This window comes from Aggregatibacter sp. oral taxon 513, assembly GCF_018128305.1.
GTDB lineage: Bacteria > Pseudomonadota > Gammaproteobacteria > Enterobacterales > Pasteurellaceae > Aggregatibacter > Aggregatibacter segnis_A.
This window is the reverse complement of record NZ_CP072381.1, coordinates 1,439,538-1,496,009: the sequence shown is the minus strand read 5'-3', so window position 1 is coordinate 1,496,009 and position 56,472 is coordinate 1,439,538. Positions and strand designations below refer to the sequence as shown.

Annotated in this window: 59 protein-coding genes and 1 riboswitch (2 of these 60 running past the window's edge); of the genes, 27 read left to right on the top strand and 32 right to left on the bottom strand. The window is 42.6% G+C overall.

All coding sequences use genetic code 11. From position 1 onward, the window contains the following. Nucleotides 1–616 carry the 3' portion of a 1-acylglycerol-3-phosphate O-acyltransferase gene (locus J5A60_RS07165; RefSeq protein WP_212509917.1) on the top strand. It extends 137 nt beyond the left edge of the window, so the window shows 616 of its 753 coding nt (coding positions 138–753); the start codon falls outside the window, past its left edge; the stop codon is at nt 614–616. After that, on the top strand, nt 617–2,029 hold the full coding sequence (locus tag J5A60_RS07160) for a multicopper oxidase domain-containing protein (RefSeq protein WP_212509916.1): 1,413 nt from the start codon (nt 617–619) through the stop codon (nt 2,027–2,029). Between the two features lie 81 nt (nt 2,030–2,110). On the opposite strand, the gene J5A60_RS07155 is transcribed toward J5A60_RS07160, so the two are convergent. The 4 genes from J5A60_RS07155 to focA form a co-directional block, all read right to left on the bottom strand. After that, nucleotides 2,111–2,974 (bottom strand): DMT family transporter, encoded by an 864-nt coding sequence (locus J5A60_RS07155; RefSeq protein WP_006719208.1) that lies wholly within the window; start codon nt 2,972–2,974, stop codon nt 2,111–2,113. A 141-nt stretch (nt 2,975–3,115) separates the two neighbouring features. After that, on the bottom strand, nt 3,116–3,856 hold the full coding sequence (pflA, locus tag J5A60_RS07150) for a pyruvate formate lyase 1-activating protein (protein WP_212509915.1): 741 nt from the start codon (nt 3,854–3,856) through the stop codon (nt 3,116–3,118). A gap of 163 nt (nt 3,857–4,019) precedes the next feature. After that, entirely contained in the window at nt 4,020–6,332 is a 2,313-nt protein-coding gene (gene pflB / locus J5A60_RS07145; protein WP_212509914.1) for a formate C-acetyltransferase, read from the bottom strand. 87 nt (nt 6,333–6,419) lie between these two features. Next, nucleotides 6,420–7,271 carry a formate transporter FocA gene (focA, locus tag J5A60_RS07140; protein WP_048749348.1) on the bottom strand — a complete coding sequence of 284 codons (852 nt, stop codon included), beginning with the start codon at nt 7,269–7,271 and terminating at the stop codon, nt 6,420–6,422. 307 nt (nt 7,272–7,578) lie between these two features. Here focA and hinT point away from each other — a divergent pair, with 307 nt between their 5' ends. From hinT to rlmC, 4 genes are read left to right on the top strand one after another with little or no spacing between them, the layout of a single operon-like run. After that, nucleotides 7,579–7,929 carry a purine nucleoside phosphoramidase gene (hinT, locus tag J5A60_RS07135; RefSeq protein ID WP_032997967.1) on the top strand — a complete coding sequence of 117 codons (351 nt, stop codon included), beginning with the start codon at nt 7,579–7,581 and terminating at the stop codon, nt 7,927–7,929. Beyond that, on the top strand, nt 7,929–8,282 hold the full coding sequence (locus J5A60_RS07130) for a YcfL family protein (RefSeq protein ID WP_048749350.1): 354 nt from the start codon (nt 7,929–7,931) through the stop codon (nt 8,280–8,282). The genes hinT and J5A60_RS07130 overlap by 1 nt, the downstream gene beginning before the upstream one ends. A 1-nt stretch (nt 8,283) precedes the next feature. Next, the gene (nagZ, locus tag J5A60_RS07125) at nt 8,284–9,330 is read left to right on the top strand and encodes a beta-N-acetylhexosaminidase (RefSeq protein ID WP_212509913.1); all 1,047 of its coding nucleotides are present in this window, start codon (nt 8,284–8,286) and stop codon (nt 9,328–9,330) included. 1 nt (nt 9,331) lies between these two features. Further along, on the top strand, nt 9,332–10,507 hold the full coding sequence (rlmC, locus tag J5A60_RS07120) for a 23S rRNA (uracil(747)-C(5))-methyltransferase RlmC (RefSeq protein ID WP_048749353.1): 1,176 nt from the start codon (nt 9,332–9,334) through the stop codon (nt 10,505–10,507). A 102-nt stretch (nt 10,508–10,609) separates the two neighbouring features. Here the strand turns inward: rlmC and pfkA are convergent, their stop codons facing one another. From pfkA to ung, 5 genes are all read right to left on the bottom strand, one after another. Then, nucleotides 10,610–11,575, bottom strand: a complete 966-nt coding sequence (gene pfkA, locus J5A60_RS07115) for a 6-phosphofructokinase (RefSeq protein WP_048749355.1) — start codon at nt 11,573–11,575, stop codon at nt 10,610–10,612. A 62-nt stretch (nt 11,576–11,637) separates the two neighbouring features. Then, on the bottom strand, nt 11,638–12,558 hold the full coding sequence (locus J5A60_RS07110) for a cation diffusion facilitator family transporter (protein WP_212509912.1): 921 nt from the start codon (nt 12,556–12,558) through the stop codon (nt 11,638–11,640). Further along, nucleotides 12,558–13,118, bottom strand: coding sequence for a hypothetical protein (locus J5A60_RS07105; RefSeq protein WP_212510758.1), 561 nt, complete (start codon nt 13,116–13,118; stop codon nt 12,558–12,560). The genes J5A60_RS07110 and J5A60_RS07105 overlap by 1 nt, the downstream gene beginning before the upstream one ends. 5 nt (nt 13,119–13,123) lie before the next feature. After that, on the bottom strand, nt 13,124–13,900 hold the full coding sequence (gene yaaA, locus J5A60_RS07100; RefSeq protein WP_212509911.1) for a peroxide stress protein YaaA: 777 nt from the start codon (nt 13,898–13,900) through the stop codon (nt 13,124–13,126). Between the two features lie 31 nt (nt 13,901–13,931). After that, nucleotides 13,932–14,600: a uracil-DNA glycosylase gene (gene ung / locus J5A60_RS07095; RefSeq protein WP_212510757.1), complete on the bottom strand. Its 669-nt coding sequence runs from the start codon at nt 14,598–14,600 to the stop codon at nt 13,932–13,934. A 297-nt stretch (nt 14,601–14,897) separates the two neighbouring features. On the opposite strand from ung, the gene grcA reads away from it, so the two are divergent. From grcA to era, 5 genes are all read left to right on the top strand, one after another. Next, nucleotides 14,898–15,281: an autonomous glycyl radical cofactor GrcA gene (gene grcA / locus J5A60_RS07090; protein WP_048749362.1), complete on the top strand. Its 384-nt coding sequence runs from the start codon at nt 14,898–14,900 to the stop codon at nt 15,279–15,281. Nucleotides 15,282–15,452: 171 nt separating this feature from the next. Then, nucleotides 15,453–17,249, top strand: coding sequence for a translation elongation factor 4 (lepA, locus tag J5A60_RS07085; protein WP_212509910.1), 1,797 nt, complete (start codon nt 15,453–15,455; stop codon nt 17,247–17,249). Between the two features lie 10 nt (nt 17,250–17,259). Beyond that, nucleotides 17,260–18,282 carry a signal peptidase I gene (gene lepB / locus J5A60_RS07080; RefSeq protein ID WP_212509909.1) on the top strand — a complete coding sequence of 341 codons (1,023 nt, stop codon included), beginning with the start codon at nt 17,260–17,262 and terminating at the stop codon, nt 18,280–18,282. 1 nt (nt 18,283) lies between these two features. Continuing rightward, nucleotides 18,284–18,964, top strand: a complete 681-nt coding sequence (gene rnc, locus J5A60_RS07075) for a ribonuclease III (RefSeq protein ID WP_048749368.1) — start codon at nt 18,284–18,286, stop codon at nt 18,962–18,964. Continuing rightward, nucleotides 18,961–19,866, top strand: a complete 906-nt coding sequence (gene era, locus J5A60_RS07070; RefSeq protein WP_109128198.1) for a GTPase Era — start codon at nt 18,961–18,963, stop codon at nt 19,864–19,866. Before rnc ends, era begins: the two co-directional genes overlap by 4 nt. A gap of 85 nt (nt 19,867–19,951) precedes the next feature. On the opposite strand, the gene psiE is transcribed toward era, so the two are convergent. Both psiE and sodC read right to left on the bottom strand, forming a co-directional pair. Further along, the gene (gene psiE / locus J5A60_RS07065) at nt 19,952–20,371 is read right to left on the bottom strand and encodes a phosphate-starvation-inducible protein PsiE (protein WP_048749371.1); all 420 of its coding nucleotides are present in this window, start codon (nt 20,369–20,371) and stop codon (nt 19,952–19,954) included. A 164-nt stretch (nt 20,372–20,535) separates the two neighbouring features. Further along, nucleotides 20,536–21,105: a superoxide dismutase family protein gene (sodC, locus tag J5A60_RS07060; protein ID WP_212509908.1), complete on the bottom strand. Its 570-nt coding sequence runs from the start codon at nt 21,103–21,105 to the stop codon at nt 20,536–20,538. A gap of 179 nt (nt 21,106–21,284) precedes the next feature. Between sodC and J5A60_RS07055 the strand changes: the two genes are divergently transcribed. Further along, on the top strand, nt 21,285–22,040 hold the full coding sequence (locus J5A60_RS07055; protein ID WP_212509907.1) for a class I SAM-dependent methyltransferase: 756 nt from the start codon (nt 21,285–21,287) through the stop codon (nt 22,038–22,040). Nucleotides 22,041–22,083: 43 nt separating this feature from the next. Here the strand turns inward: J5A60_RS07055 and recF are convergent, their stop codons facing one another. The 3 genes from recF to dnaA are packed head-to-tail and all read right to left on the bottom strand — an operon-like array spanning nt 22,084 to nt 25,636. Continuing rightward, complete coding sequence (recF, locus tag J5A60_RS07050; protein WP_212509906.1) at nt 22,084–23,160, bottom strand: DNA replication/repair protein RecF; 1,077 nt, start codon at nt 23,158–23,160, stop codon at nt 22,084–22,086. A gap of 3 nt (nt 23,161–23,163) precedes the next feature. Further along, on the bottom strand, nt 23,164–24,264 hold the full coding sequence (dnaN, locus tag J5A60_RS07045) for a DNA polymerase III subunit beta (RefSeq protein ID WP_212509905.1): 1,101 nt from the start codon (nt 24,262–24,264) through the stop codon (nt 23,164–23,166). Nucleotides 24,265–24,274: 10 nt separating this feature from the next. Then, nucleotides 24,275–25,636, bottom strand: coding sequence for a chromosomal replication initiator protein DnaA (dnaA, locus tag J5A60_RS07040; RefSeq protein WP_212509904.1), 1,362 nt, complete (start codon nt 25,634–25,636; stop codon nt 24,275–24,277). Nucleotides 25,637–26,057: 421 nt separating this feature from the next. On the opposite strand from dnaA, the gene rpmH reads away from it, so the two are divergent. The 5 genes from rpmH to mnmE all read left to right on the top strand — a co-directional run bounded on the left by rpmH (nt 26,058) and on the right by mnmE (nt 29,976). Beyond that, nucleotides 26,058–26,192 carry a 50S ribosomal protein L34 gene (gene rpmH / locus J5A60_RS07035; RefSeq protein ID WP_005539760.1) on the top strand — a complete coding sequence of 45 codons (135 nt, stop codon included), beginning with the start codon at nt 26,058–26,060 and terminating at the stop codon, nt 26,190–26,192. A gap of 12 nt (nt 26,193–26,204) precedes the next feature. Then, nucleotides 26,205–26,573: a ribonuclease P protein component gene (rnpA, locus tag J5A60_RS07030; protein WP_048749382.1), complete on the top strand. Its 369-nt coding sequence runs from the start codon at nt 26,205–26,207 to the stop codon at nt 26,571–26,573. After that, the gene (yidD, locus tag J5A60_RS07025) at nt 26,528–26,791 is read left to right on the top strand and encodes a membrane protein insertion efficiency factor YidD (RefSeq protein WP_082161918.1); all 264 of its coding nucleotides are present in this window, start codon (nt 26,528–26,530) and stop codon (nt 26,789–26,791) included. Before rnpA ends, yidD begins: the two co-directional genes overlap by 46 nt. After that, a complete protein-coding gene (yidC, locus tag J5A60_RS07020) occupies nt 26,791–28,422 on the top strand; it encodes a membrane protein insertase YidC (protein WP_048749384.1) in 1,632 nt (543 codons plus the stop codon). Before yidD ends, yidC begins: the two co-directional genes overlap by 1 nt. 198 nt (nt 28,423–28,620) lie before the next feature. Continuing rightward, a complete protein-coding gene (gene mnmE, locus J5A60_RS07015; RefSeq protein ID WP_048749385.1) occupies nt 28,621–29,976 on the top strand; it encodes a tRNA uridine-5-carboxymethylaminomethyl(34) synthesis GTPase MnmE in 1,356 nt (451 codons plus the stop codon). An 83-nt stretch (nt 29,977–30,059) separates the two neighbouring features. Here the strand turns inward: mnmE and J5A60_RS07010 are convergent, their stop codons facing one another. The 11 genes from J5A60_RS07010 to J5A60_RS06960 form a co-directional block, all read right to left on the bottom strand. After that, nucleotides 30,060–30,623 (bottom strand): DUF5358 domain-containing protein, encoded by a 564-nt coding sequence (locus tag J5A60_RS07010; RefSeq protein ID WP_048749387.1) that lies wholly within the window; start codon nt 30,621–30,623, stop codon nt 30,060–30,062. Nucleotides 30,624–30,783: 160 nt separating this feature from the next. Continuing rightward, complete coding sequence (locus J5A60_RS07005; RefSeq protein ID WP_048749389.1) at nt 30,784–31,509, bottom strand: hypothetical protein; 726 nt, start codon at nt 31,507–31,509, stop codon at nt 30,784–30,786. A gap of 79 nt (nt 31,510–31,588) precedes the next feature. Then, nucleotides 31,589–31,912, bottom strand: coding sequence for a ribosome-associated translation inhibitor RaiA (gene raiA / locus J5A60_RS07000; protein WP_006719151.1), 324 nt, complete (start codon nt 31,910–31,912; stop codon nt 31,589–31,591). 232 nt (nt 31,913–32,144) lie between these two features. Next, nucleotides 32,145–33,521 carry a sodium:alanine symporter family protein gene (locus J5A60_RS06995; protein WP_212509903.1) on the bottom strand — a complete coding sequence of 459 codons (1,377 nt, stop codon included), beginning with the start codon at nt 33,519–33,521 and terminating at the stop codon, nt 32,145–32,147. A gap of 106 nt (nt 33,522–33,627) precedes the next feature. Beyond that, a riboswitch (glycine riboswitch) is annotated at nt 33,628–33,757 on the bottom strand. A gap of 141 nt (nt 33,758–33,898) precedes the next feature. After that, entirely contained in the window at nt 33,899–34,129 is a 231-nt protein-coding gene (locus J5A60_RS06990; RefSeq protein ID WP_212509902.1) for a GNAT family N-acetyltransferase, read from the bottom strand. Then, entirely contained in the window at nt 34,126–34,341 is a 216-nt protein-coding gene (gene yacG, locus J5A60_RS06985; RefSeq protein ID WP_212509901.1) for a DNA gyrase inhibitor YacG, read from the bottom strand. Before yacG ends, J5A60_RS06990 begins: the two co-directional genes overlap by 4 nt. After that, entirely contained in the window at nt 34,331–34,954 is a 624-nt protein-coding gene (gene coaE, locus J5A60_RS06980) for a dephospho-CoA kinase (protein WP_212509900.1), read from the bottom strand. The genes yacG and coaE overlap by 11 nt, the downstream gene beginning before the upstream one ends. Nucleotides 34,955–35,003: 49 nt before the next feature. After that, on the bottom strand, nt 35,004–35,696 hold the full coding sequence (locus J5A60_RS06975; RefSeq protein WP_212509899.1) for an A24 family peptidase: 693 nt from the start codon (nt 35,694–35,696) through the stop codon (nt 35,004–35,006). Then, nucleotides 35,693–36,916 (bottom strand): type II secretion system F family protein, encoded by a 1,224-nt coding sequence (locus J5A60_RS06970; RefSeq protein WP_212509898.1) that lies wholly within the window; start codon nt 36,914–36,916, stop codon nt 35,693–35,695. Before J5A60_RS06970 ends, J5A60_RS06975 begins: the two co-directional genes overlap by 4 nt. After that, the gene (locus J5A60_RS06965) at nt 36,909–38,318 is read right to left on the bottom strand and encodes a GspE/PulE family protein (RefSeq protein ID WP_212509897.1); all 1,410 of its coding nucleotides are present in this window, start codon (nt 38,316–38,318) and stop codon (nt 36,909–36,911) included. The genes J5A60_RS06970 and J5A60_RS06965 overlap by 8 nt, the downstream gene beginning before the upstream one ends. Before the next feature lie 28 nt (nt 38,319–38,346). Further along, nucleotides 38,347–38,799 (bottom strand): prepilin-type N-terminal cleavage/methylation domain-containing protein, encoded by a 453-nt coding sequence (locus tag J5A60_RS06960; RefSeq protein WP_212509896.1) that lies wholly within the window; start codon nt 38,797–38,799, stop codon nt 38,347–38,349. Between the two features lie 126 nt (nt 38,800–38,925). Between J5A60_RS06960 and ampD the strand changes: the two genes are divergently transcribed. The 3 genes from ampD (at nt 38,926) to J5A60_RS06945 (ending at nt 41,572) form a co-directional block, all read left to right on the top strand. After that, nucleotides 38,926–39,480: a 1,6-anhydro-N-acetylmuramyl-L-alanine amidase AmpD gene (gene ampD / locus J5A60_RS06955; RefSeq protein WP_212509895.1), complete on the top strand. Its 555-nt coding sequence runs from the start codon at nt 38,926–38,928 to the stop codon at nt 39,478–39,480. 586 nt (nt 39,481–40,066) lie between these two features. Further along, complete coding sequence (locus J5A60_RS06950; RefSeq protein ID WP_048749408.1) at nt 40,067–40,612, top strand: carboxymuconolactone decarboxylase family protein; 546 nt, start codon at nt 40,067–40,069, stop codon at nt 40,610–40,612. Between the two features lie 165 nt (nt 40,613–40,777). Next, on the top strand, nt 40,778–41,572 hold the full coding sequence (locus J5A60_RS06945) for a formate/nitrite transporter family protein (protein ID WP_048749410.1): 795 nt from the start codon (nt 40,778–40,780) through the stop codon (nt 41,570–41,572). A gap of 96 nt (nt 41,573–41,668) precedes the next feature. Here J5A60_RS06945 and nanQ read toward each other — a convergent pair whose 3' ends face one another. After that, entirely contained in the window at nt 41,669–42,139 is a 471-nt protein-coding gene (gene nanQ, locus J5A60_RS06940) for an N-acetylneuraminate anomerase (protein ID WP_109104031.1), read from the bottom strand. 275 nt (nt 42,140–42,414) lie between these two features. Here nanQ and pnp point away from each other — a divergent pair, with 275 nt between their 5' ends. From pnp to J5A60_RS06925, 3 genes are all read left to right on the top strand, one after another. Next, nucleotides 42,415–44,544, top strand: a complete 2,130-nt coding sequence (pnp, locus tag J5A60_RS06935; RefSeq protein WP_109104030.1) for a polyribonucleotide nucleotidyltransferase — start codon at nt 42,415–42,417, stop codon at nt 44,542–44,544. Nucleotides 44,545–44,632: 88 nt separating this feature from the next. Beyond that, nucleotides 44,633–45,538 carry a lipoprotein NlpI gene (nlpI, locus tag J5A60_RS06930; protein ID WP_111295233.1) on the top strand — a complete coding sequence of 302 codons (906 nt, stop codon included), beginning with the start codon at nt 44,633–44,635 and terminating at the stop codon, nt 45,536–45,538. Between the two features lie 108 nt (nt 45,539–45,646). Then, nucleotides 45,647–47,449: a DEAD/DEAH box helicase gene (locus J5A60_RS06925; RefSeq protein ID WP_212509894.1), complete on the top strand. Its 1,803-nt coding sequence runs from the start codon at nt 45,647–45,649 to the stop codon at nt 47,447–47,449. Nucleotides 47,450–47,523: 74 nt separating this feature from the next. Here the strand turns inward: J5A60_RS06925 and hpt are convergent, their stop codons facing one another. Next, the gene (gene hpt / locus J5A60_RS06920; protein ID WP_048749419.1) at nt 47,524–48,063 is read right to left on the bottom strand and encodes a hypoxanthine phosphoribosyltransferase; all 540 of its coding nucleotides are present in this window, start codon (nt 48,061–48,063) and stop codon (nt 47,524–47,526) included. Nucleotides 48,064–48,297: 234 nt separating this feature from the next. Next, a complete protein-coding gene (pmbA, locus tag J5A60_RS06915) occupies nt 48,298–49,659 on the bottom strand; it encodes a metalloprotease PmbA (RefSeq protein WP_212509893.1) in 1,362 nt (453 codons plus the stop codon). 116 nt (nt 49,660–49,775) lie between these two features. Here pmbA and yjgA point away from each other — a divergent pair, with 116 nt between their 5' ends. Beyond that, nucleotides 49,776–50,309, top strand: coding sequence for a ribosome biogenesis factor YjgA (gene yjgA, locus J5A60_RS06910; protein WP_212509892.1), 534 nt, complete (start codon nt 49,776–49,778; stop codon nt 50,307–50,309). A 65-nt stretch (nt 50,310–50,374) separates the two neighbouring features. Here yjgA and J5A60_RS06905 read toward each other — a convergent pair whose 3' ends face one another. The 3 genes from J5A60_RS06905 to J5A60_RS06895 all read right to left on the bottom strand — a co-directional run bounded on the left by J5A60_RS06905 (nt 50,375) and on the right by J5A60_RS06895 (nt 53,412). Next, a complete protein-coding gene (locus J5A60_RS06905) occupies nt 50,375–51,766 on the bottom strand; it encodes a DASS family sodium-coupled anion symporter (protein ID WP_212509891.1) in 1,392 nt (463 codons plus the stop codon). A gap of 191 nt (nt 51,767–51,957) precedes the next feature. Further along, nucleotides 51,958–52,458 carry a ribonuclease E activity regulator RraA gene (rraA, locus tag J5A60_RS06900; protein ID WP_212509890.1) on the bottom strand — a complete coding sequence of 167 codons (501 nt, stop codon included), beginning with the start codon at nt 52,456–52,458 and terminating at the stop codon, nt 51,958–51,960. A gap of 48 nt (nt 52,459–52,506) precedes the next feature. Continuing rightward, the gene (locus J5A60_RS06895) at nt 52,507–53,412 is read right to left on the bottom strand and encodes a 1,4-dihydroxy-2-naphthoate polyprenyltransferase (RefSeq protein ID WP_212509889.1); all 906 of its coding nucleotides are present in this window, start codon (nt 53,410–53,412) and stop codon (nt 52,507–52,509) included. Nucleotides 53,413–53,522: 110 nt separating this feature from the next. Here J5A60_RS06895 and tsaA point away from each other — a divergent pair, with 110 nt between their 5' ends. Beyond that, the gene (gene tsaA / locus J5A60_RS06890; RefSeq protein ID WP_212509888.1) at nt 53,523–54,260 is read left to right on the top strand and encodes a tRNA (N6-threonylcarbamoyladenosine(37)-N6)-methyltransferase TrmO; all 738 of its coding nucleotides are present in this window, start codon (nt 53,523–53,525) and stop codon (nt 54,258–54,260) included. Between the two features lie 71 nt (nt 54,261–54,331). Here tsaA and J5A60_RS06885 read toward each other — a convergent pair whose 3' ends face one another. Next, nucleotides 54,332–54,718 (bottom strand): MerR family DNA-binding protein, encoded by a 387-nt coding sequence (locus J5A60_RS06885; protein WP_005701473.1) that lies wholly within the window; start codon nt 54,716–54,718, stop codon nt 54,332–54,334. 90 nt (nt 54,719–54,808) lie between these two features. On the opposite strand from J5A60_RS06885, the gene J5A60_RS06880 reads away from it, so the two are divergent. Next, on the top strand, nt 54,809–55,021 hold the full coding sequence (locus J5A60_RS06880; RefSeq protein WP_005701472.1) for a heavy-metal-associated domain-containing protein: 213 nt from the start codon (nt 54,809–54,811) through the stop codon (nt 55,019–55,021). A gap of 108 nt (nt 55,022–55,129) precedes the next feature. After that, nucleotides 55,130–56,472 carry the 5' portion of a cation-translocating P-type ATPase gene (locus J5A60_RS06875; RefSeq protein ID WP_212509887.1) on the top strand. It continues 817 nt past the right edge of the window, so only the first 1,343 of its 2,160 coding nucleotides appear in the window; it begins with the start codon at nt 55,130–55,132; its stop codon lies off the right edge, out of view.

The window sequence follows — 56,472 nt, the reverse complement described above, 5'->3', positions numbered from 1 at the left end:
TCCACTCTTTGGTTTGAAAGTGGAGCATCGTTTCCCTGCGAATGCCGATAAAGTTGGTCGTTGTATTTATATTGGCAACCATCAAAATAACTACGATATGGTGACCATTTCTTACATGGTCATGCCTCGTACAGTAAGCGTCGGTAAGAAGAGTCTGATTTGGGTGCCGTTTTTCGGTATTTTATATTGGGCAACGGGCAATATTTTTCTCGATCGTGATAACCGCTCTAAAGCGCATAACACCATGTCAGAATTGGCTCGTCGCATTAATGAAGATAACTTGTCCATTTGGATGTTCCCGGAAGGGACTCGTAGCCGTGGACGCGGGTTATTGCCATTTAAAACCGGTGCATTCCACGCCGCCATTGCTGCGGGGGTACCGATTGTGCCGGTTGTGTGTTCCACAACACACAATAAAATCAATTTAAACCGTTGGGATAATGACACGGTGATTTGTGAAATGCTGGAGCCCATTGATGTGTCCGGCTACAGCCGTGAAAATGTGCGCGAATTAGCGGAATATTGCCATGATGTGATGCAAAATCGCATCGCTGAATTGGACCGTGAGGTGGCACAAAAAGAAGTTGAACAGAAAAACGAGAATAAGCAGGCTTAAATGAAACATTGCTCCCGTCGTCAGCTACTCAAAACAACGTTATTTTCTACCGCACTTTTTGCGGTGCCGTCTCCGCTATTGGCGGCAACACGTCCTGCGTTGAAAATTCCGCCACTCTTTGAAGTTCGACGGGGTAAGCCGATTTTTCTGAATATGCAAAATACCCAAACTTCTCTCGTGTCCGGAAAACGTACCGAAGTGTGGGGCTTTAACGGTAGTTATTTAGGACCAACCATTAAAATTAAGAAAGATGACTTTGCCAAACTGAATTGGAAAAATAATTTACCGCAATTTGTTGCGATGAATATCCAAGGCTTACAGGCATCGGGCGAGCTTATTGGTGGTGTGGGTAAAAATTTACAAAAAGGTGAAACTTGGGCACCGATTATTCCGATCAATCAGGCAGCGGCAACCTGTTGGTATCATGCTTGCACCCTTGCCAATTCAGCGTATCAAACTTATCGTGGCTTGGTCGGCTTGTGGCTGATTGAGGACAAGGAGAGTGTCAAATTGGGATTGCCACAGAAATATGGTGTGGATGACATCCCGTTAATTTTGCAAGATATGCAACTCAATAGTGATGGCACACAACTTTTTCAGCAGAATCAAGGCACTTTTCTTGGTGAACGATTGTTAGTTAACGGGCAGGAAGCTCCTTATTTCAATGTACCGCGTGGTTTGGTGCGTTTACGCATTTTAAATGCGTCTCTTTCCCGCACTTATGAGCTTCGTTTTGAGGATGAGCGAGCGTTTACATTGATTGCACAAGATCTTGGTTTTTTACCACAAGGCAAAACCTTAAATGTGCTCAAAGTCGCACCGAGTGAGCGTGTTGAGCTTTTAGTTGATTTGAATGACGGCGACAATGTTTCTCTCATCGTGGGGAAAAAACGTGATTTTATTGATAACATTCGTTATTTCTTCGGTTCAGAAGGGGAGTTAATTGACAATACGGTTTTGGAACTGCGTCCGGACGGCTTAGCCGGTGCATTCGCACAAAAAGAACAAACATGGCAATTTGTCACCGATGCGCCAAGTCTGTTGTCTGCTAAAGTGCAACAGGAACGAGCATTTCATGTGGATGTCACCAATGCCACCATTAACCGGAACCGTTTTGACCCGCGTCGTTTAGATGTTTCGGCAAAACTAGGCAGCGTTGAGCGTTGGACGTTGACTGCGTCCGCCGCAGTAGGATTTGCGTTACGAGGCGCAAAATTTATTGTGGAATCCATTAACGGTAAAGCGTTGGAAGAAAGTGAAATCGGTTGGAAAGACAGCGTGTTGATTAATGGCACAGTGACTATTTTGGTGAAATTCGATAACACGTCCTCCAATAACTATCCTTTTACTTTTGGTGCTTCTGATTTAATGCTAGCGGATAAAGGCTGCATGGGATTAATGTTGGTGCAGTAAATAACATAAAAATACTCAAAAAAAAGAACCGCACTTTATGCCTAAATATAAAGTGCGGTTCTTTTTTGGGCTGTTTTCAGATTAACTTGCACGGCGTAGCAAACGCGGATAAATACTGGAAATTAGGGTCGTACTGACGACGGCTAAAATGCCTAACCAAGAAAGTGGGCTGATGTTTTCACCGAGTAATAACACGGCCAATATAATGGCAAATACCGGCTCTAAGGAAACTAAAATACCGGCGAGATTAGAGTCAACACTATTAATGCCTTTATTCCATAGATAATAAGCGAGCCAGCTACAACCGATTCCGATATACAGCAGACCGGCGAGCCCCAGCCAGTTCCAATGAATTTCCCAGCTTTGAGTGAGCCATAGGGTGAATGGGAGACAAGTAATGGTACCGAGCACGATGCTGCTGGTGGTATAAACTTGCGCGGTCAGTTGCACAATAATTCTTTGTGTCCAGCGCAGACAAGCTGCAAATACGATGCCGGCGAGTAACACTAAACTGCAACCGAAAAGGCTAATATTGCCGGTTTCTTCTCCCCCATAAATTAATAATACAACACCTAAAAATGCAACGAGTCCAAAGATCCAATGATGGGTTTTGGCTTTGTCGCCGAAGAAAAAGTGTCCGATAAGTACCACGAGGAAAGGTTCTAAACCGAGCATTGTAGAGGCGCTAGACGCCGATGTATGGCTTAATCCGATGAATTGTAAAAGGAAAATAGCCGGATAATTGAGAAACCCAAGCCACCACACTTGTGGGCGAACTGTTTTGGGAACGCGCTTCCAAACTCGTACAAACATAGGGAAAACAATAAAGCTGGCGATGATCAGACGCATTTGTACCATTAACACCGGATCTAGCATGGAATAGGTGTATTTACCAGCAACAAAAGAGCTGCTCCATAAAAACAGCGCAATGAGAATGTAGCGCATAAGAAATCCTTGAAGAAGTAGATTAGAGGTTATTGTAGTGCGCTTTTAGCGTAGCGTAAATGTGAAAGGCGTTTTATTTATGGTTAAAAGTGCGGTCATAAAAAGGAATGTTTTTTGAAGATCGGGTTGCCCCGATCCAACTTAATATTTGACGATATGACCGTAGCCTTCGAGGATGTTTTTGATGTGCTCTAGGGATTCTTTCGTTGGCGGGTTTACTTCTTCCAATTCATATTTTTCCCCCATGGCTGCCCATTTATGTGCGCCAAGACGGTGATAAGGAAGAAGTTCTACTTTTTCAATATTCGTCATGCATTCAATAAATTGGCCGAGCTGATGGATGTCATGGTCAGAGTCCGTGTAACCCGGCACGACAACATAACGAATCCAAACTGGTTGGTTACGTTTTTGTAAATATTTGGCAAATTCGAGCGTACGCTTATTGGAAACGCCAATAAGGTTTTGATGTACTTGATCGTTGAGCTCTTTTAAATCAAGTAAAACGAGATCTGTCGCATCAATGAGTTCATCAATCACATGATCGTAATGACGCACAAAACCGTTGGTGTCTAAGCAGGTGCTGATGCCTTCTTTTTTACAGGCTTGGAACCAATCACGCACGAATTCTGCCTGTAAAATGGCTTCACCACCGGAAGCTGTCACTCCACCGCCTGACGCATTCATAAAATGACGATAACTGACCACTTCTTTCATCAGTTCTTCCACCGTAACTTCTTTGCCACCATGCAAATCCCAAGTATCGCGGTTATGACAATACTTACAGCGCATTAAACAGCCTTGCAAAAACAGAATAAAACGAATGCCCGGGCCGTCAACGGTGCCACAGGATTCATAAGAGTGGATTCTTCCTACAACTGACATGCATTCCTCAATAATTCGTCACATTATTCGTTAAAAGTGCGGTCGTTTTTATAAATGTTTTTAATGACCTAGCTATGTTTACAAAATTGGGATATCCCCAAAAAAATCAGACCGCTTACCTTGCGGTAAGCGGCTGAAATATTAACACAGTTTTATCACGAAATTACATTGATTGTGTAAATGTACGGGTGATAACGTCTTGTTGTTGCTCTTTGGTTAATGAGTTGAAACGTACGGCATAACCAGAAACACGAATGGTTAATTGCGGATATTTCTCCGGATTTTCCATTGCGTCTAATAACATTTCACGGTTCATCACGTTAACGTTCAAGTGTTGACCACCTTCTACTTCCGCTTCGTGGTGGAAGTAACCGTCCATTAAGCCGGCAAGATTGCGTTTTTGTGCTTCGTATTCTTTACCTAACGCATTTGGCACGATAGAGAAGGTATAAGAAATACCATCTTTCGCGTAAGCAAATGGTAATTTAGCCACAGACGTTAAGGAGGCTACCGCACCTTTTTGGTCACGACCGTGCATTGGGTTTGCACCTGGTCCAAATGGCGCTCCTGCACGACGACCGTCCGGTGTATTACCTGTTTTCTTACCATATACCACGTTAGAAGTAATAGTAAGCACAGATTGTGTCGGAGTCGCGTTGCGATATGTTTTGTGGGTTTGAATTTTCTTCATGAAACGTTCAACTAAGTCGCATGCGATATCATCTACACGGGAATCATTGTTACCGAATTGCGGATATTCGCCTTCGATTTCGAAGTCTGTTGCCACGTTAGAAGCCACAACATTGCCGTTTTTGTCTTTAATGTCACCACGAATTGGTTTTACTTTCGCATATTTAATTGCGGCTAAAGAGTCAGCTGCAACGGAAAGTCCTGCGATACCACAAGCCATAGTGCGGTAAACATCGCGATCATGGAATGCCATTAATGCAGCTTCATAAGCATATTTGTCATGCATGAAATGGATGATGTTCAAGGCGGTCACATATTGTGTTGCCAACCAATCCATGAAGCTGTCCATGCGGGTCATTACTGTGTCGAAATCAAGCACTTCATCTTTAATTGGCTCGGTTTTCGGACCGACTTGCATACCGTTTTTCTCATCGATACCACCGTTGATTGCGTATAACAAGGTTTTTGCTAAGTTCGCGCGGGCACCGAAGAATTGCATTTGTTTACCCACCACCATTGGGGATACACAGCAAGCAATTGCATAGTCATCGCTGTTGAAATCCGGACGCATTAAGTCATCGTTTTCGTATTGTACTGAAGAGGTATCAATAGACACTTTGGCACAGTAACGTTTGAATGCTTCAGGTAATTTTTCGGACCAAAGGATAGTTAAGTTTGGTTCCGGAGATGGTCCCATGGTGTAAAGGGTGTGTAAAATACGGAAGCTGTTTTTGGTCACTAATGTACGACCGTCTAAGCCCATACCGCCTAGGGTTTCGGTTGCCCACATTGGGTCGCCGGAGAATAATTGATCGTATTCAGGTGTACGTAAGAAACGCACCATACGAAGTTTCATCACTAAGTGGTCAATTAATTCTTGTGCTTCTTGTTCGGTGATTTTGCCGTTTTGCAAATCACGTTCGATATAAATATCTAAGAAAGAAGAAATACGACCAAAGGACATTGCAGCGCCGTTTTGTGATTTCACAGCCGCTAAATAAGCAAAGTAAGTCCATTGAACCGCTTCTTGTGCGTTAGTCGCCGGGTTAGAAATATCGTAACCATAAGAGGCTGCCATTTCTTTCATTTTGCCTAATGCACGATGCTGTTCGGCAATTTCTTCACGCAACTGAATAGTCGCTTGAATGTCTTCACCACGTTCTAATCTTGCTTGGAGTGAGTCGAATTGTTTTTTCTTGTCAGCCATCAAATAGTCGATACCGTAAACGGCTAAACGACGATAGTCACCGATAATACGACCACGACCGTAAGCATCCGGTAAACCGGTTAACACGCCTGATTTACGGCAACGAAGGATATCCGGTGTATAAACATCGAACACACCTTGGTTATGTGTTTTACGATATTCAGTGAAAATATGTTCTACTTCTGGATCTAATTGGCGGCCATAAACTTCACAAGAGCCTTTAACCATTTTGATACCACCGTATGGCATAATGGCCCGTTTTAACGGGGCATCAGTTTGAAGACCAACGATTTTTTCTAATTCTTTGTTGATATAGCCAGGTTTGTGAGAAGTGATGGTTGATGGGTTGTCTGTGTCAAAATCTAACGGCTCGTGCGTTTTGTTTTCGATTTTGATGCCTTCCATGACTTTATCCCACAACGCAGTTGTTGCAGGGGTTGCATCAGCTAAGAAAGATTCGTCACCTTCATACGGTGTATAGTTTTTTTGGATAAAGTCACGCACGTTGACTTCATTTTGCCAGTCACCACCGACAAAACCTTCCCAAGCCTTTTGTTGAGCTTCTGTTAATTGAGTCATAACATTCCTCTTTTAGATTATTGATAAAAATAAACCTGTTTAGGAAGGAAACAAACAACTTAGGTTTCCTTCCTTTTTGTGAACCGATTAATGAGGTCGGTTGATTGACCATAAGGCCAATCCAATACAACAACCACCGCCAACAATGTTCCCCAATGTCACCGGAATCAAATTCTTCACCACAAAATGATAAAGATCTAAATCCGCGAACTGTTGAGGATCGATATTAATTGCTTGCCAAAATTCCGGGGCGCTAAAGTGCGTGGTCATAATTCCCATTGGGATCATAAACATATTCGCTACACTGTGCTCGAATCCTGACGCAACAAACAAAGCAATCGGCAAAATCATAATGAATGCTTTATCTGTCAATGTTTTTCCTGCGTAGCTCATCCAAATGGCAATACACACCATCACATTACACAAAATCCCCAAACAAAAAGCTTCAAACCATGTGTGGTGAATTTTATGTTGAGCAGTCGCTAAAATGGTGAGCCCCCACTGCCCATTGGCAGCCATTGTCTGACCCGCAAACCAAATGAGAAAAACAATAAAAAGTGCGCCGATGAAATTGCCGAAGTAAACCACCACCCAATTTCGTAGCATTTGAAAAGTACTAATTCGTCCGCTTGCACGGGCGACCATTGTCATTGTGGAAGATGTAAATAACTCTGAACCACAGACAACAACCATAATCACACCAAGAGAGAATACAATTCCGCCAACCAACTTGGTTAATCCCCACGAAGCACCGACATTTCCTGTTTGTGTTGTGGTGTAGAAAACAAATGCTAAAGCGATAAACGCACCCGCCGGAATAGCAGAAAAAAAGGATAAAATTTGTTTCTTAGTGGCCTTATAAACGCCGACATCTTCGCCAATTTGGCTCATTTCCGCCGGAGAGACCATACACGTTGTTTTGGACGTTTCGGTATTCATTTCAGAATTCCTTTTCATTATTTGACCCCTAAATACCGCCGTTCACAACGTTGCATTACAAGGAAAGACCTAAAAACTTAAAAAAATTTGAAAGTTTATAAATTTTGTTAATTATATTTTCTTTCCCCTGCAAAGTAAAAATATTTCTCCTTTTTAATGCGAGAATTTTGTTCTTTGTCAATAATTAGATCGGTGTAATAGAAAGCCTTTCTCGACGACATCAAAGATAGCTTGATAAATTGCTATTTTAGTGGTTTTCTGTTAAAAAGTGCGGTCATAAAACGCAATATTTTTTAAGGAGAAAATCATGGCAGCAGAAACTATTTTCAGCAAAATTATCCGCAAAGAAATTCCTGCGAACATCGTTTATCAAGATGAACTTGTCACCGCATTTCGCGATATTGCACCGCAAGCCAAAACCCATATTTTGATCATCCCGAATAAGCTCATTCCTACCGTAAACGATGTAACCGAACAAGATGAAGTGACGTTAGGTCGTTTGTTCACAGTTGCCGCCAAACTCGCCGCACAAGAAGGCATTGCGCAAGATGGTTATCGTTTGATTGTCAACTGCAACAAACACGGCGGACAAGAAGTGTTCCATTTACATATGCATCTCGTTGGCGGTGAGCCTTTAGGTAAAATGTTGGATAAATAATGAAAAAGTCTATTTCCCTTTTTTTTGCGACCGCACTTTTGGCGGGATGCAGCGCAAAGGTGCCGACGTTATTAAATACGCAAAGCCCGATTTTAAACATTGAAGCCCCGGCGGCGGAAAGCGTGGATGCGGGTGTTGATAGCGACAGTGCTTGGGTCAAAAATAAAACCGAACAGCCGGTTAACCTGGCTTATCGCCTGTTTTGGTATGACAAAAATGGGGTGAGTGTGACTGCTGAAGAACCTGTCGTTTGGCATAGATTGGCGTTGCAACCGCGACAAAAACAACCGCTCACATTGGCTCGACCAACTGCTAATAGCACCAATTACCGCTTATATCTCCGCTTAAACTAAAATGTCTACACTACTCATTGACTTAGCCGGTTACGAGCTGGAAAAAGAAGAAATCGAATTATTGGAACATCCGCTCGTGGCGGGATTGATTCTCTTTACCCGTAATTTTCACGACCGTGCGCAATTACAAGCCTTGATTCAATCTGTGCGACAAAAGGTGAAAAAGCCCTTGTTGATTACGGTGGATCAAGAAGGAGGTAGAGTACAGCGTTTCCGTGATGGTTTCACTCAACTTCCCGCAATGCAGGCGTTTTCTGCGTTGATTAATGATCCTATTGAACAACAAAGAATGGCGTTTGAAGCCGGTTGGCAAATGGCAGCAGAAATGACCGCACTTGATATTGATTTGAGCTTTGCACCCGTGTTGGATCTTGGACATCAATGTAAAGCCATCGGCGATCGCAGTTTTGGTTGCGAGATAAAAAGTGCGGTGGATTTGGCCAGCAATTTTATTCGCGGCATGCATCAAGCCGGCATGGCAGCGACAGGAAAACATTTTCCAGGGCATGGTCATGTGATTGCCGATTCTCATTTAGAAACGCCTTATGACGAACGGAGTCAAGAAGACATTTTCAATCAGGATATTCAGCCGTTTCAGCAACTTATCGAACAAAATCTGCTACAAGCCATTATGCCGGCCCATGTGATTTATTCGCAATGTGACAACCAACCGGCAAGTGGCTCTAAATTTTGGTTACAAGACATTTTGCGTTCCCAACTGAATTTCAACGGTGCTATTTTCTCTGATGATCTTGGCATGAAAGGGGCGGGATTCATGGGGGATTTTGTGGCGCGTAGCGAACAGGCGCTTAATGCAGGTTGCGATTTGTTGTTACTTTGTAATGAGCGGGACGGTGTGATCCAAGTTTTAGACAATTTAAAATTCTCAGAAAAACAATCGTGCTTTTTGTTGCGTCAACAACGCTTACAAAGTCTCTTCAAACGCAAAAATCTTACTTGGACTGAATTAGAGAGAGCTCCCCGTTGGTTGGAAAACCGTCAAAAACTGACCGCACTTCAACAACAATGGCTGGCAACGAAAAACTAATATGATTCAGTGCGAACATTATCAACGAGGCGATTGTCGTTCTTGTCAATGGTTGGAACTGCCGTATTCTGTTCAACTAGAACAGAAAACCGTTCACTTGCAACAGCAGCTGCACGGTTTAGATACGTCTCATTTGAGTTGGATTGCGCCTTTTCAATCTTCCCTTGATGGGTTTCGTAATAAAGCCAAAATGGTGGTGAGTGGCGCTGTCGAACGCCCCATTTTGGGGATTCTACCGGATCCGCGAGAGCCACAAAGTGCGGTGGATTTATGCGATTGCCCACTTTACCCACAACGTTTTCAAGCTATCTTTCCTCTTCTTAAAGATTTCATTGCACGCGCAGGCCTTGTGCCGTATAACGTGGCAAAGCAAAAAGGCGAATTGAAACATCTTTTATTGACAGAAAGCCAACACAGCCGGCAACTCATGTTGCGCTTTGTATTGCGTTCGGAAACCAAATTGCCGTTGATTCAACGAGAATTGGCGGGATTGCGTCAAAAATTACCACAACTTGCCGTCATTAGCGTCAATATCCAACCGCAAAATGCCGCGATTTTAGAAGGTGAAAAAGAGATTTTTCTGACGGAGCAACATACGTTGCCTGAGACCTTTAACGGCATTCCACTTTTTATTCGCCCGCAGGGATTTTTTCAAACCAATCCGCAGGTTGCTGAAGGATTATACGGTACGGCACAACAATGGATAAAAGATCTGCCAGTTCGTCAACTTTGGGATTTGTTCTGTGGTGTGGGCGGTTTCGGGCTGCATTGCTTGAAAGCGTTGCAAATGCAGAACTCGAAACAACAAATTCACCTCACTGGCATTGAAATTTCCGCTTCTGCCATTGCCGCCGCGAAACTATCGGCACAACAACTCGGATTGGAGAAGCAAGTTCATTTTCAATCCTTGGATGCGGCAAATTTTGCCTTGGCTCAAGCAGACAAACCCGATTTGGTTATCGTCAACCCACCTCGTCGAGGCATAGGTCAATCGCTTGCTGAATTTCTCAATAAAATGCGACCGCACTTTATTTTGTATTCCAGTTGCAACGCTGAAACCATGGGGAAAGACTTGCGCTCGCTCACCCATTATCAACTGGAAAAGATCCAACTGTTCGATATGTTCCCACATACCGCACATTATGAGGTGTTGGTGTTGTTGAAATGGATTGGGTAAAGAATTTTAAGAGTTAGTCGCCTATTTCGGGACATAAAAAAGTGCGGTCAAAAAACACAATGGATTTTGACCGCACTTTTGTTTTCAGTAAAACGATAGCGCTTAGTCTAAGCGTTTGAACATGGTCAACCAGTCTGCTTTAAATTCACGGCGCATGTTGTTGATGGCATCAATGATGTCGTGGTGAACCAAGTGTTCATTTTGGATACCCACACAGTAACCGCCTTTGCCTTGGAGCAATAAGTCGATAGCATAGACGCCCATGCGGGAACCGAGGATACGGTCGAATGCACATGGTGTACCGCCACGTTGGATATGGCCTAAAATGGTGGCGCGGGTTTCATGGTGAACGCGATCTTCAATTTCTTTCGCTAATTCATTTACGTCGCAGATTAATTCAGTAATCGCAATAATCGCATGGCGTTTGCCTTTGATGATGCTGCGTTCAATTTGGCGAATCAGTTCTTCGCGGTTAAATTCCACTTCGGAGGCCACAATGTATTCGCATCCACCGGCAATCCCTGCAGAAATGGTGAGGTCGCTACAGTGGCGGCCCATGATTTCTACGATAGAAATACGTTGGTGGGAACTGGATGTGTCACGTAAACGGTCAATAGCTTCAACCGCGGTTTGTAATGCGGTTTGGTAGCCGATGGTGTAGTCGGTCCCGGCAACGTCATTATCAATGGTGCCAGGAATACCGACGCATGGGAAACCGTGTTCTTCGGTCAGCAATTTTGCGCCCATGTAAGAACCGTCCCCGCCGATAACAACGAGCGCATCAATGCCGTGAGAACGTAAGATATCGGCACATTTTGCACGCACTTCCGGATCTTTAAATTCCGGGAAACGTGCTGAGCCTAAACAGGTACCGCCACGGTTGATGATGTCGGATACGCTGTAGCGGGTTAATTGCTTAATGTTGTTGTGGTATAAGCCATAATAGCCGTCATAGATACCATAAACTTCTAATCCCTCGGATAAACCCGCACGAACTACTGCGCGAATTGCTGCGTTCATGCCCGGTGCGTCGCCGCCACTTGTTAGTACTGCAATTTTTTTAATCATAAGTTATCCCTTACATAAAGTTTTAATTTAAAAATCGGTTGTTTAGGTTAAACGTGCGCGAATTATAGCATTTTTTTTATGTGCTGCATTTCTTGTTGTACAACAAATGTGGGTTCCGGATGGATCACAATATCGCTGTGCGGGAATGTTGTTTTTAACCGTGTTTCCAAATGTTCGGTGATGTCATGTGCTTCGATAAAAGACAGTTCATCCGCCAATTCAAGGTGAAATTGAATAAAACGAATCGCGCCGGAACGACGGGTGCGTAACGCATGAAACCCGAGAATGCGCGGATCTTGGGCGATTTCTTGGTTAAGTACCGCGTTAATTTGTTCAATTTCCTCTGCCGGTAACATTTGATCAAGCAATAACTGTGTTGAACTAAACAGCATTTTGGCCGCATTTAATAAAATATAAAGGGAGATTAAAATCGCAAAAACCGCATCTGCCCATAAAATACCGTGCACACTCAAGCCTAAGGAAATCAAAATGGCAAAGTTCATCAGCAAATCTGTTTGATAATGCAACCGATCCGCTTTAATTGCCGGGCTATCCGTTTGTTCAATTACGCGTCCTTGGTACCACACTAATAATAGTGTCGCAAAAATGGAAAATACGGTAACCAACATACCAAGTATTGTATTGTTCAAGGCTTGCGGAGAATTAAAACGGTGTATGCCTTGCAGTAACAGAAAAATCGCCGAACCGGAAATAAAGGCACTTTGCACCAAAGAAGCCAGTGATTCCGCTTTGCCGTGGCCAAAAGAGTGGTTGTGATCCGCAGGCATTAAAGCAAAACGCAAAATCAGCATGCTCATGAAAGAGGCCAATAAATCCAACATGGAATCGGTGATAGAGGCGAGCATACTCACCGAGCCGGTTTGCCACCAGGCAATGCCTTTCACAATAATCAACACTAAAGCGGTGATAATGGAAAAATGCGCCGCCTTTTTGACTTGAGCGGAATATTCAGAAGCCGGCATTACGCTTTACATCCCAAAAGCCAATCCGCTTTGCTCAGTTGTTTCATTTCTTTTTCAACCAAATATTTTTTCAGATGGTTGACCACGCGTTTGCTATTCATATTGCCGAGTTTGTAATTTTTCGGAATTTTCAAGGAATACTGATATTGCACAAAGCCACAAAACGGCAATTCTTTACCCTTTGCCATGTCGATTTGCCAATCTTTGTTTTGTTCGGACGGCTCATAAATGACATAGGCGTACAATGTTTCGTCTTGTTTATAAAGCTGAAAATTTTTCACACCGGTGTTGGTATAAACCCGTTTACGCAAATCAATACGTTCCTGCAAAGTGCGGTTTTGAAAATTGCGATCGAGTAAAATCTCCACCGCACTTTGCCATTCTTTCGGTGTTTCGCCCGGCAACAGATAAACATAACGAGCAACACTGCCCAAATCTTGTTGGGTAGTAAGTTGGTAGGTTTTATCGTTGTGTTGAATGCTTTGCGGTACGTCTAATTGTGAGTTGGAAACGCACGCTGTTAGGAAAAGTGCGGTTAAAATAACAAGTGTTTTTTTCATCATGTTTATTCCGCCAAATCACGTTTAAAGACAAATTCTGTTTTGGTGGATGAGGCACGGTCAAACCAGTAGCCACCAAGGTCGAATTCCTTGAGCTGTTCTACGTCGCTAATGCGATGTTGAATGAGGTAACGACACATTAAGCCGCGTGCCTTTTTAGCATAGAAGCTAATTACTTTATACTTCCCATTTTTGTTATCTAAAAAGACCGGTTTAATAATGTTGCCTTTGAGGTTGTGCTCTTGCACCGATTTGTAGTATTCGTCGGAGGCCAAGTTAATGAGTGTGCCGCCTTGTTGATCGATCGCTTGTTGCAATACCGGCGTAATGACATTGTGCCAGAACGCATATAAATCCTTGCCTTTCGGATTAGCGAGTTTTGTTCCCATTTCCAAGCGGTATGGCTGGATTAAGTCTAATGGCGCCAATAAACCATATAAGCCGGATAAAATACGCAAGTGTTGTTGAGCATATAACACATCTTCTTCGTTGAGGGATTCAATGTCTAAGCCCGTGTAAACATCGCCTTTGAACGCATAAACCGCCGCTTTAGCATTATGTTCATTGTGGTTTTGTTGCCATTCAGCAAAACGGGCGGCATTAAGCCCGGCAAGTTTATCGCTGATTGACATTAATGAGCCGATGTCTGCCGGTGTCAGCTCACGGCAAATATCGATCAGTTGCTGGCTTTGGGCTAAAAAGTGCGGTTGAAAATGCGGGAGTTTTTTGGGCACTGCATTCTCAAAATCTAATGTTTTTGCGGGAGAAATAATCGCTAACATAAAAATTCCTGTAATGGTTCTTATAACAACGCTAAAGCGCGCTTAATTGCCAATTAATCGGGGCAATACCATGTTGTTGTAAATAGACGTTGGTTTTAGAAAAATGGTGGCAACCGAAAAAGCCACGATGGGCGGATAGCGGCGATGGATGCACGCTGGTTAAAACACAATGTTTTTGGCGATCAATAAATTGCCCTTTTTTCTGCGCCGGGCTACCCCATAATAGAAAGACCAGATTTTCGCGATGTTGATTTAAGGCTTCAATGACTTTATCGGTAAAAATTTCCCAACCCCAATTCGCGTGGGAATGAGCTAAACCTTGTTCTACGGTTAATACCGAGTTAAGCAACAACACACCTTGCTGCGCCCATTCCACTAAATAGCCATGATTTGGCATCTGAAAGCCCTCAATGTCATTGGACAATTCTTTATACATATTTAACAAAGAGGGTGGCGGTTTGACACCGGGTTTAACGGAAAAGGATAAACCATGCGCTTGATTTGGTCCATGGTAAGGATCTTGTCCTAAAATCACCACTTTGACCCGTTCGAATTCTGTTAATTTAAAAGCATTGAACACGTCCGGTGCGGGCGGGTAAATAATTTTCCCCAGTTCCCGTTCTGCATGTACACGTTGCAACACTTGTTGAAAATAAGGCTGTTGTTTTTCCTGCCCTATGACATCTGTCCAGGTTTTCATCATGGGGTTCCCATCTAATTTTGCGTAGCGGGAATTATAATGAAGCCATCGTGAAATTCATAGCAATAAGCGTGATTTGTTTGTTATCAAGATGTAATTAAATAGGGCTTATTTTGTTAAATTGCGCATACCTAGAATGGATTATCTTTGATATGTGTCAAATATTGAAAATGAATTAAAAAAAGACTTCGGTTCTATATCAAATTAAAGTCAAATTAATTTGAAAACTTCAAAATTTTTGATAAAATCCGCGCAGCTCAATTAATATACAGAAAAGCCAAATTTAGGAGGCATTTTATGATTAAAGGTATCCAAATCACCCAAGCGGCTAATGACAATCTTTTAAACTCTTTCTGGTTGTTAGATAGCGAAAAAGGTGAAGCACGTTGTTTATGTGCAAAAGGTGATTACGCAGAAGATCAAATCGTAGCAGTAAGCGAATTAGGTCAAATTGAATACCGCGAATTACCGGTAAACGTTGCACCAACTGTGAAAGTAGAAGGCGGTCAACACTTAAACGTGAACGTATTACGTCGTGAAACATTAGAAGACGCCGTATTACATCCGGAAAAATATCCACAATTAACCATTCGTGTTTCCGGTTACGCTGTGCGTTTCAACTCTTTAACACCTGAACAACAACGCGATGTGATTACTCGTACTTTCACTGAAAGTTTGTAATTTCAGTTTGAATGAAAAAAGAAACCCCGAAGTAATTCGGGGTTTTGTTTTTTTAAAACGTGGTAAAAACAGACCGCACTTTTCCTTTTCTTTTCTAGCGATTTCCGCACTTTTCGGGTACAATCCGCCAGTTAAATTTTATGACTTTTGAATGAGAAAAATTACCAATTTATGAAGAATATTCGCAACTTTTCTATTATTGCCCATATTGACCACGGTAAATCTACCTTATCGGATCGTTTAATCCAAACTTGTGGCGGTTTGTCTGATCGCGAAATGGAGGAGCAAGTATTGGATTCTATGGATCTGGAGCGTGAGCGCGGGATTACCATTAAAGCTCAAAGCGTGACGCTGAACTATAAATCCAAAGATGGCGAGACCTATCAACTGAATTTTATCGACACGCCGGGTCATGTTGACTTTTCTTATGAGGTATCCCGCTCTCTTGCCGCCTGTGAAGGCGCATTATTGGTGGTGGATGCCGGGCAAGGGGTAGAAGCACAAACCTTGGCAAACTGTTATACAGCCATTGAAATGAACTTAGAAGTGGTGCCGATTTTAAACAAAATCGACTTGCCTGCCGCAGAACCTGAACGTGTTGCAGAAGAAATTGAAGACATCGTGGGTATTGATGCGATTGACGCGGTGCGTTGTTCTGCGAAAACCGGCGTGGGCATTGAAGATGTATTAGAAGAAATTGTGGCGAAAATTCCGTCACCGGAAGGTGATCCGAATGCGCCATTACAGGCATTAATTATTGATTCTTGGTTTGATAATTATTTAGGCGTGGTGTCTTTGGTTCGTATTAAAAACGGCACGTTACGCAAAGGCGATAAAATCAAAGTGATGTCCACCGGTCAATCTTATAACGTAGATCGTTTGGGGATTTTTACTCCAAAACAAGTGGATACCACCGTCTTAAATTGTGGCGAAGTAGGTTGGGTGGTCTGTGCCATTAAAGATATTTTAGGCGCTCCGGTGGGGGATACCTTAACTCACTACAACACGCCGGCGAGTTCCGTATTACCGGGATTTAAGAAAGTTAAACCACAGGTTTACGCAGGCTTGTTCCCGATTAGCTCCGATGACTATGAAGCCTTCCGTGATGCGCTTGGTAAGTTAAGTTTAAATGACGCCTCCCTGTTCTATGAACCGGAAAATTCCACCGCACTTGGCTTCGGTTTCCGTTGTGGTTTCCTTGGCTTGTTGCACATGGAAATTATTCAGGAACGTTTGGAGCGGGAATATGATTTAGATTTAATCACGACCGCGCCAACTGTAGTCTATGAAGTGGAATTGACTAATGGCGAGGTGATTTATGTTGATAGCCCGTCAAAACTGCCTCCGCTGAACAATATTGCAGAAATTCGCGAGCCGATTGCAGAATGTAACATGTTGTTGCCACAGGCCTATTTGGGTAACGTGATTACGTTGTGTGTGGAAAAACGTGGGGTGCAAACACACATGGTGTACCACGGCAATCAGGTGGCGCTGACTTATGAAATTCCGATGGGCGAAGTGGTGTTGGATTTCTTTGACCGCCTCAAATCCACTTCTCGTGGTTATGCTTCTTTAGATTACGGTTTCAAACGTTTCCAAGCAGCGGATATGGTTCGCGTGGATATTATGATTAACGGTGAGCGCGTGGATGCTCTTGCGTTAATCGTACACAAAGACAACGCACCGTATCGTGGTCGTGAGTTGGTGGAAAAAATGCGTGAATTAATTCCGCGCCAACAATTTGACATTGCGATTCAAGCCGCGATTGGTAACCACATTATTGCCCGTTCCACCGTGAAACAATTGCGTAAAAACGTGTTGGCAAAATGCTATGGTGGTGACGTCAGCCGTAAGAAGAAATTATTGCAAAAACAAAAAGAAGGTAAGAAACGGATGAAACAGCTCGGTAACGTGGAAGTGCCGCAGGAAGCGTTCTTAGCCATCTTACATGTAGGAAAAGATAAATAAGGAAGTAGCAATGTCGAACTTATTTACGATTATTTTAATCGCGATTGGATACGGTTTATGGAAAGTGTTGGATCATTTTCAGTTGCCTAATACGTTTTCTATTTTACTGATTATTTTCACCGCACTTTCAGGTGCCGTCTGGTGTTATTTACGTTTTGGGGTATTGCCGAAGCGCGCCAGACAAATCTCGCGCTTAGAGCAACGCAGTGGCAAAAGCCTCAGTGATGAAGAAAAAAACAACATTGAACCGATTTCCGAAAGTTCCGAATTTGTTGCGTCTTTGTTTCCGGTGCTTGCGTTCGTGTTAATTGTACGTTCGTTTATTTTTGAGCCGTTTCAAATTCCCTCTTCTTCCATGGAGCCAACGTTACGCATTGGCGACTTCATTGTGGTGAACAAATTCGATTACGGCATTAAAGATCCAGTTTTCCAAAATACCCTTGTGAAAATGGGCGAGCCGCAACGTGGTGATGTGATTGTGTTCAAAGCGCCGGAATCACCAAGCACAGACTATATAAAACGTATTGTCGGCAAACCGGGCGATCGCGTGATTTATAATGAAGCCAATCGTCATTTAACCTTGGTTTACGCTAAAGACGGTAAAGAGTGTTTGGCTGATTGCAATATCAAAGAATTCAGCTATACCCAACCTGAACCTAATGAGAATTTCCGTTTCATTTTAGGGCGAGATCACAGTGGAAAAGTGCAATATGGCCCGGCGCCGTTAGAAACCGTTGAAACGGGGGATGTGGCGCACGCCATTCACTGGTATCCACAGCCGATTAACGAAGGGTATCGTTATAAAGCCTTTAGTAAACAAGAAAATTATGTGACGGAATGGGTTGTTCCAGAAGATCACTATTTTGTGATGGGTGACAACCGTAACAACAGCGAAGACAGCCGTTTTTGGGGATTTGTGCCGTCACAAAATATTGTGGGTAAAGCGACCTATATTTGGCTGAGTTTAAAGAAAGAACAGGATGAATGGCCAACCGGCGTTCGTACCGAGCGCTTGTTCCAGAAAATTCAATAATATGCGAGAAGATAACTTAGATCGTTTACAACGAAAAATTGGCTATCATTTCCAAGATGTCGCCTTGCTTAAGCAAGCACTGACTCATCGTAGTGCGGGACATAATCACAATGAACGCCTAGAGTTCTTAGGCGATGCCATTTTGAATTTAACCATTGCAGAAGCGTTGTTTCACCAGTTTCCAAAATGTAATGAGGGTGAGTTGAGCCGTATGCGTGCGACCTTGGTGCGTGAGCCGACCTTAGCCATTCTTGCCCGAGATTTCCAATTGGGTGATTATTTATCCCTTGGGCAAGGCGAATTAAAAAGTGGCGGTTTTCGTCGTGAGTCTATTTTGGCGGATTGTGTTGAAGCGATTATCGGTGCCATTTCCCTAGACAGCAGCTTAACTCATGCGACACAGATCGTGAATCATTGGTATCAAACCCTCCTCGAAAATATTAAACCGGGCGACAATCAAAAAGATGCCAAAACCCGTTTACAGGAATATTTACAGGGTAATCGCCAGCCGTTACCGACTTACAATGTGGTGAGTATTCAAGGGGAAGCCCATAATCAATTATTTATCGTGGAATGTTCCATTTCAGATAACGACCGCACTTTTATCGGTAAAGGTTCCAGCCGTCGTAAAGCGGAACAAGCGGCAGCAGAACAAATCCTTCAAGAGTTAAACATCAAATGACAGAACAACTTGAAACATATTGTGGCTTTATTGCCATTGTAGGCCGTCCAAACGTAGGGAAATCTACCTTACTGAATAAAATTCTCGGACAAAAAATTTCTATCACGTCGCGCAAAGCGCAAACGACCCGTCATCGTATTGTGGGCATTAAAACTGAAGGTCCATATCAAGAAATTTACGTGGATACGCCGGGGCTACACATTGAGGAAAAACGGGCCATCAACCGCTTAATGAACCGAGCTGCCAGCAGTGCGATTACTGATGTGGATTTAGTCATTTTTGTGGTGGATGGCACCCATTGGAACGATGACGATGAAATGGTGCTGAATAAACTGCGTAAAACGAAAGTGCCGGTTGTGCTTGCCATTAATAAAATCGATAACATTAAAAATAAAGATGATTTATTGCCGTTTATTACGGAAATCAGTAGTAAATTTACGTTTATCGATATCGTGCCGATTTCCGCTGAAAAAGGGAATAATTTAGAGGTGATTGAGAACATCGTGCGTAAGTCTTTGCGCCCAGGTGTGCACCATTTCCCGGAAGATTATGTGACCGATCGTTCTCAACGTTTCATGGCATCGGAAATTATTCGTGAAAAATTAATGCGCTTTATGGGAGAAGAATTACCTTATTCTGTTACTGTAGAAATTGAGCAATTTAAGGTGAATGAGCGCGGTACGTATGAAATTAATGCCCTGATTTTGGTTGAACGAGACGGACAGAAAAAAATCGTTATCGGTCACAAAGGCGAAAAATTGAAAAAAATCGGTACAGAAGCCCGTTTAGACATGGAGCGTTTATTTGATAATAAAGTCCATTTGGAACTTTGGGTGAAAGTGAAATCCGGCTGGGCGGACGATGAGCGTGCCTTACGTAGCCTAGGATATATGGAAGAGTAATGTAAAAAAGGTGAGCAACGGGCTCACCTTTTTGATCTTTAAAGTGCGGTGGAAAATCAAATTGTTTTTTGACCGCACTTTTATTTTAGATATTTCTTAATTTATTGGAATAGAGTACTAAGCATAACGCGATTACCATAATTAAAATGGCACAGGCGAAGAGAAGGGTATCTACCGAACTTTCGTGATTTACGATGATCAAACGCAGCATGGCGGTGATACCGGCGTAAATAAAATAACGCAGAGGAAAATGGTAACCACTTTTGAAATATTGCACGATAAGACCGATAAAACCGAAATAGAGGAAAAACATAACGGCTTGTTCGGCAACGTCATAAGGCACAATGGATGAGGTATTGAAGACCATCATTGCCAAAGAATACGTAATTTTGACGAGGGCGATAATGAGTACCAGTGCCAATGCGATTAATGCAGAGCTTAAAACGATTTTTAATATTCCGGTGACCACTTGGGGGAGTTTTTCTAATTGTTGAGATTCTTCCATAGTTTACTTTCCTTCATTTTATAACGAGATTCAAAGGGTGCGTATTCTAAAACAAGAGAGGATAAGGGTAAATAGATTTGATTAGCGAGAAATATCGGATTTTTTAACCGCACTTTTATAAAAAGAAAGGCTGACATTTGTCAGCCTTTTGTTTTCATTATTAATTATTTGATTACACCGCAGGCCATACGTGCACCGCCACCACCAAGTGGAGCAGGGTGATCAGAGTGGTTATCGCCACCCACGTGGATCATGATGGAATGACCACGAACGTCATCAAGGTGTTTGATACGTGGTGCAAGCACAGGGTTAGTCGCTGTGCCATCATGTAATACGGTTAATGCCGGTAAATCGCCTAAGTGTGCGTCATCTTGCCATGGGAAGCCGTGTTTTTTAGTCTCTTTTGGATCCCAGTGACCGCCTGCGCCTAAGCCTGCAGTAAGTTTACCGTCTTTTTCTTTCGGATCACAGCTTGGGTTTTGGTGAATATGGAAACCATGTAAACCGGCTTCTAATCCGTTTAAGTTTGGTGTAAAGACCAAACCGTAGTTGGATTCGGTAATGGTGACGGTACCTACATCTTTGTTGCCGTTAACCGGATCAAGTTGTTGTACTTTTACTTCAATAGAAGCACCGGCAGGCGCCATGTGATCGTGTTTGTGTTCATGGGCATTCGCCATACTTGCAGCACAGATTGCGCCGATGCTTACAGCTAAGAGAGTTTTAAATTTCATTGGTTTACTCCTTTTATGTTAAAAATCTTTTATATTCTAACCAAAATAAGGCATAAATCGAGCATTTTTAGAATGTTATTGACTATCAACGACATTTGAATTTTTTTATCTTTTTTCTTTAATCGAAATGAGATTTATTTATAATATAAATCATTGCTATTTTATTTAGGAGAAATCAGATGGCTAAAGAAGAAGTCGGCCATAATTTTTTGGCACGTTTAGGTAAAACCCGTTTGCGCCCGGGTGGTCGGAAGGCGACTGATTGGTTGATTGCAAGCGGTGATTTTAATAAAGATAAAAAAGTCCTCGAAGTGGCATGCAATATGTGCACCACCGCCATTGGTTTGGCAAAGCAATATGGTTGCCAAATTGAAGGTGTCGATTTAGATGAAAACGCCTTGGAAAAAGCCAAGGCCAATATTGCGGCGAATAACTTGCAGGACAAAATTCATGTGCAACGCGCCAATGCGATGAAATTGCCTTTTGAAGATAATACCTTTGATATTGTAATTAATGAGGCAATGCTCACCATGCTGCCTGTTGAGGCCAAAATGAAAGCCGTTGGTGAATATTTTCGCGTATTGAAACCGGGTGGCTTTTTGCTGACTCACGATGTGATGTTAGTGGGGGATGATCATAAAACCATTTTGGAAAATATGCGCAATGCCATCAATGTGACGGTAACGCCATTAACCAAAGAGGGGTGGAAGCAGGTGTTTTTAGACAGTGGTTTTCGTAATATCGAAACCTTTTCCGGTGAGATGACACTGTTGTCGCCAAAAGGCATGATTTATGACGAAGGCGTGTTAGGCACACTGAAAATCATTAAAAATGCCATGAAAGCGGAAAATCGTGAGCAGTTTAAGCGAATGTTTAGCACTTTTAATGACCCTGAACGTAAATTGCATTTTATTGCGGTTTGTAGTCAAAAATAACCGATTTTCTTATGATTAGCCTCCAAATTGGAGGCTAATTTTTTTACAACAATTCGATTTTGCCCGAATCGATTTTAAAAGTGCGGTGCTTTTTCGGTTGCATTTCTTTGAGCTGGTTTTGTGTAATGGCGGTGACAAAAACTTGTGAGCCACTGTTTTGTAAGCGTTCAGCAAGAAGACTACGCTTAGTTTGATCCAACTCGGAGGCAAAGTCGTCAATGAGGAAAATACAATGGCGTTGTTTTTGTTGCATCAAATGCTCGCCCTGAGCCAAACGCAATGCGCACATTAATAATTTCAGCTGACCGCGTGATAAAATATCTTCCACCGGTAATCCATTGGCTTTAAAACGAAAATCGGATTTTTGCGGGCCTGAAACTGTATAGCCTAATGCACGATCCCGTTCGAAATTACGCTCTAGCAATTCTGCGTAGTTTTGTTCTTTTTCCCAGCCTTGATGAAAACTCACGCCAATGTCGAGTTCAGGCAGAAATAAACGGCAGGTTTGTTCAATTTCCGGTTGCAAGGCTTGTGCATATTCGGCTCTTAGCAGGCTTACCTGCTCGGCAAGTTTCACCAATTCCACGTCCCAAATTTTCATTTGTTGATAACCGGAAACTTGCTGTAAGGCCGCATTTCGTTGTTTGAGTAAATGACTTAAGCTCGCCCACAGATTATAAAAACTCACGTGATGATGAAATAAGCCCCAATCCAGAAAGGCGCGACGATAGCTTGGGCCGCCATTGAGCAAATTTAAACCTTCCGGCGTGATGATTTGCATGGGCAACAGGTGTGCGAGGTCAGAAATTTTATTACCGTCTTCGCCGTTGATTTTCACGAGCGTATTGCCTTGGCGTAGTTTTTGCAAACCTACCGACCATTGATGTTGCTGTTCTTGAATTTGCCCAAAGAGGGTAAAGTGCGGTTGATCGTAAGAAATAATCCGATTACTGACCGCACTTTTAAAAGAGCGTCCGTGACCTAAATAGAAAATGGCTTCCAATAAGCTGGTTTTGCCACTGCCGTTGTTGCCAACCAAAAAGTTAAAGCCGTGATCTAATTCCAGATCTACGGCTTGTAAATTACGAAAATTTTCAACGGTTAAACGTGAAATCGCCATACATTATAAGCGCATCGGCATAATCACATATTCTGCGCTGGCATCTTCACAATCTTCAATTAAGCAGCTGGAAGAGGCATCAGTTAAGCGTATACGCACTCGATTGCATTTCAACGCATTCAACACGTCAAGAATATAGCTGACGTTAAAGCCCACTTCCATTTCTTCTCCGCTGTAAGAGACATCGATAATTTCTTCTGCCACCTCTTGTTCCGGGTTAGTGGCGGTGATTTTCAGTTGATTTTCACTAAGTTGTAAGCGTACGCTACGGAAACGTTCGTTAGATAAAATTGCTGCGCGTACAAAGGCTTGTTTTAAGGTTTCCCAACCGGCTTCAACGATGCGGGTTGCATTGCGTGGCAACACACGACGATAATCAGGGAAACGACCATCAATAAGTTTTGATGTGAATGTGATGTTATTTAATTGAATACGTAGGTTATTTGTGCCGATTTGTAAACGCGCCGGTTGCTCGCTTGGCTCCAACAAACGTGCCAGTTCTAATACACCTTTACGCGGTAAAATCACTGAATGAGTCTGTAAATCTTGTTCTAATGGAATAGTACAAACCGCTAAACGGTGGCCATCGGTTGCGACGGTGCGTAATAAATTACCTTCCGTTTCAAATTTCATACCATTTAAGAAATAGCGCGCGTCTTGATTTGCCATGGAAAATTGAGTGGCTTCAATTAAACGGCGTAGTGTCGCTTGCTCAAGGGTGAAATCGACTTCTGATTGCCAATCTGTGAGGTTCGGATAATCTTCCGCCGGCAAGGTGGATAAATTAAATTTACTGCGATCGGAGCGCACAATGGCGCGATCTTCTTCAAATGTGACGGTAATTTCCGCATTTTCCGGCAAACTACGGCAAATATCTAAGAATTTTTTAGCCGGAATTGTGAATTTGCCATCTTGTTCCGCATGAAGTAATGGCGTTTGGGTTGAAAGTTCGACTTCTAAATCCGTACCGGTAATGCTTAATTGATTATTCTCAATTTGCAATAAGACGTTATTTAATACCGGAATATTCGGGCGACTATTCAATACGCCACACACTTGTTGCAACGGTTTTAATAAATTTTCTCGGGAAATAATAAATTGCATCTGGTGACTCCTATACGGATAAAGTTCGGATTAAGTTAGCCCAATCTTCTTGAATATTCGGATCGGTGTCGCGGAAACTGGCAATCGTGCGACAGGCGTGTAAAACAGTGGTGTGATCGCGGTCACCGAAGGATTTGCCAATTTCCGGTAGGCTGCGGTTGGTTAATTCTTTTGCCAGCGCCATTGCCACTTGGCGTGGGCGAGCCACTGAGCGAGAGCGATTTTTGGATTTTAAATCGGATACTTTAATGCGGTAATATTCAGCGACTACTTTTTGAATATTGTCTACGGTTACCAGTTTGTCTTGTAACGCCAACATGTCTTTTAACGTTTCACGCACAAAATCAATGGTGATCGGTTCGCCTTTAAATTCCTGCATGGCTTTTACTCGGTTTAAGGCACCTTCCAATTCACGCACGTTGGTGCGTAATTTTTGACCGATGAAAAATGCCACCTCATGAGGTAAATCCACGTTATTTTCTTCCGCTTTTTTCATCAAAATGGCAACACGGGTTTCAAGATCCGGCGGTTCAATGGCTGTCGTGAGCCCCCAACCAAAGCGCGATTTTAGACGTTCTTCAATTTTTTCAATTTCACGTGGATAGCGGTCGGAAGTGAGAATAATTTGGCGTCCACGTTCAAATAAGGTATTGAAAATATGGAAAAATTCCTCTTGGGTTTTTTCTTTGTCGCTGAAAAATTGAATATCATCCACTAACAATGCATCTAAAGAGCGGTAGAATTTTTTAAATTCTTCCATTTTGTTATCGCGAATATAAGCGACAACCTGTTGAACGAAACGCTCGGAATGAATATACACGACGCGCGCCTCTGGATTATTGGCAATAATGCCGTTGCCAATCGCATGCAATAAGTGGGTTTTACCTAAGCCCGTACCGCCATATAAAAAGAGCGGGTTAGCGGTTTGTTCACCGGGATTATCAGCTACTTTTTGAGCCACAGCACGAGCCAGTTGGTTGGATTTACCCTCAACGAAATTTTCGAAAACTAATTTGGTATTTAGATTGGAATGATAAGGTGTTTTACTTGTACTTTTTTCTTCCGAAAAACTGACCGCGCTTTGTTTCTTCGCTGGTTTTTCTACTTTGGGTGCGGTAGGTTTAATACCTTCAATAACCGATATGCTAAGGTTGGGATTCGCACTGGTTTGGCGAGCAATATCAGTAATTAAAGGAAGATAGTTATCAATTACCCATTTTTGCACAAAAGCATTTGATGCATAAAGTAAGATACCGCTTGAGCTAGCCTCAGCTTGCAACGGATAGAGCCAGATTTTGAAATCGTCCGTAGGAATTTTATCTTGTAGTTGCAACAGGCAATTTTGCCACAGAGAATTCGGCTGGTGTTCCACGTTAATATATCCCTTGTTAATTGGTTTATAGTTTTCCTTCGATTACCTTGCCAACCTTTTATCTTATTGTTTTATATAGGTATTACTTATTGAACGGCCAAATTTTCGGCAATAAAGTGCGGTTGGAAAGGTGATTATTTTACAATAACAGAGGAAAAAGATCTGCTATCTGGCTCTAAAAAAAGCAAAAAAGGTTGCTTGCCATTTTTAGCCAAAACCGTATAATCGCCTCGCTTTTAAATGCTGTGAGTGATGGAAAAATGAACGAGTTAAGGTGTTTTTTCCTAATCTCATTTGACGAACGCTGAATTTATGATTACAATTCCGTTCCTTATTTTTTGATAATCTTTGTTTATTTAAACGTTTCCCAGCGTTTAAAGTAGAAACAGTTACTGAAACTATTTGACTTAGGTACATTATAATGAAACGCACATTTCAACCTTCTGTATTAAAACGTAGCCGTACTCACGGTTTCCGTGCTCGTATGGCAACTAAAAATGGCCGTCAAGTTTTAGCTCGTCGTCGTGCTAAAGGTCGTAAAAGTTTATCTGCCTAATCGCATATCAATGTGGTTAAGCTAAACTTTCCTAGGGAGTTACGTTTGTTAACTCCCGAACATTTTAAATACGTCTTCCAACAGCCGTTCCGCGCTAGTTCACCTGAAATCACCATTCTTGCCCGCACAAATCGACTCGAACATCCTCGCTTAGGTTTAACTGTGGCCAAAAAACACCTCAAACGAGCCCATGATCGTAATCGTATTAAACGGTTATGTCGTGAATCTTTTCGTTTAGCACAGCATAGCTTACCGAATTATGATTTTGTTGTTGTAGCAAAACAGGGAATCGGCCGTTTAGACAACCGCACTTTATGGCAAACCCTGGATAAATTATGGCAAAGACACATTCGTTTGGCGCAAAAATCCTTATCGGATTAATTCGTTTTTATCAGATTGTTATTAGCCCATTAATTGGTCCCCGTTGTCGTTTCACACCAACTTGTTCTTGCTACGGGATTGATGCGGTAAAAACGCATGGGGTGGTAAAAGGTGGTTGGCTTACGCTTAAACGTATATTAAAATGTCATCCTTTAAACGCGGGTGGATACGATCCCGTTCCACCCAAGATCAATAATAACAAAACAGAGAATAAATAATGGATTCAAGACGCGGCCTGTTGGTCATTGCACTACTTTTTATGTCTTTTATTGTTTATCAGCAATGGCAACTTGATTATCACACGCCAAAACCTGTGGCAACTGAGCAAACTGTAACATCCACTTCGGATGTGCCGGCTTCTTCTACTGGGAGCAATACAGTCATCGCAACGGATACCCAAGTAAAAGGTAAAGTGATTACCTTAGAAAATGATGTATTCCGTTTGAAAATTAATACCTTAGGTGGGGATGTTATTAGTTCTGAATTGTTGAAATATGATGCTGAACTAGATTCCAACATGCCATTTGTATTGTTACAAAATACACCGGAACACGTTTATATCGCTCAAAGCGGTTTAATCGGTAAAGATGGTATTGATACGAAAGCAGGTCGTGCTGATTATCAAGTTGAGGGTGAAAACTTCAAATTAGCCGATGGTCAAAACGAATTAATTGTTCCTTTGGTTTATCAAAAAGAGGGCGTGACTTATCGTAAAATTTTTGTATTGAAACGCGGTGAATATGACATTGCGGTCAATTATGAAATTAATAACCAAAGCGATAAAACGATTGAAGTTGAGCCTTATGGTCAGTTAAGACATACTTTAGTTGATAGCTCTGGTAACGTGGCGATGCCAACTTATACCGGTGGTGCTTATTCTTCTTCTGAAACTAATTATAAAAAATACAGTTTCAGTGACATGGAAAATGCCAATTTATCAGTGAATACTAAAGCCGGTTGGGTTGCTGTGTTGCAACACTATTTCGTTTCTGCTTGGATTCCAAATCAAGATGCCGATAACCAACTTTATACTTTAACGGATAAAGCCAACAACATCGGCTCAATTGGGTATCGCGGTCCGGTTGTTGCGATTCAACCGAATACAACTGAGAAATTAACCAGCAAATTATGGACCGGTCCAAAATTACAAAATGAAATGGGGCAAGTCGCAGATCATTTAGATTTAACAGTGGACTATGGTTGGGCCTGGTTTATTGCAAAACCATTATTCTGGTTGCTGACATTCATTCAACAGTTAGTTCACAACTGGGGTGTTGCGATTATTTGTGTTACGTTAGTGGTTAAAGCGATTTTATATCCGCTGACAAAAGCACAATATACCTCAATGGCTAAAATGCGCATGTTGCAACCAAAATTGCAAGAAATGCGCGAGCGTTTCGGTGAAGACCGTCAACGTATGAGCCAAGAGATGATGAAACTCTACAAAGACGAGAAAGTAAACCCATTAGGTGGTTGTTTACCGCTCTTATTACAAATGCCGATTTTCATCGCATTGTACTGGACATTCATGGAAGCTGTTGAATTACGTCATGCGCCATTCTTTGGTTGGATTCAAGACTTGTCTGCGCAAGATCCGTATTACATCCTGCCGATCTTAATGGGTGCTTCCATGTTCTTGTTACAAAAAATGTCTCCGACACCGGTTGCCGATCCGATGCAACAAAAGATCATGAACTTCATGCCGTTAATCTTCATGGTGTTTTTCCTTTGGTTCCCGGCTGGTTTGGTGCTTTACTGGTTGGTCTCCAACTTAATCACGATTATCCAACAACAACTGATTTATCGTGGTTTAGAGAAAAAAGGGTTACATACCCGTCATAAAAAATAGTGAAATCTAGAGAATTAAAAGGCACGTATTGTGCCTTTTATTTTAATTAAAAAATGCACAAAAAAATGACCGCACTTTTGTGTCATAAAGTGCGGTTACAAAACGCAACGCTTTTTGACTGTTGGTTCTGTCAACGCTCCAATTAAGGGAAACAAGCGAGCTTGTGAAGAAAAAATTAAACGTTTTGAGAGCAGACTTATGAAAGAAACAATCGTAGCTCAAGCCACTGCGCCAGGACGTGGCGGTATTGGCATTTTACGTGTATCAGGCCCGAAGGCCACTGATGTGGCACAAACGGTATTAGGAAAATGCCCCAAACTACGTATGGCAGATTATTTGCCCTTTAAAGATGCGGATGGCACCGTGTTAGATCAAGGGATTGCATTGTATTTTAAAGGGCCAAATTCCTTTACCGGCGAAGACGTGCTTGAACTTCAAGGACACGGTGGACAGGTTGTATTAGATTTATTGCTAAAACGGATTTTGCTTATTGATGGCATTCGACTCGCGCGTCCGGGCGAGTTTTCTGAGCAGGCATTTTTGAACGATAAATTGGATTTAGCCCAAGCGGAAGCGATTGCTGATTTAATTGATGCCAGTTCCGAACAGGCTGCACGTTCAGCCCTGAAATCGTTGCAAGGCGAGTTTTCCAATAAAGTGAATCAGCTTGTGGATTCCGTCATTTATTTGCGTACTTATGTGGAGGCGGCGATTGATTTTCCGGATGAAGAAATTGATTTTCTTGCCGATGGCAAAATTGAAGGACATTTGAATGGCATTATTGCGCAGTTGGATCAGGTGCGTGCCGAAGCAAAACAAGGTTCTATTTTGCGTGAAGGGATGAAAGTGGTCATTGCCGGTCGCCCTAACGCCGGGAAATCGAGTTTATTGAATGCCCTTGCCGGACGTGAAGCGGCCATTGTCACCGACATTGCCGGTACCACGCGAGATGTGTTGCGTGAGCATATCCACTTAGATGGCATGCCATTGCATATTATTGATACCGCGGGGTTACGTGATGCGACAGATGAGGTGGAGCGCATTGGTATTTCGCGTGCATGGAATGAAATTGAACAGGCGGATCGGATTTTATTGATGCTAGACAGCAGTGATGCCGAACAAGATTTAATAAAAGTGCGGTCGGAATTTCTGGCAAAATTACCGAATACTATTCCGGTTACCATTATTCGCAACAAAGCGGATTTAACCGGTGAAACGGAACGCTTATATGAGCAAGATGGTTATACGGTCGTCAATTTGTCCGCAAAAACTCAGCAAGGCGTGGATTTATTGCGTGAGCATTTAAAACAAGCGATGGGGTATCAAACGGGTATCGAAGGGGGCTTCTTAGCACGCCGTCGCCACTTGGAAGCCTTAGAACAGGCGGCACAACACTTACAGACAGGACACATTCAATTAACCCAATTCCATGCCGGTGAATTGTTGGCGGAAGAGTTGCGTATGGTGCAAGATGCCTTAAGTGAAATTACCGGCCAGTTTACCTCTGATGATTTACTCACGAATATTTTTAGTTCGTTTTGTATCGGGAAATAGAGGCAAAGTGCGGTCAGTTTCGACCGTGTTTTTCAGGTATAAAAATACCGATGGTTTTCCATCGGTATTTTTGTTTATGTTGACTAGAGTAAGAGCGCAGAGCCCCATTTGATAATATCGAAGAAGAATTTATTTTGGTTAGTTGCCACGCCATCAGCGGATTTTGTGGTGCCATCAGGATTTTTCTGAACTTCGATCATGCCGTTTTTATATTGGCCTTTTACCACTTCTAAATCATCAGCAGCATTTTTTCTTAACATCTCACATTGTGCTTTGTCCATGTCTTCCACTTTATCCTGTCTAAATTTCTTATATTGGTAAGTGGCGTAATTCATGGATTTTTCATCGTCTTGAATAATTTTTACATACTTCTCGCCAATGACGTTTTCTAATGGGTAGAAGAAAATATATTGTGAATGAATGTAAGCATCTTCTTTTGGAAAGTGCTGTTGCAAAATACGGGTTAAATTTGGATAGATACATTGTTCTGCTTGTTTACTGGCGAATACCCAACGTTGTGCATTATCGTCGGATAACAAATAATCTGCGCCAGCATACTCACCGGGAATTGGATCCTGCTTGGTGCCAAATAATGAGCAACCGGTAAGGAATAAAATGACACCCGAAAAAATAAATTTCTTTAACATGGTTAAACCTTTATAGCTTGATACATTACGAAAAAACGCTGCGTATTCTAGCAATAAGCGCGTCATTTACAAATGATTTGTGTTGTGGAAAGCAAAAAGTGCGGTGGATTTTCGGGATCAATTACGCTAGAAAATCACCGCACTTTTATAAGAGAAAAAATTAGTGGCAAATCACCTGTTCAATCATACGACCTTTTTCAGCAGCGTTGGCGTTAGGCAATTTATCGCCATTTTGTTTGATGGAGTCGGTGTATTTTTCCATAAAGGCCTTGTCTTCACTGATGACACCCGCAGAGTATTCATCAATACTAAACGTGTCTTTTGCATACATCCCGTTGAGTTGATACGTGAGGTAATTATCAACAGAGGAGGTGTTTTTCTCTAGATCATAATAATTGCTAGACATGTTGAAATGCACGCCTTGTTGCGTTTTGAAATCCTGACAAATACCGTTCTTCGCTGTAAAAACAGCATGGCTTAAACGTCCTTGACCAAATTCATAATATTCAAATGTTTTAGCATTGGCTAATTTCTTCAGATCTTGTTCGTTACTTGGATTCATTGATTTTCCATTGTGTAAATACATCACCGGAATCAGCCTGTTGCCACTGAATTCTTGTTGATAAATTTCACCAAGAATTTTGCTTCCTCGCCGTGCTTTTAAGACGGGCTTTTTCATATCGCTATCGGATGCGCCGGCAATTTTCTCAAAAGAAATCGATTTGATTTGGCTTTCTAAATCAACGTAGTGACGTTCATGTACACCGGTAGAAATATCTTCAAACGCATTCCAGCCATCGCTATTTTTTCCTGGGGTATTGGCGTGAGCGCAGGCGATTAATGTCATGATCGAGCAGGCGAGCGTACTGAATTTTAAGATTTTCATTTTTTCTCCTAAAATTTGATTATTGATAATCAAAAAAACCGCACTCTTTTAAAAGTGCGGTCATTTTTACAGGTGTTTTTTATTCGTTAAACGAATCTTTCAAACGTTCATCAGCACGACGGGCTTCGCCTTTGTGTTGTAATTTATTGAGCTGTTTCTCAAGTTTTTCTTCAACGTCGTTGATAGCTTTATACATATCTTCTGCCTCAGCGCTGGCAATGAGGTTACCAAATGGGGTGCCAATAGAGGCATCAACGGAAAAGCCTTTAGGCGTTTTGTTTAAAATAAAGTGAGGATTGATCAGTTGGGTATGCCATTTATTCAGTTTGACAAGTCGTTCTTCAACGTGAGCACGGATTGCAGGGGTGATATCCATTTGTTTACTGGTAATATTTAATGTCATAGCATTTACCTCTTATGTGAATGGGGTCTGAGACCCAGTTGAAATCCTTAGTTACAACATAGTAACCTTGCCTTTAATTTTCAAGCGCTTTTTAGGTTGTTTAAAAAGAAAAGTTTAAAAATATGATCCAGGTCTGAAAATTGGGAAAAGATGCTTTTTTTGCGGAGAGAAGTTGCTATGATGGGCAAGTTAAAGAAAGCGGATATTATATTTAATATCCGCTTTCTTTTTATTATTGTGCAATTTCGTCTTGGTCAAACTGATTGGCATTGAGGCGTGAAAAATAGTCTTTCGTTTCTTCAATGACTACTTTGCGCAAGCCGATTAAGGCAATTAAGTTTGGAATCGCCATTAAACCGTTGACGATATCCGCTAAAATCCAAATGAGATTTAAATGAATAAATGCGCCACAGCCAACTAATGCGATAAATACGATACGGTAGAGTTTAATACCTCTGATGCCTACCAAATAAACAAAGCAACGTTCACCGTAATAGCACCAGCCAAGAATGGTCGTAAAGGCGAAAAACAGGAGCCCAATGGTGACAATCGTTGCGCCAATAGAAGAGCCTAAACCTTGAGAGAATGCATAGTTGGTCACGACAGCACCTTCCATGCCTGGCGTTTGCCACGCGCCGGTTAGGACTAAAACAATCCCCGTCATAGTACAGACGATAATCGTATCTAAGAATGTACCTGTCATGGAAATAAGACCTTGGCGTACAGGCTCTTTGGTTTGTGCGGCAGCCGCAGCAATCGGAGCACTCCCTAAACCGGATTCATTGGAGAAAATCCCCCGTGCCACACCGGATTGAATGGCTTTCATCACAGTGAAACCTAATGCGCCACCTAATGCTGCCTCCGGATTGAACGCGCTGTAAATGATTAACTGAAGTGCGGTCGGAATTTTGTCTAAATTTAACAGAATGATAATGATGGATGTCGCAACATAAAAGACTGCCATAAATGGCACGATGTAGGATGACACCAACGCGATACGTTTTACTCCGCCAAGAATAATTAAGCCCACTAACAGGGTGATGATTGCGGCGGTGATACCGATCGGAATACTGAAGGTATCTTGCATCGCATGGGTGATGGCATTGATTTGCGGGAAGGTACCAATACCGAAGAAGGCCACCAGTATGCCAAATAACGCAAAGAGTTTTGCCAACCAGCCCAAACCAAGACCGCGTTCGATGTAATACATCGGACCGCCCGCCATAAAACCGTTTTTGTCGCGTACACGATATTTCACGGCTAACAAACATTCGGCGTATTTGGTCGCCATGCCAAGCAATGCGACTAACCACATCCAGAAGATGGCGCCAGGACCACCGGCTTGAACTGCTGTTGCAACGCCCACAATGTTCCCTGTGCCGATGGTGGCGGCAAGCGCTGTACACAAGGCGGCAAAAGAAGAAACATCCCCTTTTTGTTGTAAACCCGAATCGCGTTTAAACAAATAGCGCAAGGCGCGAGGCAGATGAACAATTTGAATAAAGCCTAAGCGGAGGGTTAAATATAATCCGGTACCGGATAATAAAATGAGTAGAGGCGGACCCCATATAAAAGAGTCTATTGCAGATAGAATATTTTCGAATGTCATTGATGGTTCCTCGTAAATAACCTGATTACAAGGAGGCGGAAAGAATTTTACGGATAGATAAAATAGGAAATAACTCAATAAATTGAGTAAGTTATATTCACCGAAATCTTCTGCCCCTGTCCTTTTGCCTGAGCGTTTGAAAAGCAGTGAACATTCCGCTTTTTTGCGCCTTCGGCGTCCATGAGTACTTTCAAGTAGAACTTAAAAGTACCTTGGATCTCTCCAAGGGTTCGTCCAGTAACAGTCCTTGCCATCGCGCCTGAAAGATTTTACCTCGTCGGCGTGGGGTCGATTCCCCGCTCTCCAGCTACCTTCATCCGAACAATTTATGCTTGCACATAAAGTGCGATAAATTCTAGCAATATAATTTTAGGATCTCAATCATGTTGTTGGTGGCGTTGCCATTTTTTTGCAATATAACTGCAGGTAGGCACCAGTTTGAGCTGATTTTCTTGAATAAACGTGATTAAGGCTTGATATAACTTGTCTGCAACGCCTTGCCCACGTAATGTTTCCGACACATAAGTGAGCTTGGCAACAGGTTGTTGTTTTTCGTCTAATACAAAAAATGTTCCTTGCTCGGCGTTTTTCTTGTGCTGAATTTTCATGAGTGGTTTACCCAGTCATTGTCTTCATTTAATAGGCCGTTAGCGGCAAAATCGGCAGTTTCGCATGGAATTGCTTTTTCTTCTGCCGCCCATTCACCTAAATCAATAAGCTGGCAACGCTTGCTACAAAAAGGGCGGTAAGGACTTTGTTCTGACCAAGTGACGGCTTTGTGGCAAATCGGACAAGGGACTGTAAAGATATCATCGCTCATTGAATTTCTCCGCGAGTTGTAAATAGAGGTGGTGCAAGTCTAGCACTTTTTGTTTTAACTGCGGCAGGCTTTCTCTTAAATCCACATCGTTATTGATGACATCATCGGCGTGTTGTAGGCGCTCCGATCGGCTGACTTGTGATTGCATGATATTTTTGATTAATGCTAATTGATTGTTATCGCGTTGACTTGCCCTCGTCATTTGGATTTGTTCGCTCACATCCACTACCAATACCCGTTGGCAAAGTGCGATCAAATTATTCTCAATTAATAACGGCACCATAAAAATGCAATAAGGCGCTTGTTGTGCGGCGAGTTGTCGCAACATTTCATGTCGAATGGCTGGGTGTAATAACTGATTGAGCCATTGCTTCTCTCTTTCATGATTAAACACCTTTTCCCGCAAGGCTGCACGATTGAGCGCGCCGTCTTCAAGTAAAATCTCCGGTCCGAAATGAACCGCGATTTCTGCCAATAACGGTGAGCCTTTTTCTACCACTTGGCGAGCAACGAGATCGGCATCAATGACCGGCACGCCAAGTTCAGCGAATAATTCGGCGATGGTGCTTTTGCCGCTACCGATCCCACCTGTTAGCCCAACCACATATGTCATGTTATGTCCTTTGTATTATCAACAATGGCGCGATCATACGTTCATGTGTTCAATTTAGCAATAAACAGACAAGCCCGGAAAAAGAGAGAAATGGACCGAATGGAACCGTGTTGAGTGTACGGTTTCGATATTTGACGTAGGTCGCGTAGGTTAAGCCGAAAAGGCAGGCGAGGAATAAAAAGGCGGGGAGTTGCTGTGCCGGCAGAAAAGCCCCTAACCCGAGAGCCAGCCAGTAGTCGCCTCGTCCTAACGCTTCTTGTCGGTAGTACCCTTTGGCAGCATGATAGATGGCATAAAAAACGCCTCCAAAGAGGACCGCACTTTGTAGGCTTTGTTCAAGGGATAATGCTCCGATTTGCCAATATGCCGCTCCTAAGCCGAGGGCAAGTAAGGCTTGGCACAATGTGGGCGAGATCAGGCAATAGTGCCAATCCACCAAAGAAATTGCGCTCAAAATGGTGATATAAAGCGCAAGGCAAAGTCCCTTTGATGGCTCGTCATTAGCGACATAACAAAGTAAAAATAACAGCGCGAACAGTATGCCGTAAGTCAGTGCGGAAGCTTGTCTTTGGAGTGACTTGAGAACGGATTTTTCCGGCATAAAGTGCGGTGGATTTTCCGGGTAAATTTCAATGTATGCGCTGTAAATCTCATGGCTTAATTTGCGGGCAAAGTGCACTACATAATTATGTACTAACCCGCCACAGACAACACCAGCAAGCAGAAAGAATAGCCACATCATTGTACTAGCGAACCCATGTTGAAAATCGGTAGGTACATGCCGAGCATAATTAAACCGATAAGCCCGCCGATAATGACCATTAATAAAGGCTCCAGCATTTGTGACAGCAGATCGATTTGGTGATCTAGCTGTTGTTGGTGATCGTTGGCGATAAATTGCAGCATCTTGGGCAATTGTCCGCTTTGTTCCCCCACTTGTAGCATTTGTTGCGCTGCAGGGGGGAAAATGTGTCCGCTCACACTGGCGGAAAACGGATAGCCTTGTTGAATCCAATGGAGTGCCGATTGCACCTCTGTAATTAATACTAAATCACCTTGTAGTTGAGGTTTGGTTTGCCAACTTTGTTGTTTCGGCAAGAAAGATTGAAGCGCCTGATTAAGTGGGATGCCTGCTTGTAACATCAGGAATAAACTTCGGCTGAAGCTTACTAAACGGGAAAGCCGAACAATATGATTAAGCAGCGGCATGTTGTTGAACAAACGTGTTTTTTGTCGATGAAGCCAGGGCGAATGTTTCAGCTGAAAGCGAATGAGTATGACGGTGAGTACAACAACGATGAGTAGAGCCAACCAATAATTTTGTAACCCTTGGGAGAGCGTAAGCAGAAGTTGTGTAAAGGCGGGGAGTTGGGCACTGTTGTTGTCATACATTGCGGCAAACTGTGGCACGATGAATAACAATAAAAGGATGGTCAAGATTAACGAAATACCGAGCACCAATACAGGGTAAAGGAGGATTTTTTGTATTTTACGCTGCAATGCCAGTGTTTGTTGTTTATGTTGGGCTATTTCATGACAAACCGCAGCAAGTTTGCCGGTCATTTCACCTACTTGAATAAGTTGGCGTTCTTGATAGGTAAGGTATAACCCTTGCTGCTCTAAGGCTTGAGAAAAGGCTAAACCTCTTTCGATGTCTCGTAATAAGAGACGGAGCCATTGATTCAGTGCGATATTGGTGCAGTTTTGCAACAGAATTTGCAGACTATGTTTTAAGGGGACTGAGGCTTGTAATAATGTCGCGAGCTGTGAAAGTAAGGCGCAGATCTCGGCATTTTTCGGCTTATTGCTCAGTTGCCAGTTTTGTTGCAATGTAATTCTTTGCAAACCTCGCGCCATTAACTGCTGCCGAGCCTTTGCGTCGCTTTCTGCTACGATGAGTCCTTTTTGTTTTTGTTGTAACCGATTGATGGCTCGCCAGTGAAACAGTTTTAATTTAGTCATATGTTTGTCCTAAAACCCGTTGAATTTCAGCCATATCAGTTATGCCGTTTTTGATTTTTTCTAAGGCGCTTTGGCGTAAATCATCGAAATCCATTGCATAGCCTTGTGGATGGTGCGACTGAGGCTGTAGAAATTGATATACTCCGATACGTCCTTTGTAGCCTTGATGACAGTCACAAAAACACGCAGGATTTCCACCGCACTTTAGGCAACGTTTACGCACCAACCGTTGCGCAATAACGAGCAGCAAACTGCTGTCGATTTCATGGCGCTGAATACCTAACTGCTGCAAGCGGGAAATGGCGGAAGGAGCATCATTGGTGTGTAAGGTAGAAAGGACTAAGTGTCCTGTTTGTGCGGCGCGTAGTGCCATGGCGGCACTTTCTTCATCACGAATTTCACCTAGCATAATGATGTCGGGATCTTGGCGTAAGAAGGTGCGAAGGAGACGGCTGAAATCCAAGCCAATAGGATTATTTACTTGAGTTTGAATAATGCCTGGCAACTGAATTTCAATGGGATCCTCTGCCGTCATAATGTGTTTTTCCGGTGTATTTAAATACTGTAATGCCGTATACAAAGAAATACTTTTGCCGCTACCGGTCGGGCCGGTTACTAAAATCAACCCTTGGGGTTGGCTTAATGCATGACGGAAAAGTTGTTGTTGTGATTCAGTCATGCCTAATTCACTGAATTCCAACTGAACGGGGCGATTTTGCTGTAAACGCAACACAGCTTTTTCGCCAAATTGGGTCGCAAGGGTCGAGAGACGAAAATCTAAAATATCGGAAAAGGTGGTTTTAAACTGAAAGCGGCCATCTTGCGGTAAACGTGTCTCGCTAATATCCAATTTCGCCAATAATTTCAGACGGGAAATTAAGCGGTTTGCCAAAGAACGCGAGATTTGTTCTTGTACTTGCAATACGCCATCAATACGAAAACGCACTTGTAATCCCTCGGCTTGCGGTTCCAAATGAATATCGGATGCTTTTTTCTGTGTAGCGTTTTCAAAAATCTGATTGAGTTGTTGAATGATCGGCTCATCAATTTGCTGGGGATCAGGGTGTTCTTGTAGTTCAGTTGAATAAAAGAGCGGTTGATTTTCCTCGACTTTTTCAGATTTTGTTAAATCCTGTAGTGCGCTTTTGAGTACATGGCTAGGCAATAACACAGGCTCAATGTGCTTTCCACTGAGAAAGGAAAAGGTTTCACAAGCGGCAAGATTGGTTAACGAATCCAATCCTAGCCACAGCGTTTGGGCATCTTCTTTTAACGGTAACGCCAAATAACGTAAGAGGGCGGTTTGTTGTTGCTGATTTCTAAACCAAAGCTCAGGCGTAATACAAAATTCTTCGCCCTGTTGATTGATGACCGAATAATGCCGTTCCATTGGATGTTGCATCCCCTTTACCGCCCTATTGAATTAGCACTTAAGAGCAAAAGCCAGCGGGGAAAATCTCTGCATTATTACCGCAGGAAGCCGTCCAGCTTACCCCCGTGGCAGCGGTGCCGGAGGCACTGAGGGTGTAGCTAATATTTTCGAGACTGCTTTTCCCGGTTACAGTGATAGAGCCACTTTTCACTTTGGTGGATTTTACGTATTTTTGTTTTGTCGCATCGGTAACATCGGCTTGAATGCCATTTTGTCCTCCGCTACAGTTATCAGTTTTGCCGGTGTTGTAAATGCACAGTTCCACTTCGGCACGAAGTGGTGCTGAAGCCTGTAACAACTCGGAAATAGCCGCTTTTTTCGTGTAATTTTGGTAAGATGGCACGGCGATAGTGGCGAGAATTGCGACGATCGCAATCACAATCATTAATTCAATTAATGTGAACCCTTTTTTAACGGATTTCAGAGAGATAAAAACGGATTGAATTGTCATAAAAAATACCTTGTTCAATGAAAAATAATATGGCTGATTTGAAGCAGAGGTATTTTGGCTTAGCGGAAAAATAGCGTGAAATGACACCGCACTTTTCTGGGATCTTGATCGCAAAATAAAAATCTTATGATGGAAAAACAGTTACAAATTAAAGACGGATGGTTAGTCAATGAAAGACGGGTATTGTCACCGCATTTTGATCAACGCCCTGAGCCACAGGATATTTCCTTGTTGATTATTCATTACATCAGTTTGCCGCCGGAGCAATTTGGGGGCGGCTATATTGATGATTTTTTTCAAGGAAAACTAGATGCGCAGGTACATCCTTATTTTGAAGAAATTAGCGCATTGCGAGTGTCTGCGCATTGTTTGATTGAGCGTACAGGACGGATTACCCAATATGTTAATTTCACTGATCGCGCTTGGCATGCGGGTTTATCTTGTTTTGAGGGACGGGAAAAATGTAATGATTTTGCCATTGGTATTGAATTGGAAGGCAGTAATGAACAGCCGTTTACCGATGAACAATACACGGCATTACAAGCGCTTACACGGGAAATTATGCGGGTTTATCCGCATATTACCAAAAAGCGTATCGTGGGACATTGTGATGTGTCGCCGGGGCGGAAAATCGACCCGGGACAATATTTCGATTGGCAACGGTATTTACAGAATATTTAAACTGAACAATAAATAGACAGTACAAGGCGGCATTTTTCATTAACAGGAAAATGCCGTTTCTTTTTTATTATTACATTGAAAAATAAGGATAAATTTCTTTTTGTTTATTTAGTGAATTAGATTTTCTAAGGTTATTTTTAGTTATTCCGTGGTTGAAACACAATTTTATCCACAGAAATACTGAATAACTTACAGGAGGATAAAAAATCGTAAAACCCGAAATAGAAAAAAGAAAACGTGCGCATTTGTTCGACATAACTTGTTGAAAAAATCGTAAAAAACGGATGAGGTATAAATCACTGAAAATTTGTGAGGAGAATTTAAACAAGCCAGCAAAAAACGGAATAGGAATTGGTTTGGCAGGAAAATAAATGACAGATTATTTCCTGTTTTTAGCTTGCTATTCACAGGGTTATCCACATCATCAAAAATTCTGCTCAAGAATAACATAAAAATTCAACGTATTTTTTGACCGCACTTTATAACTTTTTTATCTACAGCATAACCTTTATTTCTTTTTCAATATCCAGAATTCTAAGTACCATTGATACCAATTTATCACTCATTTTATTTATAGGAGCTTTATATGTCACAATTTCCCATTCATACCATCGAAACCGCACCGGAAGCAGCAAAAGAAGTGTTAAAAGCCGTGCAAAATGCTAACGGATTTATTCCAAATTTAATTGGTGTTCTTGCGAATGCACCGACAGCACTAGAAACCTATCGTACAGTGGGCGGAATTAATGGACGAAACAGTTTAACTGCAGCAGAACGAGAAGTGGTTCAAATTACGGCAGCGGTGGTTAATGGTTGCGGTTTCTGTGTGGCTGGACATACTAAAATTGCCCTAAAGCTATTGAAACTTGAAGAGACACTAGTTAAACAAATTCGTTCGACAGCACGTCTCGAACAAGATGCCAAATTGGATGCTCTTGCTCGTTTTACGCTGACGGTCATCTTGCAAAAAGCAAAACTGACCCAAGCGCAACAACAAGCCTTTTATAATGCAGGTTACACAAAGGAAAATGCTATTGATGTGGTGTTGGGGGTAAGCCTGGCAACGTTATGTAACTACGTAAATAATCTTGCGGACACACCGATTAACCCGGAACTTCAGCCTTTCGCTTAATTTCCTTTTTATATGTATTTAGGCAGCCTTGTGGGCTGCCTTTTTTGTACATCACTTTTGTTATAACTGATGGTTTTTAAATATAGTCACTAATTCTTTTCTTTTTAAAATTCCCTTTGTTAGATTTTAAATAGTAGCAACGTATTAATAAACAAGGAGAAAAATATGCAACAGCGTGATCTTTATCCCCATGAAATCTTGCAAGATGTCATCGACAAAAGTTATGCAAAATCACTTGGTAGCGTAAAAACCTTGGCCATTCTTAGCTTTCTAGGTGGCGGTTATGTGAGTTTCGGTTATATGGCATATTTAAAAGTCGTCAGTGGCATACCGGCGGAATGGGCGGGCTTGGCAACCTTGTTGGGAGCTGCTGTCTTTCCTATTTGCTTAATTTGTATTCTGATTGGAGGCGGTGAATTGGCAACGGGGAACATGATGATGATGGCTTTGGGGCGATTGAGCAAACAGGTAAGCTTTAAGAAATTATTACGTAACTGGGTCATTGTGAGTTTAGGTAACCTTGCCGGCGCATTATTTATGGCGTTTTTTCTTGGACATTATGTGGGGTTAGCTGAAGGGGCGGCAGCCGGTAAAACCATTGCTATTGCAGAAGCGAAAGTGAATATGGATTTCTTGCGCGCCTTTGTTTCCGCGATTGCGTGTAACTGGATGGTGTGTATGGGGATTTGGTTTTATTTTGGTGCAAAGCAAACATCTGGACGTATTCTTGCCATGTGGTTCCCTGTGATGATTTTTGTGTTGATTGGGCTACAGCATTTTGTGGCAAATATGTTTATTATTCCGGCAGGGATTTTTGCCGGAGCAAATGTGACGTGGGGAGAGTTTTTCTTCAATATGGTTCCCGTCTTCTTGGGCAATGTTACAGGTGGGGCGGCATTTGTTGGGGCTTCTTATCTTTACGCTTATCGTCATTTGCTCAACGAGGATTATCAGATTTAGTGTTTCAAAGTGCGGTGGAATTTTTCAGTGTTTCGAATAAAAAATAGGGAATCATGTCGATTCCCTATTTGGATCTTGAATGTGATTGAGTGAAGTTTATTTAATTAACTCAACCGGCACTTTTACTACTAATTTTTTAATCTTGGAGGATTGACCATTCACGTTACAACAAGGTTTATGTGGTTCATAAGGATAGAACACCGCAAACATATTTGGCACTAATGTAATCGTACTTTTGTTGTCGATTTCTTGAGTGAGCTGGTAATCGTCATCTTCGTGATAAGCTTCGTATTTATTTAAGTCAGGGTAGGTTGCACCGACTTCGATGTTTTCTACGCCACGAATTAATACTTGAACGTCTAAATATTTGTGGTGCAATTCTGCTTTTTTGCTCGCGGCTTCAGCAAGCTCAGGTTCCATCACATTCATATAAATTTGGTCAGTGATGTCATGACGACCAACCTCTAATTTTTCTAAGTCCAACCCCTTTAAATATTCACAGGTTTCGGCAATGATTTTCGGTAAGCCGAGTTTAAAATCGGCGCGGGTTAAATCTCCAATTAACATGGTTCCTCCTTTTTTGTTTTAAAACTGGAGTGATTTTATCATTAACCTTATTTTTCAGGTAGTCATAAATCGCAATTGTGCAAAAAAGTTACCCATCAAGGCAAAAGCCTTGTATAATGCCCGAGTTTTATTTTCTGAATTAGCGTGCGGCTAACAAAAATGATTTTCCGCGAAGTCGCCAAGAAAAGTGCGGTCGGTTTTAAGATTATTTTTGCTAGTCGCAAATTGGAAAATAAAACATTGTTATTATTCACTTTAGATAAAGGAAAAACATTGTGAATCCAATTGTTAAGCAATTTAAATACGGTCAACATACCGTTACTTTAGAAACGGGTGCGATTGCACGTCAAGCTACCGCTGCTGTGATGGCAAGCATGGACGATACGACGGTATTTGTTACTGTGGTTGCAAAAAAAGATGTGAAAGAAGGGCAAGATTTCTTTCCATTAACCGTTAACTATCAAGAACGTACTTATGCCGCCGGTCGTATTCCGGGCGGTTTCTTCAAACGCGAGGGGCGTCCGTCTGAAGGCGAAACCTTAATTGCCCGTTTAATCGACCGTCCGATTCGTCCGTTATTCCCAGAAGGTTTCTTTAATGAAATCCAAGTGGTTGCGACGGTTGTTTCTGTGAATCCGCAAATCAGCCCGGATTTAGTGGCCATGATCGGTGCGTCAGCTGCGTTGTCTTTATCCGGTGTGCCGTTTAATGGCCCAATCGGTGCTGCGCGTGTTGGTTTTATCAACGATCAATTCGTATTAAACCCAACCATTAACGAACAAAAACAAAGCCGTTTAGATTTAGTGGTTGCAGGTACTGACAAAGCCGTATTAATGGTGGAATCTGAAGCAGATATCCTCACTGAAGAACAAATGTTGGCTGCGGTGGTTTATGGTCACCAGCAACAACAAGTGGTGATTGAAGCCATTAAAGAATTGGTTGCAGAAGCCGGTAAACCACGTTGGGATTGGGTTGCACCTGAACCAAACACTGATTTAATCAATAAAGTGAAAGCGTTAGCTGAAGCGCGTTTAGGCGATGCGTATCGTATCACTGAAAAACAAGCCCGTTATGAGCAAATCGATGCGATTAAAGCTGACGTTGTTGCACAAATTACTGCTGAAGATGAAGAAGTCAGCGAAGGCAAAATTATTGATATTTTCACCGCACTTGAAAGCCAAATCGTGCGTGGACGTATTCTTGCCGGTGAACCACGTATTGACGGGCGTACCGTTGATACCGTGCGTGCATTAGATATTTGTACCGGCGTATTACCGCGTACTCACGGTTCTGCGATCTTTACTCGCGGTGAAACCCAAGCATTGGCTGTTGCCACTTTAGGGACTGAACGAGATGCGCAAATCATTGATGAATTAACCGGTGAGCGTCAAGATCACTTCTTGTTCCACTATAACTTCCCTCCGTATTCTGTGGGTGAAACCGGTATGATCGGTTCACCAAAACGTCGTGAAATTGGTCACGGGCGTTTGGCGAAACGCGGTGTGGCAGCAGTGATGCCAAGCTTAGCTGAATTCCCATATGTGGTACGTGTAGTATCAGAAATCACCGAATCCAACGGTTCTTCTTCCATGGCTTCCGTGTGTGGTGCTTCTCTTGCGTTAATGGATGCCGGTGTGCCGATTAAAGCGGCAGTAGCAGGTATCGCGATGGGCTTGGTGAAAGAAGATGACAAATTTGTCGTGCTTTCCGATATTCTTGGTGATGAAGACCACTTAGGTGATATGGACTTTAAAGTTGCCGGTACGCGTCAAGGTGTGACCGCACTTCAAATGGATATCAAAATTGAAGGTATCACTGCCGAAATTATGCAAATTGCATTAAATCAAGCGAAAAGTGCACGTATGCATATTCTTGGTGTGATGGAACAAGCCATTCCGGCGCCGCGTGCCGATATTTCTGATTTTGCGCCGCGTATCTACACCATGAAAATTGATCCGAAGAAAATCAAAGATGTGATCGGTAAAGGTGGTGCAGTGATTCGTGCATTGACCGAAGAAACGGGGACTTCAATTGATATTGATGATGACGGTACAGTGAAAATCGCTGCGGTGGATAAGAATGCCGTACAAGATGTGATGGCACGTATTGAAGACATCACAGCTGAAGTTGAAGCGGGTGCCATTTACAAAGGTAAAGTGACTCGTTTAGCCGATTTCGGTGCATTCGTTTCTATCGTAGGTAACAAAGAAGGCTTGGTTCACATTTCTCAAATTGCTGAAGAACGTGTGGAAAAAGTCAGCGACTATCTACAAGTAGGACAAGAAGTGATGGTTAAAGTAGTAGAAATCGATCGTCAAGGTCGTATCCGTTTAACCATGAAAGAACTTGCACCTAAACAAGACACTGTTCAAGAATCCTTTGATGACGTTATTGAACAGGAATAATTAAATTTAGGATTAATGTTACGGGACGAATGTTCCGTAACATTTCTTTTTCAATAAGCAATACCTCTGCTTTAAGGCTTACAAAGAAATGACACAACGCAATGGGTTGTTTAATTTCGCGGTGTTTTTACCCATTTTATTTTTTACTTTTTTATTGTCTGGCTGTGTCGGCTTGAACAATAGTTTCGTGTCTAAAAATAAAGTGGTACTAGCCGATCAAAATCCAAGCCAGCATTTTGAACAGGAAGTAATGATTGTTCGGATTAGCCAGGTATTGCTCGTTGGGAAAATGAGTAATGAAGAACGTGCTTCTCTCCATTTTGAACGGGGCGTGCTTTACGATAGTTTGGGGCTTTGGGCTTTAGCGCGTTATGACTTTACTCAAGCTCTTGCATTGCAACCGAAAATGGCGGCAGTGTATAACTATCTAGGGCTTTATTTATTACTTGATGAAGACTATGACGGCGCATTAGAGGCCTTTAATACGGTTTTCAGCCTCGATCCTGACTATGAATATACCTTCCTTAATCGAGCATTAGACTTTTATTATGTGGGACGGTATAACCTCGCCGAGCAGGATTTTTTAGCATTTTATCAACGCAATAAATCAGATCCTTACCGTGTTTTATGGCTGTATTTGAATGAATTAAAATTCAAACCGGCCGAGGCACAAAAAAATCTGGCTCAACGTGCTGTTGGGCTTTCTCAGGATTATTGGGGTACCTACATTGTCCAATATTATTTGGGCAAATTGTCAGTTCAGGATCTACAGGCTAAAGCGCAGCAGTTTGCAACAAAAACCGCTACGCAATACGCAGAAGTGCTGACTGAAACCTACTTTTATCTAGCAAAACAAAAACTCAATATGGGACAGATTGATGAGGCAGAGACCTTATTCAAACTGGCTGTTGCAAATCAGGTGTATAACTTTGTGGAGTATCGTTTTGCGGTGTTTGAGCTATCGAAATTAGGACAACAGGCTCAAGCAGAATAATGGTGAGCATGGCTCAACCGGCGATGCGTTGTAAGACGCAAAACGACACATTGTGATTAACCTGAAAGCGTCTATTGAGCTTTCCTTTTATACATTCGAGTATTTTTAATGACTGAAACTAAAATGACTTTCAAGGATTTAGGCTTGCCTGAATTCATTCTTAATGCTGTTTCCGATCTTGGCTTTGAAACACCATCTCCAATTCAACAAATTTGCATACCGCACTTATTAGAAGGGCGTGATGTACTGGGTATGGCACAAACCGGTAGTGGGAAAACAGCGGCTTTCTCTTTGCCTATTTTGGCGCAAATCGATCCGAAAGAAAAACATCCACAATTATTAGTGATGGCGCCGACCCGTGAATTAGCTATTCAAGTTGCCGATGCATGTGAACAATTCGTGAAATATGCCAAAGGTATTAACATTGTGACTTTATATGGTGGCCAACGTTATGACATCCAATTACGTGCGTTAAAACAAGGTGCGCAAGTTGTGGTGGGCACACCAGGTCGTATTTTGGATCACCTACGCCGTGGCACCTTAAGCCTTGCTGAACTTAAAGCCATTGTATTAGACGAAGCGGATGAAATGTTGCGCATGGGCTTTATTGATGATGTGGAAACCGTGATGGCAGAATTACCGGAACATCACCAAACCGCACTTTTCTCTGCCACCATGCCGGAGCCGATTCGTCGAATCACCAAACGCTTTATGAAAGATCCGCAAGAAGTCAAAATTAAAGCAACCCAACAAAGTGCGCCGGATATTGCACAAAGTTGTTGGTATGTTCATGGCTTCCGCAAAAATGATGCCTTGTTGCGTTTCTTGGAAGTGGAAGATTTTGATGCGGCCATTATTTTCACCCGTACCAAAACCGGCACGTTAGACGTGACCGAATTATTAGAAAAACACGGTTTCCGTGCGGCAGCATTAAATGGAGATATGACACAACAATTACGTGAACAAACCTTAGATCGTTTGCGTAGCGGCAGCTTAGATATCGTTGTGGCGACAGACGTCGCGGCGCGTGGTATCGATATTGAACGTATTAGTCTTGTGGTGAACTATGATATTCCACTTGATGCTGAATCTTATGTACACCGTATCGGTCGTACCGGCCGTGCTGGGCGTTCCGGTCGTGCGTTATTGTTCGTTGAACCGCGCGAACGTCGTTTGTTGCGTAATGTTGAACATCTTATCAAGAAAAATATTGAAGAGGTGGAATTGCCGAATCATGAAGTGTTACAAGCCTGCCGTCGTAAGAAATTCAAAGATAAAATTACCACACAGTTGGAACATCATGATTTAGAGCTTTATCGTGAATTGTTGGAAGATATGTTTACTGCCGACCAATCACAAGAAGATATTGCTGCCGCTATGATGATGTTGTTACAGGGCAAGCAAAAACTGATTCTTCCCCCGGATCCGGTGGTGGATAAAAAAGCACGTCGTGATCGTAATGAGCGTGGTGACCGTCGTGAGAATCCTCGTTCAGCAGAACGTCGTGGTGAACGTAAAGGCTATGGCAATCCACAACCAATGGATTTATATCGTATTGAAGTGGGCCGCGGAGATGGCGTGGAAGTTCGCCATATTGTTGGCGCTATTGCGAATGAAGGCGATATTAATAGTCGCTACATCGGTCACATCAAGTTGTATGATGATTATTCCACCATTGAATTGCCACAAGGTATGCCGAAAGAATTGCTACAACAATTTGCGAAAACGCGTGTGTTGAATAAACAAATGCGTATGTCCTTTATCGGCGAAGCAAAAGGCGAGCGTGGCGGTGATAATTTTGGTGGAAAACGCCGTGGCGGTCGTTTTGAAGACAAAGGTTTCAAAGGCGATCGTAAATTTAAAGAAAAATCTCACCGCACTTTTAAAGAGAAACGTGAGTTTAGAAAATAAAAAAGAAGACCGCACATAAAGTGCGGTCGTTTTTTTGATAAATTGACGGCTTATCATGTGATAAGCCGTTTTTCTTATTCTTCTAAAATAACTTTGCCGATATAGCCGAGGTTGCGATGTTGTTGTGCATAGTCAATGCCATAGCCCACCACGAATTCATCAGGAATAGTGAAGCCAACCCAGTCTACCGGTACATTCACTTCACGACGGGATGGTTTGTCCAACAAAGTACAAATTGTTAACGAGGCGGGATCGCGTAAATTGAGAATTTCACGCACTTTTTCTAGTGTGTAGCCTGTGTCAATAATGTCTTCTACGATCAGCACGTCTCTATCGCGAATGTCGCTTTCAATATCTTTTGTAATGCGTACATCATGGTTAGTTGTCATGCCACTACCGTAGCTTGATGTGGTCATAAATTCGATTTCCACCGGCAAATGCAATTCGCGTACTAAATCCGCCATAAACATAAAGGAACCACGCAACAAGCCTATTACCACAAGGCGATTAACTTTCTTTTGTTGATAGAATGCGGTGATTTCTTTGCCGAGTTCAGCAATACGGGAACGAACTTCTTGTTCGGAAATAAGAATATCGACGTGGTGTTTTTTCATTTCAAGGTTACCTTTGGCAGATGATGAGGGCGCTATTCTAACAAAAAAAAGACTGAAGTTTAAACTTCAGTCTTTTTAAGTACCCTAACGAATTTACTTTCTACTCTACCTGTTTGGCGTGCTATGCAGACTTCCAATAACAACCATTCATCTTCATTGCAATACTTAACAGATGCGGCTTATGTTAGCAGAGTTTTTATTATTGTCAATAAGAATTATTCTCATTTTTATTTTTTAGTTTCCTGAAATTTTCATCTTTTCCAACAAAATGGAACCTGTCTGAATATTGGAGCGATGTTCAATATCATCAGCCACGGCAACAATATTACGTAACATGTCCGGCAGTTGTCCTGCAATGGTGATTTCTGCAACCGGATATTGAATTTCACCGTTTTCTACCCAAAAACCGGCTGCACCTCGTGAATAATCACCGGTAACCAAATTCACACCTTGTCCCATCACTTCCGTTACAAGCAATCCTCGATTCATTTGGCGTAAAAGTGCGGTCAGTTTTCCGGATGAATTTGGTTTGACCAGCCAGTTATGAATGCCACCGGCATGCCCGGTGCTTTGCATGCCGAGCTTGCGTCCGCTGTAACTGGTGAGCAAATAGGTTTGTAAAATCCCGTTGCGGATAATCTCCATGTCCTGCGTTCTAACCCCTTCACTATCAAATGGGGTTGAGGCTAATTGACCGATAAGATACGGTCTTTCAACGATTTCAAACCAATCAGGCAATACTTGTTTTCCTAAGTGATCCAATAAAAAGCTGGCTTTGCGGTATAAGCTGCCACCGCTGATGGCGGCAGCTAAATGACTGATTAAACCCGTTGCGACATCGTTTAAGAAAATGACGGGTGCCTCTTGTGTGGCAAGTTTTTGCGGTTGTAAGCGGGCAATGGCTTTTTGCGCTGCATTTTCACCGACCCAATTTGGTTGGGCTAATTGATTAATATCGCGAGCCACCGTGTATTCATAATCCCGTTCTAACTGCTCTTGATGTTCGGCAATGACGGAGCAGGAAAGCGAGTAGCGACTAGATAAATAACTTTGTAATATGCCGTGGCTGTTGCCATAAACACGCACACCAGTATGGGCGTTGAAAGAAGCGCCTTCACTGTTTACGATACGTTCATCGTGTTCTAAGGCTGCTTTTTCAGTATCCAAAGCAAGTTGCACCGCTTTATCAACGTCAATTTCAGCAGCGTGATACAAATCCAAATCCGGCGCATCAAATGCCATCAATTCTTTATCGGCTAAGCCTGCACAATCATCCGGTGAAGTGTACTTGGCAATAGCAAGAGCCGCCTCTACGGTGTTTTTAATGGCTTCCGGTGTTAAATCGGAGGTGGAAGCATTGCCTTTTTGCTGTCCTACATAGACGGAAATACCTAGTGCGCCATCGTTGTTAAATTCAACGTTTTCAATTTCCTGCAAACGGGTGGAGACGGAGAGTCCGCCGGATTTAGTTACCCCCACTTCGGCGGTTGCACCTGCTTTTTGTGCAATTTCAATGGCGAGGCTGACAGCATCGCGCAGTTGTTGTTCTTGTTGACGCAAAAGTGCGGTGGCATTTTCAAGTGTTTTTTGTGGCATTGTGCTTTTCTCAATAATGAAATTTCGGCAATTTTAGCGTATTTTTCTTTTTAAGGCGAACCACGGATTCTGTGCTAAAATGCACCGCACTTTTAAGTAGAATGATGGAAAAGAAGATGGCAAAACGTAAAAAAGAAGATTTTGACTGGCAGGACGAAGAGCAAGAAGAAATTATTTGGGTCAGCAAAAGTGAAATTAAACGGGATGCGGAAGCATTAAAAAAACTGGGTGAAAAACTGGTTGAGCTGACAAAGGCAAAATTAGATAAAATTCCTTTGGAAGACGCTTTATTGGAAGCGGTAAATTTAGCGCAACGTCTGCAAAAAGAAGCCCGTCGTCGCCAATTGCAATATATCGGTAAATTATTGCGTGGGATTGATGTTGAGCCCATTCAGGCTGCGTTGGAGAAATTGGAAAACAAGCATCAGCAACAGCAAGCGATGTTGCACAAATTGGAATTATTGCGTGATGAATTGGTGGCAAAAGGCGACGATGCATTAACGGATTTTCTAACGAATTATCCGCAGGCAGACCGACAACATCTGCGAAATTTGATTCGTACCGCGAGTAAAGAAAAAGAACAAAATAAACCGGCAAAAGCTTACCGTGAAATTTTCCAGTATTTGAAGGAAATTGTGTTGGAAGATTAACCTGATGTGAAATAATTCAGCCCCTTAATAAGCGATTTATTAAGGGGCTGTTTTTTATGGGTGAATTAATTTAGCCAGAAGAAGTAACCGAAGGTCGCGATAACAAAGATACACACGATATTCAAAAGAATACCGGCTCTTACCATTTCACTTTGTTTCACTTCACCGGTACCGAACACAATGGCATTCGGTGGTGTTGCCACCGGCAACATGAAGGCACAGGAAGCACCTAAACCGATGATTAAGGCTAAACCGATTTCCGGCATACCAAGAGATTGTGCGATAGAAATGAAAATCGGCACTAACAACGCTGCACTGGCAGTGTTGGAGGTGAATTCCGTTAAGAAAATAATGAACGTAGCAACCAATAAACCGATGAGATAGAAGTGACCGCCTTCAATCAGGAATACGATGCCGTCAGCCAAGATTTTGCTTGCACCGGAATTTTTTAAGACCGCACTTAAGGTTAAGCCGCCACCGAAGAGCATTAATACGCCCCAATCGGTGTTGTCTTGAATTTGCTTCCAGTTTGTTACGCCGGCAACACAAAGGATAACGGCGGCAGATAAAGCAATAACGCTATCGAAGCTGGCAATTTTCCCCTCTAATCCTAATGCGCCTGCAAGAATCGGGTTGATTTGGCTACTGAAAACCCAGCTCAATGCAATAAAGATGAAGATAGCTAAGGTGATCCAACGTTGTTTATTCATTGGAATGGCTTCAAATTGTTGGTCAAAACGAATATTGAGTTTTGGTTTAAAGACAATATAAAGTGTTCCGATCATGATTGGCATTAAGATAATCATGATAGGCAAGCCATACCATAACCAATCAGCAAAGGTGAGGTGCAATTGTGTTGCAACGATGTTGTTTGGCGGGCTTCCCACTAAGGTTCCCATACCACCGATACTGGCGCTATACGCAATCCCTAAAAGCACAAAAACATAGGTGTTATGTTCTGAATTACGATCTAACCGGCTGAGCACGCCCATGGCAAGGGGTAACATCATGGCTGCGGTCGCTGTGTTACTTACCCACATGGACAAAAATGCGGTAACGGAGAATAAATACATGATCGCGACAAATAAATTGCCTTTCGCCAAAGCCATAATTTTGTTGGCGATCATTTTATCTAACTGTTGAATATGAAGCGCTGTCGCTAAAGCAAAGCCCCCGAAGAATAAGAAAATATTCGGATCAGCAAAGGTTGCCAGCGCAGTACTTGTTTTCACTAATCCCAAGAAAATGGCGAGAAGTGGAACAATTAATGCAGTGATGGTGACGTGTAAGGCTTCTGTTAACCATAAAATGGCCACTAAAGCTAATAATGCCAACCCACTATTGGCGTTTTTATCAAAAGGTAGTGTATTGAGTAAGACAAAAAATAGAACGACGGCAAAAATAAAGATAATTGCACTCCTATAATTCTTACTTTGATTTTGAGTTGTGTCTTTCATAATTTTAATTCCTGTCAATAAAATCAAAGATCAACATATTGCCAAAAATAGGCAATATGCTAAGGAAACTAACACTTTGTTAACAAAAAGCAATTAGTTTTTTATGGATTTGTGACATCGCGCAAAAAAAGTGCGGTGAAAATTTTCTATATTTTCACCGCACTTTTAGAAGAATAATGACGCAGCTAGGGTTAGTCTTGCTCGAAATCTTCGAGGTCTAAGGCTTCTTGTGACAGAATAATGCCGGTGAGATCTGCATAAACAAAGTCTTCCGGGAAGAAAGTTACGCCACCAAAGTTGACCGGAACATCGGTTTCGCCGTGGTTGTTTTCATCTGCGCCTACCGGAATTGGCGCTAACGCATGAATGCCGATGTCGATATTTTCCAGTTGTTGAATTTGACGAACTGCACCATAAACGATGATGCCTTCCCAATGGTTATCTGCCGCTAATTGTGCGAGTTCCGCATCAATTAATGCACGACGTACTGCACCGCCGCCATCAATGACTAACACGCGTCCTTCACCGTTTTCTTCTAAAATTTCAGCTATTAACCCGTTATTTTCAAAGCATTTTACGGTGGTGACTTTGCCATAAAAAGAACTTAGCCCGCCGAAACTTGAGAAAACAGGTTCGACAACATCGACTTGATCGAGATAAATATCGCAAAGTTCAGAAGTATCAATGTACATAAAAGACCCTATTTTTAAGATGAATATTGCGAGCTAGTATAGTCCGTTTCAGCCTAGAAGCAAGCCAAAACTAAATAGCCCATTGATAAGTAACGCAATCAGCGACATTTGCGCCAGCATCGGGCGTAAAGCCACCGGCTCTTTATGAGAGAAAACAAAATAAGCATGTTTGAACAAGAGCGGATAAGTGAGCAAAAAGACGAAACTCAACGGATTACGCAAATTCATGAGGGCAAACAAGAGATAAAACAACGCAGCAATGGAAAGCAGCAAGCAATGATAAACCCGCCCATTATGCGGACCTAAGCGCACGGCAAGGGTGTTTTTGCCAGCTTTGCGATCTTGTTCAATATCACGCAAGTTATTGATATTTAACACCGCTGTGGCAAGTAAACCACTGGCAACGGCAGGCAGTAAAATGACAGCAGAGAAGTCATGTACTTGAAGATAATAGGTGCCGCCGATGCCTAATAATCCAAAGAAAATTAACACGGAAATATCGCCTAAACCTAAATAACCGTAAGGTTTGCTGCCCACGGTGTAAGTAATGGCGGCAACAATAGCTAATACACCGAGAAGGGAAAAGGCGATTAAATCACTCACATTTTGGTAGGCAATGCCGATCAATAATGCGCCGCAAAGGAAACTCAAGGCGATCATCACATAAAGCCCTTTTTTCAGTTGTGCCGCAGAAATCGCGCCTTGTTGAATGCCGCGTAATGGTCCGATACGTTCTGCCGTGTCTGAGCCTTTTTGGTGATCACCGTAATCATTGGCGAAGTTGGAAAGAATTTGCAGAAATAAGGTGGTGAGTAAACATAACACCGTGATTCCCCAATGGAAACTGCCCGCCCAATAGGCAAGCGCAGAACCGGTTAAAATGGTTGCCAAGGCTAACGGCAAGGTTTTCGGACGTGCCGTTTCAATCCACATTTTTATTGTCTTTTTTGTCATAATGGCTACTCGAATAACGAAAAATAAGGCGATTTTTTATCGCACTTTTAGCTAAAATAGGCGCCATTCTACAAGGTTATTCTGCAGATTTTAACTGTTTTAAGGAAAATATGTCCGATTCTCTCACATTGCAGCCCGTGGCTGTGATTCACACGCCTTACAAAGAAAAGTTTTCTGTACCGCGCCAGCCCAATTTGGTGCAGGATGGCACCGGCATTGTTGAATTGTTGCCGCCCTATAACCAAGCCGAAGCCGTCCGTGGTTTAGCGCAATTCAGCCACCTTTGGCTGATTTTTCAATTTGATCACATTCCGCAAGGCAAATGGCATCCTACCGTGCGCCCGCCACGCTTAGGCGGCAATCAACGGGTTGGGGTGTTTGCCTCGCGCTCGACACATCGCCCAAATCCTCTTGGTTTATCCAAAGTGGAATTGCGCCACGTGGAATGTAAAAACGGCAAGGTGTTGTTACATCTCGGTGCCGTGGATTTAGTGGACGGCACGCCTATTTTCGACATCAAACCTTATCTGGCTTATGCTGACAGTGAACCTAACGCAATTTCAGGTTTTGCCCAAAGCGAACCGAAACCGTTGCTGCACGTGGAATTTACTGCAGAAGCGGAAAGTGCGGTCAAAAAACACAGCAAAAATCGACCGCACTTACAACGTTTTATTACCGAAGTGATCCAACAAGATCCCCGCCCTGCCTATCAACAAGGCAAAGCCACTGATCGCCTTTACGGCATTTCGTTGTATGACTTGAATGTGAAATGGCGGATTAAAGCGGAGAGTGTGGATGTGGTGGAAATCGTGCAAATTGAAACCTTAGTAAATCATCAGAAAGATTAATCTGCGGACTTTTTGAAGTGTATTTCTGATGAGAAAATATTTTAAATTCTCACCGCACTTTTCACGCTTTCTTATTCACTCAACCCCGCCAAAATCGAACATTCCGGGTAGTCGTTGCCTTGGCAGTTGTCGTGCCAACGTTGGAGTTCAGCCACCATGTTTTGTAATGCCTGAATTTGCGCGTTGAGGGTTTCGATATGCTGTGCCGTAAGTTGTTTCACTTCACGGCAGTTGCGATGCGGGTTGTCTTGCAATTGAAGTAATTGGGCGATTTGTTGCAGGGAGAAACCCACGCCTCGCGAGTGGCGGATAAAACGCAAACGGGCGAGATCGTTTTCTTCATAATAGCGGTAACCTGAAAGTGTACGTGTGCCGGCTTTGAGTAAGCCCCGTTTTTCGTAATCACGGATTTGTTTGGCAGATAAGCCGGTGAGTTTGGCTGCTTGACTGATGTTCATAAAAAGTGTTTGACCTTAACCTAACGTTAAGGTTTATATTAATCTCGCCGACCAAGGTCGGCAAGGTTTAACTTAACAAAGGAGCAAATAATGCAAAACGTAACCCTAAAAATTGATGGCATGACCTGTGGTTGTTGTGTGAAAAACGTGACTCGCGTATTGAGTGAATTAGATGGTGTCGCGCACGCAGAGGTAAGTTTGGAAAAAGCGCAAGCGGTCGTGAGTTTTGATGAAAATAAAGTGCAACCTGCCACGTTGGTGGAAGCGCTGGAAGATGCCGGGTTTGATGCCGAAGTGGTGTAATTTTTCTGCTTGTTAACGCGGCATTAAAACACTGTCTTATTTGACAGCGTAAAAACGAGTTGAAAACTCACCGCACTTTTCTGTGAAAGGAAATAAAAAGAGGATGTTATGCAAAAAGTCTCCCTTCAAATTGGTGGCATGACGTGCCAGTCGTGTGCCAGTCGGATTGAAAAGGTGTTGAATAAAAAGGATTTCGTGCAGCAGGCGGGCGTGAATTTTGCCAGTGAAGAAACGCAGATTACTTTTGATGAAAAGCAAACTTCCGTTGAACAACTGATCCAAATTATTCAGAAGACCGGTTTCACGGCACAATTAAAGCAAGAACAGGCAGCGTTGCCGCAAGAACGAAACATTTCGTGGCGGTTGATGTTGTTATGGCTGATTAACGTGCCGTTTTTAATCGGTATGCTCGGCATGATGCTGGGGCGACATGATTGGATGTTACCGCCGATGTGGCAAATGGTGTTAGCCACGATTGTGCAATTCGGTTTGGCGATTCCCTTTTATAAAAGTGCTTGGGGCAGTATTAAAGGTGGCTTGGCAAATATGGATGTGTTGGTCAGTCTTGGCACCTTAACTATTTATTTTTATTCCGTCTTTATGCTGTTTTATATGCCATACATGTCTCATGATCACGGTTCGGCGAATATTTATTTTGAAGCGTCCGTCATGGTATTGGGTTTTGTGAGTTTGGGAAAATTTTTAGAAGATCGCACCAAAAAGCACAGCCTAAATAGCCTTGGTTTGTTGTTACAACTGACACCGAAACAGGTGCGCGTGCAACGTAACGGCGAATGGCAGACTGTGCCGTTAAATCAGATCCAAGTGGGCGAACTGTTACGTGCTAACCAAGGTGAGCGCATTGCAGCGGATGGCGTAGTGGAAGAGGGTTCGGGTTGGTGTGATGAAAGCCATTTAACCGGCGAATCTGTGCCGGAAATGAAAAAATCGGGAAGCCATGTGTTGGCAGGGGCGATGGTAACGGATGGCAGTTTGGTTTATCGCACGCAACAGCTTGGCAGCCAGACCTTGCTCGGCGATATGATGAATGCCCTTTCTGAAGCGCAAGGCAGCAAAGCGCCCATTGCCCGTTTTGCCGACAAAGTGGCGGCGGTGTTTGTGCCAACGGTGATCAGCATTGCTTTACTGACGTTTTTACTCACTTGGTGGCTTCAACAAGATGTAGTGACGGCATTGATTCATGGCGTTGCGGTGTTGGTGATTGCCTGCCCTTGTGCGTTGGGCTTAGCGACGCCTGCGGCGATCATGGTGGGCATGGGTAAGGCCGTGAAACAGGGCATTTGGTTTAAAGATGCCGCCGCTATGGAAGAAGCCGCCCATGTGAACGCGGTGGTATTAGACAAAACCGGCACGCTCACAGAAGGCAAACCGCAAGTAGTCGCTTTTTGGCAGGCGCAAAGTGCGGTCTATTCTGAAGATGAAATTTATGC

Bases quoted from the DNA above. Each gene is read 5' to 3' on its own strand.
- pfkA (WP_048749355.1), bottom strand. From the start codon at position 11,575: ATGATTAAAAAAATTGCAGTACTAACAAGTGGCGGCGACGCACCGGGC.
- J5A60_RS06975 (WP_212509899.1), bottom strand. From the start codon at position 35,696: ATGATGTGGCTATTCTTTCTGCTTGCTGGTGTTGTCTGTGGCGGGTTA.
- J5A60_RS06990 (WP_212509902.1), bottom strand. From the start codon at position 34,129: ATGAAAATTCAGCACAAGAAAAACGCCGAGCAAGGAACATTTTTTGTA.
- rlmC (WP_048749353.1), top strand. From the start codon at position 9,332: ATGATTCAGTGCGAACATTATCAACGAGGCGATTGTCGTTCTTGTCAA.
- J5A60_RS07010 (WP_048749387.1), bottom strand. From the start codon at position 30,623: ATGTTAAAGAAATTTATTTTTTCGGGTGTCATTTTATTCCTTACCGGT.
- raiA (WP_006719151.1), bottom strand. From the start codon at position 31,912: ATGACATTAAATATTACCAGTAAACAAATGGATATCACCCCTGCAATC.
- pmbA (WP_212509893.1), bottom strand. From the start codon at position 49,659: ATGCCACAAAAAACACTTGAAAATGCCACCGCACTTTTGCGTCAACAA.
- ung (WP_212510757.1), bottom strand. From the start codon at position 14,600: ATGAAAACCTGGACAGATGTCATAGGGCAGGAAAAACAACAGCCTTAT.
- J5A60_RS07110 (WP_212509912.1), bottom strand. From the start codon at position 12,558: ATGCCGGCTTCTGAATATTCCGCTCAAGTCAAAAAGGCGGCGCATTTT.
- hinT (WP_032997967.1), top strand. From the start codon at position 7,579: ATGGCAGCAGAAACTATTTTCAGCAAAATTATCCGCAAAGAAATTCCT.
- tsaA (WP_212509888.1), top strand. From the start codon at position 53,523: ATGTCCGATTCTCTCACATTGCAGCCCGTGGCTGTGATTCACACGCCT.
- J5A60_RS07055 (WP_212509907.1), top strand. From the start codon at position 21,285: ATGGCTAAAGAAGAAGTCGGCCATAATTTTTTGGCACGTTTAGGTAAA.
- J5A60_RS06945 (WP_048749410.1), top strand. From the start codon at position 40,778: ATGCAACAGCGTGATCTTTATCCCCATGAAATCTTGCAAGATGTCATC.
- yidC (WP_048749384.1), top strand. From the start codon at position 26,791: ATGGATTCAAGACGCGGCCTGTTGGTCATTGCACTACTTTTTATGTCT.
- J5A60_RS06995 (WP_212509903.1), bottom strand. From the start codon at position 33,521: ATGACATTCGAAAATATTCTATCTGCAATAGACTCTTTTATATGGGGT.
- lepA (WP_212509910.1), top strand. From the start codon at position 15,453: ATGAAGAATATTCGCAACTTTTCTATTATTGCCCATATTGACCACGGT.
- J5A60_RS07130 (WP_048749350.1), top strand. From the start codon at position 7,929: ATGAAAAAGTCTATTTCCCTTTTTTTTGCGACCGCACTTTTGGCGGGA.
- yaaA (WP_212509911.1), bottom strand. From the start codon at position 13,900: ATGTTAGCGATTATTTCTCCCGCAAAAACATTAGATTTTGAGAATGCA.
- sodC (WP_212509908.1), bottom strand. From the start codon at position 21,105: ATGAAATTTAAAACTCTCTTAGCTGTAAGCATCGGCGCAATCTGTGCT.
- J5A60_RS07005 (WP_048749389.1), bottom strand. From the start codon at position 31,509: ATGAAAATCTTAAAATTCAGTACGCTCGCCTGCTCGATCATGACATTA.
- rraA (WP_212509890.1), bottom strand. From the start codon at position 52,458: ATGTACATTGATACTTCTGAACTTTGCGATATTTATCTCGATCAAGTC.
- recF (WP_212509906.1), bottom strand. From the start codon at position 23,160: ATGGCGATTTCACGTTTAACCGTTGAAAATTTTCGTAATTTACAAGCC.
- J5A60_RS06965 (WP_212509897.1), bottom strand. From the start codon at position 38,318: ATGCAACATCCAATGGAACGGCATTATTCGGTCATCAATCAACAGGGC.
- J5A60_RS06905 (WP_212509891.1), bottom strand. From the start codon at position 51,766: ATGAAAGACACAACTCAAAATCAAAGTAAGAATTATAGGAGTGCAATT.
- yidD (WP_082161918.1), top strand. From the start codon at position 26,528: ATGGCAAAGACACATTCGTTTGGCGCAAAAATCCTTATCGGATTAATT.
- ampD (WP_212509895.1), top strand. From the start codon at position 38,926: ATGATGGAAAAACAGTTACAAATTAAAGACGGATGGTTAGTCAATGAA.
- era (WP_109128198.1), top strand. From the start codon at position 18,961: ATGACAGAACAACTTGAAACATATTGTGGCTTTATTGCCATTGTAGGC.
- J5A60_RS07155 (WP_006719208.1), bottom strand. From the start codon at position 2,974: ATGCGCTACATTCTCATTGCGCTGTTTTTATGGAGCAGCTCTTTTGTT.
- nagZ (WP_212509913.1), top strand. From the start codon at position 8,284: ATGTCTACACTACTCATTGACTTAGCCGGTTACGAGCTGGAAAAAGAA.
- J5A60_RS06895 (WP_212509889.1), bottom strand. From the start codon at position 53,412: ATGACAAAAAAGACAATAAAAATGTGGATTGAAACGGCACGTCCGAAA.
- pflA (WP_212509915.1), bottom strand. From the start codon at position 3,856: ATGTCAGTTGTAGGAAGAATCCACTCTTATGAATCCTGTGGCACCGTT.
- yacG (WP_212509901.1), bottom strand. From the start codon at position 34,341: ATGAGCGATGATATCTTTACAGTCCCTTGTCCGATTTGCCACAAAGCC.
- J5A60_RS06885 (WP_005701473.1), bottom strand. From the start codon at position 54,718: ATGAACATCAGTCAAGCAGCCAAACTCACCGGCTTATCTGCCAAACAA.
- J5A60_RS06970 (WP_212509898.1), bottom strand. From the start codon at position 36,916: ATGACTAAATTAAAACTGTTTCACTGGCGAGCCATCAATCGGTTACAA.
- nlpI (WP_111295233.1), top strand. From the start codon at position 44,633: ATGACACAACGCAATGGGTTGTTTAATTTCGCGGTGTTTTTACCCATT.
- hpt (WP_048749419.1), bottom strand. From the start codon at position 48,063: ATGAAAAAACACCACGTCGATATTCTTATTTCCGAACAAGAAGTTCGT.
- mnmE (WP_048749385.1), top strand. From the start codon at position 28,621: ATGAAAGAAACAATCGTAGCTCAAGCCACTGCGCCAGGACGTGGCGGT.
- rnc (WP_048749368.1), top strand. From the start codon at position 18,284: ATGCGAGAAGATAACTTAGATCGTTTACAACGAAAAATTGGCTATCAT.
- psiE (WP_048749371.1), bottom strand. From the start codon at position 20,371: ATGGAAGAATCTCAACAATTAGAAAAACTCCCCCAAGTGGTCACCGGA.
- nanQ (WP_109104031.1), bottom strand. From the start codon at position 42,139: ATGTTAATTGGAGATTTAACCCGCGCCGATTTTAAACTCGGCTTACCG.
- lepB (WP_212509909.1), top strand. From the start codon at position 17,260: ATGTCGAACTTATTTACGATTATTTTAATCGCGATTGGATACGGTTTA.
- grcA (WP_048749362.1), top strand. From the start codon at position 14,898: ATGATTAAAGGTATCCAAATCACCCAAGCGGCTAATGACAATCTTTTA.
- J5A60_RS06925 (WP_212509894.1), top strand. From the start codon at position 45,647: ATGACTGAAACTAAAATGACTTTCAAGGATTTAGGCTTGCCTGAATTC.
- dnaN (WP_212509905.1), bottom strand. From the start codon at position 24,264: ATGCAATTTATTATTTCCCGAGAAAATTTATTAAAACCGTTGCAACAA.
- J5A60_RS07160 (WP_212509916.1), top strand. From the start codon at position 617: ATGAAACATTGCTCCCGTCGTCAGCTACTCAAAACAACGTTATTTTCT.
- coaE (WP_212509900.1), bottom strand. From the start codon at position 34,954: ATGACATATGTGGTTGGGCTAACAGGTGGGATCGGTAGCGGCAAAAGC.
- J5A60_RS06960 (WP_212509896.1), bottom strand. From the start codon at position 38,799: ATGACAATTCAATCCGTTTTTATCTCTCTGAAATCCGTTAAAAAAGGG.
- yjgA (WP_212509892.1), top strand. From the start codon at position 49,776: ATGGCAAAACGTAAAAAAGAAGATTTTGACTGGCAGGACGAAGAGCAA.
- J5A60_RS06950 (WP_048749408.1), top strand. From the start codon at position 40,067: ATGTCACAATTTCCCATTCATACCATCGAAACCGCACCGGAAGCAGCA.
- J5A60_RS07105 (WP_212510758.1), bottom strand. From the start codon at position 13,118: ATGAAAAAAACACTTGTTATTTTAACCGCACTTTTCCTAACAGCGTGC.
- pflB (WP_212509914.1), bottom strand. From the start codon at position 6,332: ATGACTCAATTAACAGAAGCTCAACAAAAGGCTTGGGAAGGTTTTGTC.
- rpmH (WP_005539760.1), top strand. From the start codon at position 26,058: ATGAAACGCACATTTCAACCTTCTGTATTAAAACGTAGCCGTACTCAC.
- focA (WP_048749348.1), bottom strand. From the start codon at position 7,271: ATGAATACCGAAACGTCCAAAACAACGTGTATGGTCTCTCCGGCGGAA.
- J5A60_RS06880 (WP_005701472.1), top strand. From the start codon at position 54,809: ATGCAAAACGTAACCCTAAAAATTGATGGCATGACCTGTGGTTGTTGT.